Here is a 55,742-nt window from a genome sequence, read left to right on the forward strand (position 1 = left end):
CGGTGAGCACGTAGCGGCCCGCCACGCCCATGCGCGAGGGCGCGGCCTCGGGATCGGGCTTCTCCACCAGGGCCTGCGCGCGCAGCAGGCGTTCGCCCACCCGCTCGCCCGCCACGATGCCGTAGCGGCGCACGTGTTCGCGCGGCACTTCCTGCACGGCGAGGACGCTCGTGCGGACACGGTCGAAGACATCGACGAGCTGCGCCGTCACGCCCTTGCCGCCCTCGGGTCCGCTCATCAGATCGTCGGCCAGCAGCACGGCGAAGGGCTCGCTGCCCACGAGCGGCTGCGCGCACAGCACGGCGTGGCCAAGGCCCAGCGCGCGCGGCTGGCGCACGTACGAGCAGACCATGTCCTCCGGCGCGAGCGTCCGCACGAGCTTCAGGAGGGCCGTCTTGCCCGCGGCTTCGAGTTCGTTCTCGAGTTCGTAGGCGGTGTCGAAGTGGTCCTCGATCGCGCGCTTGCTTCGGCCGGTCACGAAGATCATGTGGCGGATGCCGGCCTCGTAGGCCTCTTCGACGGCGTACTGGATGAGGGGCTTGTCGACCACCGGAAGCATTTCCTTGGGCTGCGCCTTGGTCGCCGGGAGGAAGCGGGTGCCGAGGCCGGCGACCGGGAAGACCGCCTTGCGAACGGGTAGGGGATGACTCATCGACGTCGGGTCCGGATAGGGTTAAAGTTCGCGAAACATTTTCATGCCGGGAGTCGACTGTGTCACGAAATTCCTTCGCGGTTCCGTAGGCGGAGGCGAATTCCTTGGACATCCTTCTTGTCGAGCGGCTCGTTCCCGAAGCCGTGGCCTGGCTCGAGTCGCAGCACTCGGTCGAGGTGCGGCCCGAGCTTGCGGCGGACCCGAGCGCCCTGCGCAAGGCCGTCTACAACACGCAGGCGCTGGTGCTGCCTCGCAAGGTCGTGGTCACGCGCGAGTTCATCGACTTCGCGCCCGTGCTGAAAGCCGTGGCCCGCATGCACGTGGGCACGGACAACACCGACCTCGAGGCCTGCCGCGCACGCAATGTGCGCGTGATCCAGGCGACCACCGCCAACGTGCGCTCGAACGCCGAGTACCTGCTCGCGGGGTTGCTGCTCCTGTACCGGCGCGGCATCGGCTCGTCGCTGAACGGCGACCGTCACGCGGAAATCCGCATCGGACGCGAGCTCAACGGCAGCGTGGTCGGCCTCTTCGGCCTCGCGCCGACGGCCCACACGCTGGCGCTCATGCTGCACTCGCTGGGCGCGAGGCTCATCGGCTACGACCCCGCGGTGCATCACACCGCGCCGCTGTGGCAGCGCCTGCAGATCCAGCCGGTGACGCTCGCGGAGCTGATGTCGCAGAGCGACGCGATCTCGGTGCAGATGATGTACGCGACGCGCTTCCAGGGCTTCATCAACGAGAAGGTGCTCTCCCGCTGCAAGCCGGGGCAGGTGTGGGTCGGCATCAGCCGCTCGCAGCTGTTCGATGGCGATGCGTTCGCGGCCGCACTGTCCGACGGGCGCATCGAGTCGGCCATGCTCGACGGCGCCGAAACGGGCTTCGCCTCGCGCGGGACGCGGCTGCACGAACTCGACAACCTGTTCCTCACCCCGCGCATCGGTTCGCACACGCGCGAGGCGCGGCTGCGGGCGAGCTGGTACGTGGCGCACCGCGTCCACGAGACGCTGGGGGGTGGGGCGGCACGGTCGGGCGACACGGTGGCTCCGACGGATCCGATGTCGTTGACGCGTTAGAGGCGGCGGCGCGCCGCGTCCCTCAACCCAGCCGCGCCAGCTGCGATTCGATCTTCGCGAGCGTCGCGCCGAAATCGGCGATGCGCTTGCGTTCCTGCTCGATCACGGCCGGCGGCGCCTTGGCCACGAAAGCCTGGTTCGCGAGCTTCGCGTTCGCCTTCGCCACCTCGCCCTGCAGCCGCGCGGCCTCCTTCGACAGACGCGCCTTTTCGGCGGCCACGTCGATCTCCATGAACAGGCTCAGGCGCACGTCGCCGACCATCGCCACAGGGGCGGCCTGCGCGGCCGCGGCCCAGGCCGCCTCATCGTCGAACACCTTCACTTCGCCGAGCTTCGCGAGCGCCTGCAGCACCGCCGCGTTCTCGCGCACGAAGACGCCGTCGCCCGTGACATAGGCGGGCAACTTCGTCGCGGGCGACACGTTCATTTCGCCGCGAAGGTTGCGGCACGCGTCGACGAGCGCCTTGAGCTTCGCGACGGCGGCCTCCGCCGCCTCGTCGACGTTCGCGGCCTGCGCCTGCGGATACGGCGCGACGCTGATCGTCTCGCCGGTCTTGCCCGCCACGGGCGCGACCTTTTGCCACAGCTCTTCGGTGATGAAGGGGATGACCGGGTGCGCGAGGCGCAGGATCGCCTCCAGCACGCGGATCAGCGTGCGGCGCGTGCCGCGCTGCTGCGCCTCGTTCCCCGTCTGGATCTGCACCTTCGCGATCTCGAGGTACCAGTCGCAGTACTCGTCCCACACGAACTGGTAGATCGTGTTCGCGACGTTGTCGAGCCGGTATTCGGCGAAGCCCTTCTCGACGTCGGCCTCGGCCTTCTGCAGGCGCGAGACGATCCACTTGTCGGCCTGCGTGAGCGTGGCGTCGGCCTCCGCGAGGTCCTTGCCTTCGCAATTCATCAGCACGAACCGCGTGGCGTTCCAGAGCTTGTTGCAGAAGTTGCGGTAGCCCTCGCAGCGCTTCGCGTCGAAATTGATGTTGCGGCCGAGCGTCGCGAGCGATGCGAACGTGAAGCGCAGCGCATCGGCGCCGAAGGCGGGAATGCCCTCGGGGAATTCCTTCTCGGTGTTCTTGCGCACGATGGGCGCGGTCTCGGGCTTGCGCAGTCCCGTCGTGCGCTTGACGAGCAGGGGCGCGAGCTCGATGCCGTCGATGAGGTCGACGGGGTCGAGCACGTTGCCCTCGGACTTGCTCATCTTCTTGCCGTGCGAATCGCGCACGAGGCCGTGGATGTACACGTGGCGAAACGGCACCTGCCCCGTGAAGTGCGTCGTCATCATGATCATCCGGGCGACCCAGAAGAAGATGATGTCGTAGCCCGTGACGAGCACGGACGAGGGCAGGTAGAGGTCGAGGTCCTTCGTCTTCGCCGGCCAGCCGAGCGTGGAGAACGGCACGAGCGCCGACGAGTACCAGGTGTCGAGCACGTCGGGGTCGCGCGTGAGCGTGCGGCCCGGCGCCTTCGCCCGCGCCTCGGCTTCGCTGCGCGCGACGATCACATCGCCGTTCTCGTCGTACCACGCGGGAATCTGGTGGCCCCACCAGAGCTGGCGCGAGATACACCAGTCCTGGATGTTGTTCATCCACTGGTTATAGGTGTTCACCCAGTTCTCGGGCACGAAGGTCACGTCGCCCGACTGCACCGCGTCGATCGCCTTCTGCGCGATCGACTTGCCCGTCGGGTCCTGCTCGCTCACCTTCGTCATCGCGACGAACCACTGGTCGGTGAGCATCGGCTCGATGATCTGGCTCGTGCGCGCGCAGCGCGGCACCATCAGCTTGTGCTTCTTCGTCTCTTCCAGCAGGCCCTGCGCGGTGAGATCTTCGACCACCGCTTTGCGCGCGACGAACCGGTCGAGGCCGCGGTACTTCGCGGGCGCGTTGTCGTTGACCGTCGCGTCGAGGTTCAGCACGCCGATCATGGGCAGGCCATGGCGCTGGCCCACCGCGTAGTCGTTCGCGTCATGCGCGGGCGTCACCTTCACGACGCCCGTGCCGAATTCGCGGTCGACGTAGTCGTCGGCGATGATGGGGATCTCGCGGTCGCACAGAGGCAGCTTCACGTTCTGCCCGACCAGGTGCCGGTAGCGCTCGTCCTCCGGATGCACCATCACCGCGACGTCGCCCAGCATCGTCTCGGGCCGCGTAGTCGCCACCGTGAGATGGCCCGCACCCGAAGCGAGCGGGTAGCGGATGTGCCAGAGGAAACCTTCCTCCTCCTCGCTCTCCACCTCCAGGTCGCTCACCGCCGTCTTGAGTTCCGGGTCCCAGTTCACCAGCCGCTTGCCGCGGTAGATGAGGCCCTGCTCGTAGAGCCGCACGAAGGTTTCGGTGACGACGCCCGAGAGCTTTTCGTCCATCGTGAAGTACTCGTGCGACCAGTCCACGCTGTCGCCCATGCGGCGCATCTGCGTGGTGATGGTGTTGCCGGACTTCTGCTTCCACTCCCACACCTTCTTCACGAACTCGGGCCGGCCGAGGTCGTGGCGCGACTGTCCCTGCTCCTGCAACTGCCGCTCCACGACGATCTGCGTGGCGATGCCTGCGTGGTCCGTGCCCGGCACCCAGAGCGTGTTGTGGCCGCGCATGCGGTGATAGCGCGCCAGGCTGTCCATGATCGTCTGGTTGAACGCATGGCCCATGTGCAGCGTGCCCGTGACGTTGGGCGGCGGCAGCTGGATGGAGAAGGACGGTTGCGTGTCGTCCGGCGCGCCCGTGCCGCGATGGCCGGCCCGGGCATAGCCGCGCTCCTCCCACTGGGGACCCCAGCGGGCTTCGATGGCGGCGGGTTCGAACGATTTCGAGAGGCTGTTCAGGCCGGGTTGGGGGTCTTGGCTCACCTGCCGATTTTACAGACCGGACCGTTCCCCGGGCTCGCGCGCGGCTTCCACGCACGCCTTCAGCACGGCCGCGTCGCCGATCTGGTTGGCCAGCAGCATGACGAGGCGCGCATTCAGCAGGGCCGACTGCGCCGCATCCAGCCCCTCGTGCGCGTCGAGCAACTGCTCGTAGAAGCCGTCGGCGTCCTGCAGGTTCGGCTCGGTCTTCATGCGGTGGCCTCCAGGTCGGCGCCCAGCGCCCGGCCCAGGGCATGGATCAGGGCGCCGTCGATGTCCTCGCCGGTCGCGGCGAGGTAGGAATCGGGCCGCACGAGCGCCCAACGGTGGCCGAAGACGCGGCACGCCTCGCGAAGATGGCCGTGCGGGTCGGCGACATGCTCCTTCGCCGACGCGCGCTGGCGCGGCGCGACCGCCTGCACCGCCACCAGCGGCGCGGCTTCGGAAAGCGCACTCAGCCGCCGGGCATCGCCGCGCGAGAGTTCGCCGAAGACGAGCAGGAGCATCCGGCCGTCCGCCCAGGCGAGCAGGTCCGCGAGCGTGCCGCGCGCACCATCGGCCCATTCGAATGCGACGTTCTGCACGTTCGTGCCCCCGGTCTCGTCGCAGATCGACGAGCGCGTGTACGTGTTCGCCACCGCCATGCGGCCCGTGTTGACGAGCTGCCGCGCGAACGGGTGCCGGCGCGCCAGGGAAATCGCGGCCGCCCGGAAGAGCTTCTCGCCGTTCGAGGTCGGCCGCAGGAAGCGCGAAGTGCGATTCGTCACATGCACGTTCTGCTGGGCGGCCTCCAGGCGCTCCTCGTCGTAGGTGTCGAGCAGCGACGGCGCGGCGCGACCCCGCACGACGGCCGCCAGCTTCCACGCCAGGTTGTCCGCATCGGCGATGCCCGAATTGCCGCCCCGTGCGCCGAATGGGCTCATCAGCTTCACGGCGTCGCCCATGAGGAAAAGCCGTCCATGCCGCAGGCCGTGGACGCATTCGCTCTTGTACGCATAAGGCCCGACCCAGACGATCTCCACCTCCGTGTCCGGGCCGAACTGCCGCGCGAGCCGCTCGCGCACCACCTCTTCGCGGCTCACGGCCGCGGGGTCGCTGTCGGGCGCCATCTGCCAGTCGATGCGCCAGACGTTGTCGCCCATCAGGTGCTGCCACACGGCGCGGTTCTCGTTGAAGGGCGCCTCGATCCAGGTGTGGCGCTCGGCCGGCGGAAGGGTCTTGAAGCGCACGTCGGCGATGCACCAGCGGTCGTCGCCGCGGCGGCTCGTCACGCCGATGTCGACCCACTTTCGAAACGGGCTGTGCGAGCCGGTCGCGTCGATCACGTGCTCCGCTTCGAGCATGTACTGGCCCGCGGGCGTGTCGACGGTCAGCGTCGCCTTTTCCTCGTCCTGCACGAAGCCGACGACGCGGTTGCGCCACCGGATGTCGGCGTGTCCGAGTTCCGCGATGCGCTCGACGAGGTAGCCCTCCACGTAGAACTGCTGGATGTTGATGAAAGGCGGCTGCTCGGAGAGATTGAACGCGCCTTGCTGGCGCAGGTCGAACGAATACACCTCGTCGTGGCCGGCGAAGGTGCGGCCGACGCTCCACTGGATCCCCTTGGCCGCGATGCGCTCGAAGATGCCCAGCCGCCGGAAAATCTCGAGCGACTTCTGCGTGTAGCAGATGCCGCGCGAGGCCGCGCCCTTGACGCCGACGGTGTTGTCCTCGTCGAGCACCACGGCGGCGACGCCGAACTTCGCGAGGGCGCACGCGAGCGTGAGGCCGCTCATCCCGCCGCCGACGATGACGATGGGGTGCCGCTTCCGCTCGCCCGAAGTCAGCTCGGGCGGCTCGCGAAACGGGTACTCGGGCAGGCGGTAACCCGTGCCCTGCGTGAACTCGTAGCCGTTGACGAATGCCGACGCGGCGAATCCGCCCATGACGCTCACGCCTTCACGAATTCCGGCCGGTCGTTCTGCTGCGGCTTGAGCGGCGCGACCGATTTGCCCGCCGCGCGGTCCTTGCGCCACTGCGCCTTGCGCTTCGTCCACTCGTTCAGCCGGTCGTGCGCGGTCTTGCTCTCCTGCAGCATCTGGAACTCGTCGGCGAGCTGCGCGGTGAGCTCCAGCCGCACGCCGTTGGGGTCGAAGAAGTAGATGCTGTGGAAGATGTGGTGGTCGGTCACGCCCAGCACCTCGACGCCGTTGGCTTCCAGCCGCATCTTCATCGCCTCCAGCTCCGCGATCGTGTTCACGCGAAAGGAGATGTGGTTGACCCACTTCGGGGTGTTGGGCGAGGGCTCGCACGCGACGTCGTCGCCCAGGTCGAAGAACGCGATGAACGAGCCGTCCTGCAGTCGGAAGAAGAAGTGCGTGTAGGGGCAGTATTCGCCCGTGCTCGGCACCACGTCGCTCTGGATGATGTGATAGAGCGGCAGGCCGAGGATGTCTTCGTAGAAATGCCGCGTTTCCTCGGCATCCTTCGCGCGGTAGGCGTAGTGGTGCAGCTGCTGGATGGGGGCGGGCGGGGGCAGTGCTGGGGTGTGCGGCATGTCGGTGTCTCGTTCAACGATGCGTAATGCGTTCACTGTATCGTAACGGTCGGCGGGTTGACGACGTCAATCAACCCTGCCGTATCCATAGCCGTCGGCGATGAGGTCCATTGGGGCCGGCTATTGGACGGCTCCGCCCGATCTCACTACGCTTGCGCTGTCGCCGCAAGCGCGGGGCATGTTCTTTCTCTCATCATCATCGACGAAGGAGATCACCCATGGGACAACTCAAAGGCTCCAAGACGGAAGAAAACCTGAAGGCCGCCTTCGCGGGCGAGTCGCAGGCGAACCGCCGCTACCTCTACTTCGCGAACAAGGCGGACGTGGAAGGCCAGAACGACGTGGCGGCGCTGTTCCGCTCCACGGCCGAAGGTGAGACGGGCCATGCGCACGGCCACCTCGAGTGGCTGGAGCAGTGCGGCGACCCGGCGACGGGCCTGCCGATCGGCGCGACGCGCGACAACCTCAAGGCCGCCGTGGCCGGCGAGACGCACGAGTACACCGACATGTACCCCGGCATGGCGAAGACGGCGCGCGAGGAAGGCCACGACGAGATCGCGGACTGGTTCGAGACGCTGGCGAAGGCCGAGCGTTCGCACGCGAACCGCTACACGAAGGCCCTGAACGAACTGACGGACTGAGGGCGAGAGAGATGGCGCGGGAAGGCAACCTGGAGGCGCCTACGCGCAATCCCCTCGACTGGAAATCGCAGGCGTTCTACGACGAAGCCGCCTGCTTCAAGGAGCTCGAGCGGGTCTTCGACATCTGCCATGGCTGCCGCCGCTGCGTCAGCCTGTGCGCGTCCTTCCCGACGCTCTTCGACCTGGTCGACGAGAGCAAGACGGGCGAGGTCGACGGCGTGGACAAGAAGGACTACTGGAAGGTGGTCGACCACTGCTATCTGTGCGACCTCTGCTACATGACCAAGTGTCCCTACGTGCCCCCGCACGAATGGAACCTGGATTTCCCGCACACCATGCTGCGGGCCAAGGCGATCAAGTTCAAGCAGGGCGGCGTGGACTTCGGCGCGAAGTTCCTGTCGTCGACCGACGTGCATGGGCAGCTCGCTGGAATCCCCATCGTCACGCAGGTCGCGAACGCGGTGAACCATACGAAGCCGGCGCGCGCCGCGATGGAGGCGACGCTGCACGTGGATCGCAACGCCTGGCTGCCGGCGCTTGCCACGCGAAGGTTCCGTGGCGCCGCGCCCGAATCCGCCAACGTCCCGGTGAAGGACGGCGAGCGTACGCCGGGCAAGGTGGCGGTGTATTCCACCTGCTACGTGAACTACAACGAGCCCGGCATCGGCATGGACTTGCTGAAGGTGCTGGCGCACAACGACATTCCGTACGTGCTCGTCGAGAAGGAGAGCTGCTGCGGCATGCCCAAGCTCGAACTCGGCGACCTCGAGTCCGTCGATGCGGGCAAGCAGAAGAACATCCCCGTCCTGGCGAAATACGCCCGCGAAGGTTATGCGATCCTTGCGGCGGTGCCGAGCTGCACGCTGATGTTCAAGCAGGAAATCCCGCTGATGTACCCGGACGACGCCGAGGTGCAGGCCGTCAAGAAGGCGATGTGGGACCCGTTCGAGTACCTCGCCGCGCGCCGCCGCGACGGCCTGCTCAAGACCGACTTCAAGACGCCGCTCGGCAAGGTGAGCTACCACGTGCCCTGCCACCAGCGCGTGCAGAACATCGGCCGCAAGACCGAGGAAGTGCTCAAGATGGTGCCGGGCACGACGGTGCATACCAACGAGCGCTGTTCCGGCCATGCCGGCACCTACGGCGTGAAGAAGGGGACGCACGAGGCCGCGATGAAGATCGGCAAGCCGCTGTTCAAGCGGATGGCGGAGCACCCCGCGGGTGGCGCACCCGACTACATCAGCTCCGACTGCGCGCTGGCCGGCCACCACATCGAGCAGGGCTTCGAGCGCAACGGCCTGGGCGAGCCCCAGGTCGAACATCCGCTGTCGCTCGTGCGCAAGGCGTACGGGCTGGACTGAATTCGACATCGACGATTCGCCATGGAACTCAAGGGAACGATCACCGCCGACAGCCTGATGTCGCTGGAGGCCTACAGCAAGTGGCGCAAGGCGCACAAGGGCGAGATCATCGCGCACCGCAAGCTGCGCTCGGTGCATCTCGGCGAGCACATCGGGGTGCAGTTCGAGAGCGAACTGTCGATGCGCTACCAGATCCAGGAGATGCTGCGCATCGAGAAGATCTTCGAGGAAGAGGGCATCCAGTCGGAAGTCGACGCCTACGCGCCGCTCGTGCCCGACGGCACGAACTGGAAGGCCACGATGATGATCGAGTATCCGGACGAGAACGAGCGCCGCCGCGAACTCGCGCGCCTCATCGGCGTGGAAGACCGCATGTTCGTCGAAGTCGAGGGCCATGCGCGCGTCTACGCGCTGGCCGACGAGGACCTGGAGCGCGAGAACGACGAGAAGACCTCGGCCGTGCATTTCCTGCGCTTCGAGCTCGACGCCGCGATGCGCGCCGCCGTGAAGGCCGGCGCGGGCGTGAAGCTCGGCTGCGACCACACGAACTATCCGGCGCACGTGCAGATCGCGCCGGAGACGCTTGCGTCGCTGGCGAGCGATCTGCGCTAAGGCGCGAACCTGTCGACGGCGTCCGTGATGATGCCGTCGGTGCCGAGCGCGATCAGCCGCTCGGCCGCCCACTCGTCGTTCACCGTGTAGCTGAGGCAGCGCATGCCGACGGCGTGCACGGCGGCCACGGTCGCGCTGTCCCACAGCGCATGGTTGCAAACGAGCGCCGCGCACTTCAGGGACTGCGCGCGCTGCAGCCAGCCATCGGTGAAGTTGTCGACCAGCAAGCCCCGGGGAATTTCGGGTTGCGCGGCGGCGGCGGCCTGCAGCGACTCGACCTTGAACGACGTGAAGAGCGGCGGAACGCGCCCCTTCCACCAGCGCGCCGCGTGTTCGGCGACGACCGTGCCGGTGCGCGCCTCGACGCCCGGCGTCGGCTTGATCTCGATGTTGAAGAACAGGCCGTTGGCGATGCAGTAACGCGCCAGGCTCTCGAGCGTCGGCAGCGGCTCGCCCGCGTACGCGCGCGAGTGCCAGCTGCCGGCATCGAGCCGCGAGAGCTCTGACCAGGGGCGCTCGCCACCCACGCCCGTGCCGTTGGTGGTGCGTTCCAGGGTCGCGTCGTGCATCAGGAACGGCACGCCGTCGGCGGACAGCTTCGCGTCGCATTCGAACATGCGATAGCCATGGTGCGCGCCGAGGCGGAACGCGGCGAGCGTGTTTTCGGGGGCGAGGTGTCCGGCGCCCCGGTGCGCGATCCAGCGCGGATAAGGCCAGGCTTGCATGGGGCGACTCAGATCCGCTTGTTCGTGGTGGCGTCGAATTCGTGCAGGCGCCCTTCGAGCGGCCGCACGCGAATCCAGTCGTCGGGCTTCGGCGCGGGTTGCGCTTCGTCGGTGCGGACGATCACCGCCTCTTCGCCGAGCTTGCCGTAGACGAGCCGTTCGGCGCCGAGCAGCTCGACCGTCTCCACGCGCACGTCCCAGCCTTCGTTGCCGACGGCGAGATGCTCGGGCCGGATGCCGGTGATCACGCCGCTGCGTCCGCCCGGCGCGTTCTTCAGCAGGTTCATCGGCGGCGAGCCGATGAAACTCGCGACGAAGGTGGTCGCGGGCCGGTGGTACACCTCCTCGGGCGTGCCGAACTGCTCCATCGCGCCGGCGTTCATCACGATCATGCGCTGCGCGAGCGTCATCGCCTCGACCTGGTCGTGCGTGACGAAGAGCGAGGTGATGCCCAGCTCGCGGTGCAGCTTCTGGATTTCGATGCGCGTCTGCGCGCGCAGCTTGGCGTCGAGGTTCGACAGCGGCTCGTCGAACAGGAACACCTGCGGCTGCCGCACGATCGCACGGCCCATGGCGACGCGCTGGCGCTGCCCGCCCGACAGCTGGCGCGGCTTGCGCTCGAGCAGGTGCGCGAGCTCGAGGATGCCCGCGGCCTTGTCGACGCGCTGCCGGATCTCGGCGGCCGGCATCTTCTTGATCTTGAGGCCGTACGCCATGTTGTCGTACACGCTCATGTGCGGATACAACGCGTAGTTCTGGAACACCATGGCGATGTCGCGCTCGGCCGGCTCGAGCTCGTTGACGACCCGGTTGCCGATCCAGATCTCGCCGCCGGTCACTTCCTCCAGCCCCGCGATCATGCGCAGCAGCGTCGATTTGCCGCAGCCCGAGGGGCCCACGATCACGATGAACTCGCCCTTGTCGATCTCGGCGTTCACGCCGTGGATCACCTGGACTTCCTGCTTGCCCTTGCCGTACTTCTTGACGACGTTCTTCAGAGAGATGGCTGCCATTTCTATTTTTCCGTATCCACGAGACCCTTGACGAACCACTTCTGCATCAGCACGACGACGATGGCCGGCGGCAGCATCGCGAGGATGGCCGTCGCCATGATCACGTTCCACTCCACCATCGAGTCGCCGCTGTGCGGGATCATCTGCTTGATGCCCATGACGACCGGGTACATGTTCTCGTCGGTGGTGACGAGCAGGGGCCAGAGGTACTGGTTCCAGCCGTAGATGAACTGGATGACGAAGAGCGCCGCCATGCTCGTGGCCGACAGGGGTAGCAGCACGTCGAAGAAGAAGCGCATCGGACTTGCCCCGTCCATGCGCGCCGCCTCGGCGAGTTCGTCCGGCACCGTCAGGAAGAACTGCCGGAACAGGAAGGTTGCCGTGGCCGACGCGATGAGCGGGATGGTGAGCCCCGCGAAGGTGTTGAGCATGCCGAGGTCGGAGATGACCTTGTAGGTGGGCACGATCCGTACCTCCACCGGCAGCATCAGCGTGATGAAGATCGCCCAGAAGAACGCCATCCGGAACGGAAAGCGGAAGTACACGATCGCGAAGGCCGACAGCAGCGACACGGCGATCTTGCCGACCGCGATGCCGATGGCCATCACGAAGCTCACGAACAGCTGTCGCGCGACCGGCGCGGTGGAGCCGCTGCCGCCGCGCTGGCCGCTGAGGGCGCCGACGTAGTTCTCGACGAAATGAGCGCCCGGCAGCAGGGGCATCGGCGCCTGCACGATGTCCTGCTGCGTGTGCGTGGAGGCGACGAAGGCGACGTACACCGGAAACGCGATGATGATCACGCCGACGATCAGGACCGCGTGCGAGAGGACCGCGAGGAAGCGGTTGCGTTCGATCATTGGTAATTCACCTTCTTCTCGACGAAGCGGAACTGAACCACGGTCAGCAGGATGACGATGACCATCAGTACGACCGACTGCGCGGCGGAGCCGCCCAAGTCGAGCGCCTTGAAGCCGTCGAAATAGACCTTGTAGACGAGGATGGCGGTCTCCTTGCCGGGGCCGCCCTTGGTGGCCGCGTCGACGATGCCGAAGGTCGCGAAGAAGGCGTAGACGATGTTGATCACGAGGAGGAAGAACGTGGTGGGCGACAGCAGCGGCAGCTGCACCGTCCAGAACCGCCGCCAGGGCCCGGCGCCGTCGATGGCGGCCGCCTCGATCAGCGATTTCGGGATGCTCTGCAGGCCGGCGACGAAGAACAGGAAGTTGTACGAGATGTGGCTCCACACGGCCGTCATCACGATGAGCGCCATCGCATGGTGGCCGTTGAGCAGCGGGTCCCAGCCGAAACCGAGGTTGCGCATGTAGTAGGCCAGCACGCCGATGCTCGGCGAGAACATGAACAGCCACACCACGGCGGCCACGGCCGGCGCGACCGCATAAGGCCACACGAGCAGCGTGCGATAGAACGTGGCGGTGCGCAGCACGCGGTCCGCGAACACGGCGAGAAGGAGCGACAGCACGATGCCGAAGAACGCGACGAGCGCCGAGAAGATCGCCGTGGTCTTGAACGAGGCGAGGTAGGTCTCGTCCTTCCAGAGATTGCGGAAGTTCTCGAGGCCCACGAAGGTCACGGTGCTTCCAAACGCGTCCTGCTGCTGTACCGATTGCAGCAAGGCCTGGCCGGCGGGCCAGAAGAAGAACACCGAGATGATGGCGACCTGGGGCAGCAGCAGCAGCCACGGCAGCCAGGTGGCGCGGAAGACGACTTTCTTTTCCATTCGGGGATTTCAATGAGGCAAGGCCCCTTGCGGGGCCTTGGCCGTTTCGTCGGTGGTCGGGGTCAGCCCTTGTTGGCCTTGTCGAAGCGCTCGAGCAGCTCGTTGCCGCGCTTGACGATCGAATCCAGCGCTTCCTTCGCCGACTTCTTGCCGGCCCACACCTGCTCGAGTTCCTCGTCCTCGATGGTACGGATCTGCACGTAGTTGCCCAGGCGGATGCCGCGCGACTTGTTGGTCACCTTGCGGATCATCTGGTTCACGGCCGTGTCGGTGCCGGGGTTCTGCTTGTAGAAGCCCGACGACTCGGTCAGCTTGTACGCGGCCATGGTGATCGGCAGGTAGCCGGTGCGCTTGTGGCTGGCCGACTGCACTTCGGGGCTGGAAAGGTACTCGAAGAAGGTCGCGATGCCCTTGTATTCCTCGGGCTTCTTGCCCGACATCACCCACAGGCTCGCGCCGCCGATGACGGTGTTCTGCGGCGCGCCGGGCACGTCCGGGTAATAGGGCATGGTCGACACGCCCAGCTGGAACTTCGCGTTCTTCGAGAAGTTGCCGTAGGAGCCCGAGGACGCCGTGATCATCGCGCACTCGCCGGAGACGAAGGAGCCGTCCGCCGCCGCATTGCGGCCCTTGTAGATGAACAGGCCCTGCTTGGCCATGTTGGCGAGGTTCTCGATGTGGCGCACGTGCAGGGGCGAGTTGGCGACCAGGCGCGCGCCGGGACCCTTCAGTCCGTTGTCCTGCGTGGCGAGCTCGGTGTTGTGCCAGGCCGAGAAGCTCTCGAGCTGGGTCCAGCCCTGCCACGATGTCGTGAACGGGCACTTGTGGCCGCTCGCCTTCAGCTTGGCGGCCGCAAGCGCGACCTCGGGCCAGGTCGCCGGCATCTTCGTCGTGTCGAGGCCGGCGTTCTTGAACGCGTCCTTGTTGATGTAGAAGACCGTGGTGGAGCTGTTGAACGGATAGCTCAGCATCTGCCCGTTGGGCGCCGTGTAATAGCCGGCGACGGCGGGGATGTAGGCGGACGGGTCGAACTTCTTGCCGGCGTCCTCCATGACCTTGCCCACGGGCACGATCGCGGTCTTGCTGGCCATCATGGTGGCGGTGCCGACCTCGAACACCTGCAGGATGTGCGGCGCGTTGCCGGCGCGGAACGCGGCAATGGCCGCCGTCATCGATTCGTCGTACGCGCCCTTGTAGACCGGCGTGACCTTGTAATCCTTCTGGCTGGCGTTGAAGTTCTTCGCGAGGTCGTTGACCCACTCGCTGTTGACGGCGGTCATGGAATGCCACCACGTGATCTCGGTCTGCGCCTGGGCGGCGGTCGCGAAGACGGCGGCCAGCGCGAGGCTGCAAAGCTTGAGTTTCATGAATTCTCCTTGGATGAAATGCCCGGGAAGCGCAGGACTGTAGGGCAGATTTGTGACAACGATTAGAACGGGCCGCCCCCGCTGGGGCAAGGCGGGTTTCCCATAGGACGCCAGCGGGATGCTGCGCTGCGGTAACATCCTCTCTCAGCCGCTGGTGCATTCGTTTGGCTGACACGCCAACTCTCGATGAACGCTCCCACACCGATCGAACAACTTCTGGCCGCGGCCGACGGCGATGCGCCCCGCCTGCGCGAGATTCCCTACAACTACACCTCGTTCTCCGACCGCGAGATCGTGATCCGCCTGCTCGGCGAACGCGCGTGGGAGCTGCTGCACCGCCTGCGGGAGGAGCGCCGCACGGGGCGCTCCGCCCGCATGCTCTACGAGGTGCTGGGCGACATCTGGGTCGTGCAGCGCAACCCGTACCTGCAGGACGACCTGCTCGACAACCCGCGCCGGCGCGGCCAGCTGGTCGAGGCGCTGCAGCACCGCCTGGGCGAGGTCGAGAAGCGCCGCACGCCGCAGACGGACGGGCAGCGCGACTCGCTCGTGGGCGAACTGCTGGCGGCCGCGCGCGCCGCGGTGAAGTCGTTCGACGAAAGTTTCACCGTGGTCGGCGCGCTGCGCTCGCGCACCACCCGCGCGCTGCGCCGCTACACGGCCCGCGACAACATCAAGTTCGACGGGCTGTCGCGCGTCTCGCATGTCACCGACGCGACCGACTGGCGCGTCGAATACCCCTTCGTGGTCCTCACGCCGGACACCGAGGCCGAGATGGCCGGGCTGGTGAAGGGCTGCATCGAACTCGGCCTCACGATCATTCCGCGCGGCGGCGGCACGGGCTACACCGGCGGAGCGGTGCCGCTCACGTGGAAGAGCGCGGTCATCAACACCGAGAAGCTCGAGGCGATGACCGAGGTGGAGCACATCGCGATCCCCGGCCGCGCCGAGCCGGTGGCGACGGTGTGGACCGAAGCGGGCGTGGTCACGCAGCGCGTGTCCGACGCGGCCGAGCGCGCGGGCTTCGTCTTCGCGGTCGACCCGACCTCGGCCGAGGCATCGTGCATCGGCGGCAACGTCGCCATGAACGCCGGCGGCAAGAAGGCCGTACTGTGGGGCACGGCGCTCGACAACCTCGTGTCGTGGCGCATGGTGACGCCGCAGGCGCAGTGGCTGGAGGTCACGCGCCTCGACCACAACCTCGGCAAGATCCACGACGCGCCGGTGGCGACCTTCGAGCTGAAGTATTTCGAAGCCGACGGCAAGACGCCGGTGCGCAGCGAACGCATCGAGGTCCCCGGCGCGAGCTTCCGCAAGGTCGGCCTCGGCAAGGACGTCACCGACAAATTCCTCTCGGGCCTGCCCGGCGTGCAGAAGGAAGGCTGCGACGGCCTCATCACCAGCGCGCGCTGGGTCGTCCACCGCATGCCGGCGCACACGCGCACGGTCTGCCTCGAATTCTTCGGACAGGCCAAGGACGCCGTGCCGAGCATCGTCGAGATCAAGGACTTCATGTTCGCGGAGCAGCTTCGCAGCGGCACCGTGCTCGCGGGCCTGGAGCACCTGGACGACCGCTACCTGCGCGCTGTCGGCTACAGCACCAAGTCCAAGCGCGGCGGTCTGCCGAAGATGGTGCTGGTCGGCGACATCTCCGGCGACGATGCGGATGCGGTCGCCCGCGCGACCTCCGAAGTGGTCCGCATGGCCAACACGCGCAGCGGCGAGGGCTTCATCGCCGTCAGCCCCGAGGCGCGCAAGAAATTCTGGCTCGACCGCAAGCGCACCGCCGCGATCAGCAAGCACACCAACGCGTTCAAGATCAACGAGGACGTGGTGATCCCGCTGGAGCGCATGGCGGAGTACACCGACGGCATCGAGCGCATCAACATCGAGCTGTCGCTGCGCAACAAGCTGAAGCTGGCGCACGAGCTCGCGGCCTTCTTCGACCGCGGCAACCTGCCGCTGGGCAAGCTCGACGACGCGAACGAGATCCCGTCGGCGGAGCTGCTCGAGGACCGCGTGCAGCAGGCGCTTTCGCTCGTGCGCGAGGTGCAGGCGCTCTGGCAGGGCTGGCTCGACGACGTCGATCCGCTGTTCCCGCGACTGCAGTCGCACGAGTTGCGCGCGAGCTGGAAGACGCAGATCCGCGCGCCTCTGCAGCAGATCTTCGCCGGCAACGCCTTCGTGCCGGTGCTGAAGGAGGTGGAGGCGATCCACAAGCGCGTGCTCAAGGGCCGCGTGTGGGTCGCGCTGCACATGCACGCGGGCGACGGCAACGTCCACACCAACATCCCCGTCAACAGCGACGACTACGAGATGCTGCAGACGGCGCACGAGGCCGTGAAGCGCATCATGGTGCTCGCGCGCGCGCTGAACGGCGTGATCTCGGGCGAGCACGGCATCGGCATCACCAAGCTCGAGTTCCTGACCGACGAGGAACTCCAGCCCTTCGCCGACTACAAGCAGCGGGTCGACCCCGAGGGCCGCTTCAACAAGGGCAAGCTGCTGCGGCATTCGGTGGCGGATGCCGAGGCGATGTCGGTCTACGCCGATCTCACCAACGCGTACACGCCCTCGTTCGGCCTCATGGGCCACGAGTCGCTGATCATGCAGCAAAGCGACATCGGCGCCATCGCCGACAGCGTGAAGGACTGCCTGCGCTGCGGCAAGTGCAAGCCGGTGTGCGCGACGCACGTGCCGCGCGCCAACCTGCTGTACAGCCCGCGCAACAAGATCCTCGCGACCTCGCTGCTGGTCGAGGCCTTCCTGTACGAGGAGCAGACGCGCCGCGGCGTGTCCATCAAGCACTGGGAGGAGTTCGAGGACGTGGCCGACCATTGCACGGTCTGCCACAAGTGCGCGAACCCCTGCCCGGTGAAGATCGACTTCGGCGACGTGTCGATGAACATGCGCAACCTGCTGCGCAAGATGGGGCAGAAGAGCTTCCGCCCCGGCAACGCGGCCGCGATGTTCATGCTGAACGCGACGAACCCGGAGACGATCAAGCTCGCGCGCACGGCGATGGTCGACGTGGGCTTCAAGCTCCAGCGCCTGGGCAACGACCTGCTGCGCGGCTTCGCGAAGAAGCAGGTGACGCTGCCGCCGTCGACGCACGAGCGCGCGCCGGTGAAGGAGCAGGTCATCCACTTCATCAACAAGAAGCTGCCCGGCGGCCTGCCCAAGAAGACCGCGCGCGCGCTGCTCGACATCGAGGACAAGGACTACGTTCCGATCATCCGCAACCCGCAGGCGACGACGCCGGAGACCGAGGCCGTCTTCTACTTCCCGGGCTGCGGCTCCGAGCGCCTGTTCTCGCAGGTCGGCCTGGCCACGCAGGCCATGCTGTGGCATGCGGGCGTGCAGACGGTGCTGCCGCCCGGCTATCTGTGCTGCGGCTATCCGCAGCGCGGCAGCGGCCAGTTCGACAAGGCCGAGAAGATCACGACCGACAACCGCGTGCTGTTCCACCGCGTGGCCAACACGCTCAACTACCTCGACATCAAGACCGTCGTGGTGAGCTGCGGCACCTGCTACGACCAGCTCCAGGGCTACGAGTTCGACCAGATCTTCCCCGGCTGCCGCATCGTCGACATCCACGAATACCTGCTCGAAAAGGGCATCACGCTGGGGGACGCGGGCGCCTACCTGTTCCACGATCCCTGCCATTCGCCCATGAAGCTGCAGGAGCCGATGAAGACGGTGAAGGCGCTGCTGGGCGACCAGGTGCGCAAGACCGAGCGCTGCTGCGGCGAGTCGGGCACGCTGGGCGTGACGCGCCCCGACATCTCCACGCAGGTCCGCTTCCGCAAGGAAGAGGAGCTGCGCAAGGACGAGGCCGCGCTGCGCGGCGCGGGCGCGGTCGGCGCGAAGGACGACATCAAGGTCCTCACCAGCTGCCCGAGCTGCCTGCAGGGCCTGAGCCGCTATGGCCACGACCTGCAGAACGGACTGCTGGAAGCCGACTACATCGTGGTCGAGATGGCGCGCAAGATCCTCGGCGAGAACTGGATGCCCGAATACGTGAAGGCGGCAAACGACGGCGGCATCGAGCGGGTGCTGGTGTGAGCCAGGGCGCGGCCGGCTGCCCGCTGTGCGAATCGGCCGGCGGCACGCTGCTCGTGCGGACGCCGCGGTGGCGGCTGATCCGCGCGGACGAGGCCGGCTTTCCCGCGTTCTACCGTGTGGTCTGGAACGCACACGTCGCCGAATTCTCCGAACTCTCCGCCGACGAGCGCCGCGACTGCATGGAAGCGGTGGCGACGGTCGAGGCCGTGCTGCGCCGGCATCTGCGGCCCACCAAGGTCAACCTCGCCGCGCTGGGCAACATGGTCGCGCACCTGCACTGGCACGTCGTCGCGCGATTCGAGTGGGACAGCCACTTTCCCACGCCGGTTTGGGGAGTGGCCCTGCGCGAAGCGCCGGCATGGCGCCTGGCCGAGGTCGAAGCGGCGCGTGCGGACCTCGAGCACGCCCTCGTTGCGGCCTTGTCGCACGCCCCCTGAAAATCGCACGCAATCGTCGAAAACCGCACGCGAGCGCACGCTCTGCGGTGAAATCGTTCTCGTGCATCCGAGCCCTCACCGTGTATAACTCAGGAATAGAGCCGTTTTCAGTGGGAAGCGGAAGCGTTCCCGGAGGTTTTCGATGCGCGAGCGATTGATTCGACAGATCTGGCGGGCCGGCCTGGTGCTCGGGCTCGGCCTTTTCGCATCGGCGGCGAGCGCTCAACGGGCGGGGGAGGTCGAGTTCTCGCGCGGCGTCGGCTTCGCGCAGACCGGCTCCGCCACGCCGCGCACGCTCGGCAAGGGCCTGCCGCTGATGGAGGGCGACCGGCTCACCACGTCCGAGGGCGCCAGCGCCATCATCAAGCTCGCCGACGGCACGCGCATGACCGTGCGGCCAAATTCCGAGCTGGTGATCTCGCAGTACCAGTTCAAGGAGAACGCGACCGACAACTCCATGCTCCTGCAGATGGTGCGCGGCGGCTTCCGGGCGGTCACCGGCCTCATCTCGAAGAGTTCGCCCAATGCGGCGCGGGTGCAGACGAACACGGCCACCATCGGCATTCGCGGTACCGATTTCGACGCGCGCCTGTGTACCCGCGAATGCGGCACGGAGTCCTCGCGCATCAGCGACCAGGCGCGTCCCAACGCCGTGCTCGCGAGCGCCAAGGTGATCCAGGCGTTCGGCGAAGTCAACGCGGTGGATGCTTCCAACCAGCGCCGCCGGCTCGTCGACGGCGGTAGCGTGTATCCGGGCGACGTGGTCGAGACCGGGAATGGCACGCGCGCCATCCTTGCCTTCCGCGACGACAGCCGCATGACGCTCGGCTCCAACACGCGGTTTCGCATCGACAACTTCGTCTACGACGAGCGGAACGCGGGCGAGGGCCGTTTCCTCGCGTCGGTGCTCAAGGGCTCGGTGCGCGCGCTCACCGGCCTGATCGCGCGGGCCAACAACCGCAACGTGGGCTTCAGCACGGCCACGGCCACCATCGGCGTGCGGGGCACCGGGCTCGACATCGTCTGCACGGGCGCCTGCGCGGGCGAGGCGGGCGCGAGCGGCTCCGGCCTCACGCTCTTCGCCTGGCTCGGCTCCATCGCGGTCACGCCTTCGGGCCAGACCGCGCTGCAGGTGCTGCAGGCGGGGCAGGGCCTCTTCATCTCGCCGCAGGGCATCCTGCCCATCAACACGCAGCCCCCGGTCGAGGGCGCGCGTCCCGACACCGTGACGCCGCCGCAGAAGCTGTTCACGCGCGAGCAGGTGTCGGACGCGCAGGAGGGCTTGTTCGTCTTCGTGCGCGACGGCCACATCGAAGTCGCGACGGCGGGCGAGGTGCTGCACCTCGGCAAGGGCGAAGCGGGATTCGCCAGCCCGCAAGGGCAGACCGCCCGGCCCAACACCATCCCGAAGTTCATCGACTTCGACAAGGTTCCGCCGCCGACGACGAAGAACCCGCTGCTGGTCAGCGTGCTGAACGATGCCGGAATCAAACAGTCGAACCAGTGCAAGTGAAACGCGAGGCCATCGCGTCGTGACAAAACGTTCTCCCCGGTGAGAGAATCGTCGCTCCGAACCCACGAGGGGCGACAAGAAGATGAATCAGAAACCTGGCGCGCCGCGCGGGCAGGCACGGCGCAAAGCGAGGGTGCTGCTCGCCTGGACGGCTCTCGCCGGCGGCAGTGCGGCGCTCGCGCAGGCACCGGCGCCCGCCGCTCCCCCCGCCCCTTCCGCGCCCATGGCCGCGCCCGCCCCGGCGCCGCAGTTCGGCATCCGCGGTTTCACCGTCTCCGGCGAGAACCCGCTGGGCGACGCCGAGACCGCGCGCATCCTCGCGCCCTACGTCAAGCCGAACGCGACCATGGACACCCTGCAGGAAGCGACGACCGCGCTCGAGAAGGCGCTGCGCGACCGCGGCTTCGGCCTGCATCGCGTGGCCCTGCCGCCGCAGGAAGTGGGCGAGACGGTCAAGCTCGAGATCGTCACCTTCACCATCAGCCGCATCGCGATCGAGCGCGCCGAGGGCAGCACGAAGATCTACGACGACGACAACATCCGCCGCACGCTGCCGGAGCTGCAGGTCGGCAAGACGCCCAACTTCAAGATGCTCGCCGTGCAGACGGCCATCGCCAACGAAAACCCCAACAAGCAGATCCAGCTGGGCATTCGCGAGTCCGACGAGCCGGACAAGATCGACTCCACGATCACCGTGCGCGAGAGCCGCCCGTGGACCTTCGGCGTGAGCCTGTCCAATGCCGGGTCCGAGTCGTCCGGACGGGACCGCTTCACGGTCTCGGGTGGCCACACCAACCTGTGGAACCGCGACCACCAGTTCGTGGGCGCCTACACCACCTCGCTCGAGCGCATGAGCGACGTGAAGCAGCTGGGCCTGTCGTACAAGGCGCCCCTCTACCCGGTGGGCGGCGTGGTCGGCGCGAGCTACACCCGCTCGGACGTGGTGGGCAATTTCGGCGCCTTCACCAGCACGGGCGCGGGCCACACGCTCGGCATCAACTACACGCAGTACCTGCCGCCCGAGGGCGGGCGGCGCAGCTACTTCACCGTGTCGCTCGACGACAAGGTGTTCAACGCGTCCAAGGTCAACGACCTCGTCATCCCCGACACCTTCGACCGCCGCAGCCGCCCGCTCACCCTGGGCTACACGGCACGCGTGGAGTCCGACACCTCCGTGTGGGGCTACAACGTCGACTTCGCGATGAACACGGGCACCGGCAACTCCAACGACCTGCGCTCGTACCGCTCCGAGGATCCGCGCGTCGAGACCGTTCACTGGAAGGCCGTGCGCGGTGGGCTCACCTACAGCGCGGCGGTCTTCAAGGACTGGCTGTGGAGCGGCCGCGTGCAGTACCAGTACAGCCCCGACGTGCTGATCTCGGGCGAGCAGTTCGGCCTGGGCGGCCTGAGTTCGGTGCGCGGCACGACGATCGAGCGGCCGGTGTCCGGCGACATGGGGATCTCGGGCACCATGGAGCTGACCACGCCCGAGCTGCTGCCGGGCCTGCGCCTGCTCGGCTTCATCGACGCCGGCTGGGTCGGCAACAACAATCCAAATGGCACCAACAAGCCCTCGTCGGACCGGCTGGCGAGCATCGGCATCGGGCTGCGCTACTTCTTCGGCACGTCGTTCTCGGCGAGCGCCGACTACGGCCGCGTGCTGAACGACAGCAAGGTGCCCGTGACGGTGAACTCGGCGTCGCCCCGCAGCGGCGATCACAAGTTCTATATTTCGGTCTCCTACCGCTTCTGAGCCGAAGAGCGGCCGGCCATGCCCTAGAGTAGAGGGATGGCTGGCCTTCGCAACGACACCCCCACTCCCGAATCGCTCACCCTGCACGGCAAGTCGCGCGTGCTCGAGGCGGGCTTCTCCGACGGACGCGTCTTCCGCATTCCGTTCGAGCTCATGCGCGTGTACTCGCCCTCGGCCGAGGTGCAGGGCCACGGGCCGGGCCAGGAGGTGCTGCAGACCGGAAAGCGCGAAGTCGACGTGGTCGAGCTCGAGTCCGTGGGCAACTACGCGGTCAAGCCCACGTTCTCGGACGGGCACGACAGCGGCATCTTCTCCTGGGACTTCCTGTACTTCCTGGGCGACCAGCAGGCGCGGCTGTGGGCGGAGTACGAGAAGCGGCTGGCCGAAGCCGGAGTGGACCGCGATGCGCCGATGGTCGCCGCTTCGGCGTCCGGCCATTCGTGCGGGCATTGAGGGCGCGACGATGAGCAGGACGCACTTCGGATTCGACTCGGTCGACGCGAACGACAAGGCGCGGCGCGTGCGCGGGGTCTTCGACTCCGTCGCGCCGAAATACGACCTCATGAACGACCTGATGTCGCTCGGCTTGCATCGCGCGTGGAAAGCGTTCGCGGTCCTCGTCGCGCATCTGCAGCCGGGCCAGCGCGTGCTCGACATCGCGGGCGGTACGGGCGATCTGGCCCAGGCGTTCGCGCGCAAGGTCGGCCCGTCGGGGCTGGTGGCGCACACCGACATCAACGAATCGATGCTGCGCGTCGGACGCGACCGCCTGCTCGATGCCGGCGTCGTCCTGCCCACGACCGTGTGCGATGCGGAGAAGCTTCCCTTCGCCTCCGGCGCTTTCGATCTCGTGAGCGTGGGCTTCGGCCTGCGCAACATGACCGACAAGGACCGCGCGCTCGCCGAGATGAGCCGGGTGCTGCGTCCCGGTGGCCGGCTGCTCGTGTTGGAGTTTTCCAAGGTGGCGCGGCCGCTCGAAAAGGCGTATGACTGGTATTCGTTCAAGGTGCTTCCGCGCCTGGGGCGCATGGTGGCCGGCGACGAGGCGAGCTATCGCTACCTCGCCGAATCGATCCGCATGCATCCGGGGCAGGAAGAACTGAGGGCGATGATGAAGCGCGCCGGCTTCGGCCACGTGGACTATCACAATCTCACGGGCGGGGTCGTCGCGCTGCATGTGGGCATCAAGTGTTGAGCGGCCCGGCCGCTGTGCAAGGGGAAACGAAATGAAATTCTGGTCCTGGGTTCTCGTGGCGCTGATGGCGCTTGCCAGCATTCCCGACGCCGAGGCCGCGCGCCGCCTGGGCGGCGGCAAGTCGGTCGGCCGGCAGTCGTCCAACGTGACGCAGCGGGAGGCATCGCCGCCCGCGGCCGCACCCAATTCGCCCGCGAACGCGCAGCAGGCGCAGCGGCCGGGGCAGCCCGGCGCGACGCCACCGGCGCCCGCGCGCCCGTGGGGCGCCATGCTCGGCGGCCTGGCCGCGGGCCTTGGCCTGGCCTGGCTCGCCAGCTCGCTGGGGCTGGGCGCCGGGTTCGCCAACATCCTCATGATGCTGCTGCTGGCCTTCGTGGCCATGGCGGTCATCGGGTTCATCATGAAGTCGCGCCGCGGCCGGCAGGGCGGGCTGGCCTACCAGGGCGCGGGCGCGAGCCCGATGGACCCCGCGCCGCTGGCGCGCCAGTACAACCCCGACAAGGTCGGCAACGACGCCTCGGCGCGCCCGTGGGAGCGCAACACCACGTCCTTCGAAGCGGCCCAGCCGGCCCATGCCGCCGGGGGCGCCGGGGCGGCGGGCGGGCTCGGCATCGGCTCGGGACTGGGAGGCTCGCAGAACTGGGGCGTGCCGGCCGGGTTCGACACCGAGGGCTTCCTCTCGGCCGCCAAGCGCAATTTCATGACGCTGCAGGATGCGTGGGACCGCTCGGACGTGTCCACGCTGCGCTCGATGATGACCGACGACATGCTGCGCGAAATCCGCGCGCAGCTCGCCGATCGGGAGCGCGAATCGCCCGGCCAGCCGAGCCGCACCGAGGTCGACATGCTCGATGCGAAGCTGCTCGGCATCGAGGAAACCGTCGACGACTGGCTCGCGAGCGTCGAGTTCTCCGGGATGATCCGCGAGGAACCCTCGGCCGGGCCGGCGCCGTTCCGCGAGGTGTGGAACATGGTGAAGCCGCGCACGGGCGGCGGCGGGTGGCTGGTGGCGGGCGTGCAGGCGCTGCAGTAGCCGGTAGCACGGAGGCATGGCGGCCCGGCCTGCCGCTACCATCGGGGGCTATGGCGACACAACCTCCCGGCTCTTTCTTCGATGGCGCACTCGGCAAGCTGGGCGACCTGCTGCGGCCGCCGCCCTGGATGGTCGAGGAACTCCAGCGCCGCATGGTGCTGCTGCTCAACCATGTGCTTCAGCAGGAAGCCGAGGCCCAGGCCCGGCTGAAGCGCCAGACAGGGCGCATCGTCGAGGCGCACTGGCGGCAGTTTTCGATGCGCCTGCAGGCGACGCCCGCGGGCCTGCTCGAACTCGCGCCCGCCGCGGTCGTCCCCGATCTCACGCTGACGGTCACGGAGGAGTCGCCCTTCGCGCTCGCGCAGGGCGCGCTGCGCGGCGACCGGCCCGCGGTGCGCATCGCGGGCGACGTGCAGCTCGCGGCCGAGGTGCAGTGGCTCGTCGACCATGTCCGCTGGGACCTCGAGGAGGACATGGCCCGCGTGATCGGCGATGCGCCGGCGCATGCGCTGGGGCAGGGCATGCGCGGGATGGCGGACGCGGTGCGCAAGTTCGCGGGCAGCATTCCTTTTCCCGGGGGCAGGAGCGGCAGCGGCAACGACGTGTCGCCGGCATCGCCGGCGCCCACGGTCTCGCCCGCGCCGACGCCGACCCCGTCGCCGATGCCTCCCGCAGCGACCGGCGCCCCGCGAGAATGACCCACTATCTCCGCGCGGCGGTCATCCTCTGGATCGTCCTGCGCTACGGCCTCGACGAGCTGGTGCTCTCGAGCTTCAAGCGGCGCTGGCTGCGCACGATCGGGCGCATCGTGGCGTTCGGCCGCCGCCTCGACGCGCCGCGCGGGCAGCGGCTGCGCGAAGCGCTCGAGGCGCTCGGCCCCATCTACGTGAAGTTCGGCCAGGTGCTTTCGACGCGGCGCGACCTGCTGCCGCCCGACATCGCCGACGAGCTGGCGCGGCTGCAGGACCGCGTGCCGCCGTTTCCGAGCGAGGTCGCGGTGAACATCATCGAGCGCGCCTTCCGCTCGCCGGTGGACACCGTCTTCGCGAGCTTCGAGCACGTGCCGGTTGCCAGCGCCTCCATCGCGCAGGTGCATTTCGCGACGCTGCGTCTGCGGTCGGGCGAGCTGCGCGAGGTGGCCGTGAAGGTCCTGCGCCCGGGCATGCTCAACGTGATCGAGAAGGACCTCGACCTCATGCGCACGATGGCCGGTTGGATGGAGAACGTGTCGCAGGACGCGCGCCGCCTCAAGCCGCGCGAGGTGGTGGCGGAGTTCGACAAGTACCTGCACGACGAGCTCGACCTCGTGCGCGAGGCGGCCAATGCCGCTCAGCTGCGCCGCAACATGGCGGGCCTGAACCTCGTGCTGATCCCCGAGATGTACTGGGACTTCTGCCACCCCGAGGTGATGGTGATGGAGCGCATGAAGGGCGTGCCCATCAGCCAGGTCGAGCGCCTGCGCGACGCCGGGGTCGACGTGCGGCAGCTCGCCCGCGACGGCGTGACGATCTTCTTCACGCAGGTGTTCCGCGACGGCTTCTTCCACGCCGACATGCACCCCGGCAACATCCAGGTGAGCCTGGAGCCGGGCACCTTCGGGCGCTACATCTCGCTCGACTTCGGCATCATCGGCACGCTCACCGAGTTCGACAAGGAATACCTCGCGCAGAACTTCACGGCTTTTTTCCGCCGCGACTACAAGCGCGTCGCCGAGCTCCACATCGAGTCCGGGTGGGTGCCGCCGGGCACGCGTGTCGATGAACTCGAAGGCGCGGTGCGCACCGTGTGCGAGCCGTACTTCGACCGGCCGCTCAAGGAACTGTCGCTCGGCATGGTGCTCATGCGCCTGTTCCAGACCTCGCGCCGCTTCAACGTGGAGATCCAGCCTCAGCTCGTGCTGCTGCAGAAGACGCTGCTGAACATCGAGGGGCTCGGGCGCGAGCTCGACCCCGACCTCGACCTGTGGGCCACGGCCAAGCCCTTCCTGGAGCGCTGGATGGTCGACCAGATCGGCCCGCGCCGCCTTTTCGACGAACTGCGCGACCAGGCGCCGCGTTACGCGAAGATCCTTCCCGACCTGCCGCGGTTGCTCTACACCTATCTGCAGCGTGGCCACGACGACGGCCGCGGAGAATTGCTCGAGATGCTGCGCGACGAGCGGCGCGCCAACCGGCGCCTGCGCGGCGTGGTGTATCTGGGCCTCGGGTTCGCGCTGGGCCTCCTGGCGATGCAGGGGCTGCTCCACCTTCGTATGGCTTGAGCGCAACTCGCTCCTATGCATAATCCGCGCGAACGGACGTAGTGGAGATTTCGATGAATCACACCCTGATCACTTTCGTGGTGCTCTATCTTCTCGGCACGCTCGCCATCGGCGCCTGGGCCGGCACGCGCATCAGGAACACGGCGGACTTCGCCATCGCGGGCCGCCGCTTGCCGCTGGTCATGGTCGTGACCACGACCTTCGCCACCTGGTTCGGGGCGGAGACGGTGATGGGCATCCCCGCGAAGTTCGTGCAGGGCGGCCTCAACGCGATCGTCGAGGACCCGTTCGGCGCGGGCACCTGCCTCATTCTCGTCGGCCTGTTCTTCGCGGCGAAGCTGTACAAGAAGAACCTCCTGACCATCGGCGACTTCTACCGCCAGCGCTACGGCCGCGGGATCGAGGTCTTCTGCTCCGTCGCCATCATCCTCAGCTACCTCGGCTGGGTCGCGGCGCAGATCACGGCGCTCGGCCTCGTGTTCTCCGTCCTCACCGACGGCGGGATGTCCGAGACCACCGGCATGATCGTCGGCACGCTCGCGGTGCTGGTCTACGTCGTGATCGGCGGCTTCCTCGCGGTCGCGTGGACCGACTTCATCCAGATGATCGTGCTGGTGGTCGGCATGACGATCATCGCGTTCTTCGCGGCCGACCTCGCCGGCGGCTCCGACAAGGTGCTCGCCGTCGCGACGTCGAAGGAACTGTGGACCTTCCTGCCGCCGCCCACGTTCACCGACATCGCCTTCTTCATCGGCGCGGGCCTCACGATGATGCTGGGCAGCATTCCGCAACAGGACGTCTTCCAGCGCGTCATGTCCGCGAAAGACGCGGACACGGCGCGCAATGGCGCGGTCATCGGGGGCGTGAGCTACATCCTCTTCGCCTTCGTGCCGATGTTCGTCATCCTGAGCGCCGTCGTGGTCATGGGCGACTCGGCGCTGGCGCTCGCGAAGGACGACTACCAGCGCGTGCTGCCGACCTTCGTGCTCACGAAGATGCCGCTCATCATGCAGATCCTCTTCTTCGGCGCGCTGCTCTCCGCGATCAAGAGCACGTCCTCGGCGACGCTGCTCGCGCCCTCCACGAGCTTCGTCGAGAACATCCTGAAGAACCTGCGCCCCGGCATGACCGACAAGCAGCAGCTGTTCGCCATGCGCGTCACCATCGTCGTCTTCACCGCGATCGTGCTGGCTTATGCCATCGCGATGAAGGGCACCTCGATCTACGACCTCGTGTCCTCGGCCTACCAGGTCACGCTCGTGGGCGCCTTCGTGCCGCTCGTGATGGGGCTGTACTGGAAACGCGCGACGACGCAGGGCGCGATCTTCTCCATCGCCGCCGGCGTCTCGGTCTGGGTGCTGTTCTTCCCGCAGATCGGCGGCGAGGAACTGGCCAAGATGTTCCCGGGGCAGCTGGCCGGCCTGATCGCGGCTTTCGTGGGCATGATCGTCGGTTCGCTCGCCCCCCAGTGGCTCAGGAACCGTCACGAGCCGACGGCGCACGTGGCAAGCGCCGCGACCTGAGGCTGTCATTCCCGCCTCCGCGGGAATGACGCTGCGGCGAGAGGCCGGGGCGCCACCTATAATTGAGGGCTTTGCACCCTCCGCCCTCCTGACGCCATGCCCATCTACGCCTACAAATGCGGATCCTGCGGCCATGCCAAGGATGTTCTGCAAAAAATCTCCGACGCGCCCCTGACCGAGTGCCCCGCCTGCGGGGCTTCCGCGTTCAGCAAGCAGGTCACCGCCGCCGGTTTCCAGCTCAAGGGCTCCGGCTGGTACGCCACCGATTTCCGCAACAACGGCAGCGCCGCGCCCGCAGCCGATAAGGCCGCCGACAAGCCCGCCGACGGCGCGGCCAAGCCGGCCGATGCCGCGTCCAAACCCGCGGACAGCGGCGGCGGCTCCAGCGGCGGCGGCGCCAAGTCCGATGCGCCGGTTGCATCCGCCGGTGGATGCAGCACCGGCTGCGCCTGCCACTAGGCCGCACCATGTCCGCCTTGCGCAAATGGCTGGTCGCCGGCCTGCTCGTGATCGTGCCCGTCGCCATCACGCTGGCGGTGCTCAACTGGATCGTCGGCACCCTCGACCAGACGCTCCTGATCCTGCCGCGCACCTGGCATCCCGACCAGGTGCTGGGCTATCACATCCCCGGCTTCGGCGTGCTTCTCACGCTGGCCATCCTGCTCATCGTGGGTGCGGTGGCGAGCAACTTCGTGGGCCGCCGGCTCGTGAAGTTCGGCGACGCCATCGTCCATCGCATCCCCGTCGTCCGCTCGATCTATTCGAGCGTGAAGCAGGTCTCCGACACGCTGTTCTCCGAAAGCGGCAACGCGTTTCGTAAGGCCGTCCTGATCGAGTGGCCGCGCCCCGGCGTGTGGACCATCGCCTTCGTGACCGGTGTTCCCGGCGGCGGCGTGGAGCGCCAACTCGAGGGCGACTTCGTGAGCGTCTATGTCCCCACCACGCCCAATCCCACGGGCGGGTATTTCGTGATGCTGCGCCGTAGCGACTGCATCGAGCTGGCGATGAGCGTGGACGACGCGCTCAAGTACGTCGTTTCCATGGGTGTGGTTGCACCGAAGGCTATTCCGTGACTCAGAAAATGCGAACCACTTACTGCGGCCTCGTCACCGAGGCGCTGCTGGGCCAGAACGTCTCGCTGTGCGGCTGGGTGAACCGCCGCCGCGACCACGGCGGCGTGATCTTCGTCGACCTGCGCGACCGCGAAGGCTATGTGCAGGTGGTGTGCGACCCCGACCGCGCCGAGATGTTCGAGCGCGCCGAGGGGCTGCGCAACGAGTTCTGCGTGCAGGTCAAGGGCGTCGTGCGCATGCGGCCCGAAGGCACGTCGAACGACAACCTCAAGAGCGGCAAGATCGAGGTGCTGTGCCACGAACTCGTGGTGCTCAACCCCTCCGTCACGCCGCCCTTCCAGCTCGACGACGAGAACCTGTCGGAGACCACGCGCCTCATGCACCGCGTGCTGGACCTGCGCCGGCCGTACATGCAGAACAACCTCATGCTGCGTTACCGCGTGAGCATGGAGGTGCGCAAGTTCCTCGACGCCAACGGCTTCATCGACATCGAGACGCCGATGCTCACCAAGAGCACGCCCGAAGGCGCGCGCGACTACCTGGTGCCCAGCCGCGTCCACGACGGCATGTTCTTCGCGCTGCCGCAGTCGCCGCAGCTCTTCAAGCAGCTGCTGATGGTGGCCGGCTACGACCGCTACTACCAGATCACCAAGTGCTTCCGCGACGAGGACCTGCGCGCCGACCGCCAGCCCGAGTTCACGCAGATCGACGTCGAGACGTCCTTCCTCGACGAGGAGGAAATCCGCACGATGTTCGAGGGCATGATCCGCAGCACCTTCAAGAACGTGCTGGACATCGACATCGGCGCCTTCCCCGTCATGAAGCATTCGGAAGCGATGCGCCTCTACGGCTCCGACAAGCCCGACCTGCGCGTGAAGCTCGAATTCGCCGAGCTGACCGACGTGATGAAGGACGTCGACTTCAAGGTCTTCTCGGGTCCCGCCAACCAGGCCGATGGCCGCGTGGTGGGCCTGCGCGTTCCGGGCGGCGGCGAGATGACGCGCGGCGACATCGACGGCCACACCGAGTTCGTGAAGATCTACGGCGCGAAGGGTCTGGCCTGGATCAAGGTCAACGACGCGAGCATGGGCCGAGACGGTTTGCAGTCGCCCATCGTGAAGAACATTCACGACCGTGCCCTCGCCGAGATCGTCGCGCGCACCGGCGCGCAGACCGGCGACATCATCTTCTTCGGCGCCGACAAGGAGAAGATCGTCAACGACGCCATCGGCGCGCTGCGCGTGAAGATCGGCCACAGCCCCTTCGGCAAGGCCCGCGGCCTGGTCGAGGGCGCATGGCGGCCGCTGTGGGTGGTCGACTTCCCGATGTTCGAATACGACGACGCGGCGCAGCGCTGGAACGCGGTGCATCACCCGTTCACCTCGCCCAAGGACGGCCACGAGGACTGGCTCGAGACCGACCCCGGCCGCTGCGTGGCGAAGGCCTACGATGCGGTGCTCAACGGGATCGAGCTCGGCGGCGGCTCGGTCCGTATCCATCGCGAGGACGTGCAGAGCAAGGTGTTCCGCGCGCTCAAGATCGACGCGGAGGAGGCGCAGGCGAAGTTCGGCTTCCTGCTCGATGCGCTGCAGTACGGCGCGCCCCCGCACGGCGGCATCGCGATCGGCCTCGACCGTTTCGTCATGCTGATGACCGGCGCCGAGTCGCTGCGCGACGTGATCGCCTTCCCCAAGACCCAGCGCGCGCAGGACCTGCTGACGCAGGCGCCGGGGCCGGTGGACGAGAAGCAGTTGCGCGAGCTGCACATCCGGCTGAGGAATACGCAGGCGGCGTAAGTGTCATCCTCACGGAGATGACGACGTCATGGCTAAAATAGCCAAACTTCCGAAAGGAGTTGCCATGATGACCACCGCGACCGAAGCGAAGAACCGCTTCGGCTATTACTGCAGCCAGGCCAAGACCGAGGCCGTGATCGTCGAGAAGGACGGCCGGCCGGATACGGTCATGCTCGACTATGTGGAGTACAAGGCGCTGTTGGCCCGAGCGGGGGGCATCGACGACGCGAAGCGGCAGAAGGAATTCAACGAACAGTACGGGGACTGGATCGCGGCCCAGAATGCGGATCTCGAGAAGAACGGACTGTGGTCCGATGGATTGATCGACTGGCAGCGCTGAACGTGGCCCAGTACGACGTCTTCGTCAATCCCAACCCGAATTCGCGCGCCACGGTTCCGTATGTGGTGGACGTACAGAGCGCCTTGATCGATCGGCTGCCTACGAGACTCGTCATGCCCTTGTCGCTCGTCGGCGCGAGCGAATCGAAGCTCCCGCTCAACCTCTGTCCCCGAGTGACCGTGGCCGGACTGTCGCTCACGCTCATGCCTCAACTTTCCGCGCCGATCCCGGTACGGATGCTCCGGGACCCGGTGGCAAGCCTCGGTCATCGGGCGCTCGAGGTCAGTGCGGCCATGGACGCCGTTCTGAGTGGATTCTGATCTCCGTCCCTTCAAGATTCCCCACTCCGTCCTGGTCGTGGTTCACACGGCCGCGCTCGATGTCCTGCTCATCGAGCGCGCGGACTCCCCCGGCTTCTGGCAATCCGTCACTGGCTCGAAGGACCATGAGGACGAGGCCCTCGACGAAACCGCCCGCCGCGAGGTCCGCGAAGAGACAGGCATCGGCCGCGACGTCGGCGTGCTGACGGACTGGCATCTCGAGAACATCTACGACATCTATCCGAGCTACCTGCACCGCTACGCGCCCGGCGTGACGCGCAACCGCGAGCACGTGTTCGGCCTGTGCGTGCCCGAGGGAACGGCGATCGTCCTGAGTCCGCGGGAACACATCGCTTACCGTTGGTTGCCCTATCGCGAGGCCGCGGATGCCTGCTTCTCGCCTTCCAACGCCGAAGCGATCCTGTTGCTGCCACAATTTCGGGAATGACCACGCTGCGCGTCGCGACCTACAACATCCACAAGGGCGTGCAGGGGTTCGGCCCGACGCGGCGGCTCGAGATCCACAACCTCGGCCATGCGGTGGAGCAGCTCGACGCCGACATCGTGTGCCTGCAGGAAGTGCGCAAGGTCCATGCGCGCGAGGCGCAGTACTTCACCCGCTGGCCCGAACTGCCGCAGGCCGACTTCCTCGCGCCCGAGGGCTACCAGGCCGTCTACCAGACCAACGCGAAGACGAAGTTCGGCGAGCACGGCAATGCGCTGCTGTCGCGCTGGCCCGTCGTGTCGCAAGGCCACGAGGACATGTCCGACCATCGCTTCGAGCAGCGCGGTCTGCTGCACGTGCAGGTGCAGGTCAAGCGCGCGACGGTCCACGTGATCGTGCTGCACCTCGGCCTGATCGCGGGCAGCCGCCTGCGGCAGGTGGAGCAGGTGGGCCGCTACATCGAGCGCGAGATTCCACGCAAGGCGCCGCTCGTGATCGGCGGCGACCTCAACGACTGGGGCGGCAAGCTGCGGCCCGCGATGAACCAGCTCGGGCTGAAGGATTTCATCGGCGAGCGCATCGGCACCTTTCCCTCGCGCCTGCCGCTGACGCAGCTGGACTACGTGTACGCGCGGGGCCTCAAGCCCGTCGGCGTCGAGGTGCCTCGCGGGCGGATCTGGTGGCGCATGTCCGACCACCTGCCGCTCATCGCGGAATTCAAGCTCTAGCACGCCCGCGATGGCGTACCGCATCCCTCCGCTGCGTGCCGGGCACGAGCTGCATCTTCTCGAAGGCGCCCGCGAACTGTTTCCCGCGATGCTGGCGGCCATCGACGGCGCGCGGTCCGAAGTGCTGCTCGAGACCTACATCTTCGATTTCACGGGCGAAGGCGCCGAGATCGCGTACGCGCTCGAACGCGCCGCATCGCGCGGTGTGACCGTGCGCGTGGTGGCCGACGCCGTGGGCAGCGGCGAGTCGCCGCCGGCGTGGCTGCATCGCCTGTCGCACGCAGGCGTGGCATGGCGCTGGTACTCGCCCACCGGCTGGCTCGGCCTCATGTCGCTGCGGCAGTGGCGTCGCCTGCACCGCAAGCTGTGCGTGGTGGACGCGACGATCGGATTCTGCGGCGGGATCAACATCCTCGACGACTTCCACGACCCGAATCATGGCGCGCTCGACGCGCCGCGATTCGACTTCGCGCTGCGTGCCGCCGGCCCGCTCGTGGCCGAGATGCACGACACCATGCAGCAGCTGTGGCTGCGGCTGGAGGCCGCGTCGCGCCTGCGGCACGCCCAGCTCACGGGTGCGCTCGTGTCGCTGCGCGCGGCCCGCGCGCGCACCGGGCCGGGCTCCCGCGCGGCGCCGTGGCGCGCCGGGTCGTCGCGCGCAAAGGCCGCCCTCGTGCTGCGCGACAACGTCCGCAACCGCGGCCGCATCGAACGCGCCTACCGCCGCGCCATCGGCCAGGCGCGCGAGGAGATCATCATCGCCAATGCGTACTTCGTGCCGGGTCGCAAGCTGCGCCATGCGCTCGTGAGCGCGGCGAAGCGCGGCGTGCGCGTGAGCCTGCTGCTGCAGGGCCGCTACGAATACTTCATGCAGTACTACGCCGCGCGCCCGGTGCTCGGCGCGATGCTGCATGCGGGCGTCGAGATCTTCGAGTACGCGCCGAGCTTCCTGCATGCCAAGGTGGCCGTGGTCGATGGCCGGTGGGCGACGGTGGGCTCCTCGAACCTCGATCCCCTGAGCCTCCTGCTGGCGCGCGAGGCGAACGTGATGGTGGAGGACGCGGCATTCGCGCAGCGCCTTCGGCAGCGCCTCCTGCGGGCGATGCGCGACGACGGGACGCGGCTCGATGCCGCGGCCTACGAGAGCCGCTCCGGATGGATGCGCGCGAAGGAGTGGCTGGCCCTCGTCGTCATGCGCGTCGCGCTCTTCGTGCAGGGCAAGCGCTACCTTTGATGGCCGACCTCGTCGTCCAGCGGCCCGAGGGCCTGTACTGTCCGCCCGGGGACTTCTACATCGATCCGTGGCGGCCCGTCGCCCGCGCGGTGATCACGCACGCGCACTCCGACCATGCACGCTACGGCAACGGCCACTACCTCGCCGCCGCCCCCGCCGAGGGCGTTCTGCGGACGCGACTGGGCGAGATCGACCTGCAGACGCTGCCGTACGGCGAACGCATCGTGCATCACGGCGTGACGGTTTCGCTGCATCCCGCGGGCCACGTGCTGGGCTCGGCACAGGTGCGGCTGGAACATCGCGGACGCGTCTGGGTCGCGAGCGGCGACTACAAGGTCGCGCCCGACCCGACCTGCGCGCCGTTCGAGCCGGTGCGCTGCGACGTGTTCATCACCGAGTCGACCTTCGGGCTGCCGATCTACCGCTGGGCGCCCGACGAGCAGCTCTTCGCGCAGATCGATGCGTGGTGGTCGCGCAACCTCGAGCACGGCCGCGCGACCGTGGTCTGCTGCTACAGCTTCGGCAAGGCGCAGCGCCTGCTGGCGGGCGTCGATCCGAGCATCGGCCCCATCGTCGTGCATGGCGCGGTCGAGCCGCTCAATCGCGCGTACCGCGCCGAGGGCGTCTCGCTGCCCGAGACGCGCCTGGTGACCGAGGTGGCGGACAAGACGGACCTCAAGCGCGCGCTCGTCGTGTGCCCGCCGAGCGCGGCGGGCAGCCCGTGGATCCGCCGCTTCGGCGATGCCCGCACGGCGTTCGCGAGCGGCTGGATGCAGGTGCGCGGAAACCGCAGGCGCGGCGGCTACGACCGCGGCTTCGTGCTCTCCGACCATGCGGACTGGCCGGGCCTCATGAGCGCGATCGAGGCCACGCAGGCCGAGCGCGTGATCGTGACGCACGGCAGTTCCGGCGCACTGGTGCGCTATCTGCAGGAATGCGGGCTGCAGGCGGAATCGTTCGAGACGGAATACGGGGACGACAGGATCGAGGCGGACACCGTAGAGAACGCATCGTCCTCTTCGGAGCTGCCGCCGGAGCCCGCCGCATGAAGCGCTTCGCGCAACTCTTCGCCGAGCTCGACGCGACGACGTCCACCAACGAGAAGGTCGAGGCGCTCACGCGCTACTTCGACCACGCGCCCGCGCGCGACGCCGCGTGGGCCGTGTACTTCCTGGCCGGCGGAAAGCCGCGGCAGGTCGTGCCCACGGGGATGCTGGGCGCGCTGGCCTGCGAGGTCGCGGGCATTCCGGCGTGGCTGTTCGAGGAGTCGTATGCGAGCGTCGGCGACATGGCCGAGACGATCGCGCTGATCCTTCCGCTCGACGGCGAGACCTCGGACGTGGGGCTCGCGACGTGGGTCGAGGAGCGCCTGCTGCCCCTGCGCGGCAAGCCCTTCGAGGAGATCGCGCCCCTCGTCAAATCGTACTGGCGCGAGCTCGATTCGCAGGGCCGCTTCCTGCTCACCAAGCTGATCGGCGGCGCCTTCCGCGTCGGCGTGAGCAAGCTGCTGGTGCAGCGCGCGCTTGCGGCGCATGCGGGCGTCGATGCCAAGCGCGTCGCGCAGCGCATGATGGGCTACACCGACGGCAAGACGGCGCCCTCGCCCGAGCGCTACGCGGCGCTCGTCGCGAAGACCGAAGAGGAAGCGGGCGAGTTGCGCGATGCCGGGCAGCCATATCCCTTCTTCCTCGCGCACCAGCTCGACCTGCCGCCGGAGCTCTTCAGCGCGCGGCTCGGTCCGCCCGACGGGTGGATGATCGAATGGAAGTACGACGGCATCCGCGGCCAGATCGTGAAGCGCAACGGCGAGGTGTGGATCTGGTCGCGCGGCGAGGAGCTCGTGACCGAGCGCTTTCCCGAGATCGTCGCGTCGGCCCGTGGCCTGCCGGATGGCACGGTCGTCGACGGCGAGGTGCTGGTGTGGAACGACGAGACGGATCGGCCCGCGCCCTTCGCCCTGCTGCAGCAGCGCATCGGCCGCAAGAACCTTTCGAAAAAGATCCTCGCCGATGCGCCGGTGAGCTTCATGGCCTACGACCTGCTGGAGCAAGGCGGCGAGGACATCCGCGGCCTGCCGCAGCGAGATCGGCGCGCGCGGCTGGAGGCGTTGCTGAAGGACGCCCCCATCCGCGTCTCGCCGGTCGAGACCGGCGCCACCTGGCGCGAGTTCGCCGACCGGCGCGAACGCTCGCGCGAACTGGGCGTCGAGGGCTTCATGCTCAAGCGCATGGACGCGGCCTACGGCACCGGCCGCACCAAGGCCGAGGGCCTGTGGTGGAAGTGGAAGATCGAGCCGATGTCGATCGACTGCGTGCTCGTGTATGCGCAGCCGGGCTCGGGCAGGCGCTCTTCGCTGCATACCGACTACACCTTCGCGGTGTGGAACCGCGCGCCCGCCTCGCAGGCGGAGGTGGATGCGGTGGTCGAGGCGATGATGCGCAAGGAGCCGGCGCGGCCCGGCGGATTGCAGCTCGTCGCGTTCGCCAAGGCGTATTCCGGTTTGACCGACGAGGAGTTCCGCCGCGTCGATGCGCTCATCCGCCGCCACACCATCGAGAAGTTCGGCCCGGTGCGCAGCATGAAGCCGATGCTCGTCTTCGAGCTGGGCTTCGAAGGTATTCAACGCAGCGGCCGCCACAAGAGCGGCATCGCCGTCCGGTTTCCCCGCATGCTGCGCATTCGCGACGACAAGCCGCTCGCCGAAGCCAATACCCTGCAAGACCTGGAATTACTACTGAATCTCTAGGCTCAATGGGTGCGATGTTAGGATTCGGCCATGTTGTTGAAGGCCGATTCCTCCGCCGAACCGACCCGTCCCGACCCGGACGAGGGCGTGCCGGTGTCGCAGAAGATCCGCGAGCGCATCCTCGCGGCCCGCAAGCGTTTCCATTCCAACGACAACATTGCCGACTTCATCGAGCCGGGCGAGCTCGATGCGCTGCTCGGCGAGGTCGCGGGCAAGATGCAGGGCGTGCTCGACAGCATGGTGATCGACACCGCGAGCGACCACAACACCAACGACACCGCGCGCCGCGTCGCGAAGATGTACGTCAACGAGGTGTTCCGCGGCCGCTACGTGAAGCCGCCGGCGATCACCGAGTTCCCGAACGCCGAGCATCTCAACGAGCTGATGATCGTCGGCCCGATCACCGTGCGCTCGGCCTGCAGCCACCACTTCTGCCCGGTCATCGGCAAGCTGTGGGTCGGCATCATGCCCAACGAACACACCAACGTGATCGGCCTGTCCAAGTACGCGCGCCTCGCCGAGTGGGTGATGGGCCGCCCGCAGATCCAGGAAGAGGCCGTGGTGCAGCTCGCCGACCTCATCATGGAACGCACGCAGCCCGACGGCCTGGCGGTCGTGATGGAGGCCAGCCACTATTGCATGGCGTGGCGCGGCGTGAAGGACCTCGACAGCAAGATGATCAACTCGGTGATGCGCGGCGTCTTCCTCAAGAATTCCGCGTTGCGCCGCGAATTCCTCGCGCTGATCCCCAACAAAGCCTAGGCCGACTCCGATGCTCGTCAGACTTCTCTATTGCAGCCGCGCCGTCGACGCCAGCCCCGAGGCGATCGAGTCCATCCTGAACAAGGCCCGCGAGCACAATCCGGCGGCCGGCGTCACGGGCATCCTCTGCTGGGGCGGCGACATCTTCCTGCAGTGCATCGAAGGCGGCCGCATGCAGGTGAGCGAGCTGTTCGGCCACATCCAGCGCGATGCGCGCCACAAGGACGTCGCGCTGCTCCACTACGAAGAGATCTTCGAACGCCGCTTCGGCGGCTGGACCATGGGGCAGGTCAACCTCAACAAGATCAACCACTCGGTGCTGCTGAAGTATTCCGAGAAGCCCGAGCTCGATCCGTACAGCGTGTCGGGCAAGGTGTCGCTCGCCCTGCTGGAAGACCTGATGGCCACCGCCGCGATCTGCGGACGGGTCTGAGTCCAGTGTCGCCCACGCTCGTGGGCTGCGATTTTTCCAGCAGCCCCACGCGGCGCAAGCCGATCGTCCTCGCGATCGGAAGCGAAGAGCGGGGCCGCGTTCGACTCGCGCGGCTGGTGAAGCTCGAATCCCTCGATGCCTTCGCTCGGTGGCTCGGCGAAGACGGCGAATGGATCGGCGGCTTCGATGTCCCTTTCGGCCTGCCGCGCGAACTGGTGGAGCAACTGGGCTGGCCGACCGAGTGGCGCGACTGCATGGCGCACTATGCCTCGCTGTCCCGCCCCGCGATCCGCGAGACGTTCGCCGCTTTCTGCGACGCACGGCCCGCGGGCTCGAAATTCGCGCATCGCCGCTTCGACCGGCTCGCCGGCTCGAGTCCCTCGATGAAGTGGGTGAATCCGCCGGTGGCGTACATGCTGCATGCCGCGGTGCCGTTGCTGCTCGAAGCCGGCGTGAGCATGCCGGGCCTGCAGGCGGGCGACCCGCGGCGGGTGGCGCTCGAAGCCTATCCGGGGCTGCTCGCGCGCGAACTGATCGAGCGGCGCAGCTACAAGAGCGACGAACGCGCGAAGCACACGCCCGAGCGCCTGATCGCGCGCAAGGACCTGCTCACGGCGCTGGAGCAGGGCCGCACGCGCCTGGGCTTGCGCTTGAAGCTCACGCATGCGCAGCACGACCTGCTCGCCGACGACGCAAGCGGCGATTCGCTCGACGCCGTGCTGTGCATGGTGCAGGCCGCGTGGGCGGCGAAGCAGGGCGCGCCGCTTTATGGGCTGCCGGCCGATCTCGACCCGCTGGAGGGATGGATCGTGAGCGCGTGATGCGCGCGACTCAACGCTGCGGCATGTCCTTGACCGAGTAGCCCAGGCTCACCGTCGCATCCTCGGGAATCGCGGGCATCGTCAGGTTCCATGCCTCCCACGCCTCGCGGAGGGAGGCGAGCCGTGCGGGATCGCGCCCCGCGAGATTCGCGCGCTCGCGCGCGTCGGCCGCAATGTCGAACAGGTAGTCGTGCCCGTCCACGCGCAGGTACTTCCATCGGCCATCGCGCAGGGCGCGCTGGCCGCGATGGTTCATGCGCCAGTGCATCGGCCGTGCGAAGGCGTGCGATGCATCGCGCAGCACCGGCAGCAGCGAAACGCCGTCGAGCGGATACGCCGCATCGCCCGCCACGCCCGCCGCGTCGAGGACGGTCGCCGACCAGTCCATCGTCATGCAGTGCTGGGGGCTGACGCCGGCTGAACGAATCACGGAAGGCCAGTGCGCGATCCACGGCACACGGATGCCGCCCTCGGTCAGGTCCATCTTGCCGCCGACCAGCGGCCAGTTGTCCGAGAAGCGCTCGCCGCCGTTGTCGCTCGTGAAGATCACGAGCGTGTCATCCTCGATGCCGTTGCGGCGCAGCGCCTGCATCACCGAGCCGATGCCTTCGTCCATGTGATGGATCATGCGGCGATAGGTCTCGACGTTGCCGCCGTCGAGGTGGAACAGGTTGGACCTCACGTCCGGCGCGAGATGCGCGTCGTCGCGCGTCTCCCACGGCCAGTGCGGCGCGGTGAAGTGCAGGCTCAGGAAAAAGGGCGAAGACGCGCTGGCCATGCGGTCGACGTAGTCGCAGGCGCGCCGCGACAGCAGGTCGGTGAGGTAGCCTTCCTCGCGACGCTCCTCATCGCCGAGCCACAGGTCGTGCTGCCCGTCCGATCCGCAATGGGTGAAGTAGTCGACGCCGCCCGACAGCGGCCCGAAGAATTCCTCGTAGCCGGAGCGCAGCGGCCCGAACGCGGGCGGATAACCGAGGTGCCATTTGCCGATGAGGGCCGTCCGGTAGCCGTTCGCACGAAGCAAGGAAGGCACCGTCGGATGCTCCGGCGGCAAGCCCAGCAGCGGATTGCTGCGGCTTTTCGCGCGCATCGGCTCGTCGAGCGCGGCGCGCAGGCGATACTGGTAGCGCCCGGTCATCAAGGCGAAGCGCGTGGGCGAACAGACCGGCGAATTCGAAAACCCCTCGGTGAAGCGCAGCCCTCGCGACGCGAGCGAGTCGAGCACCGGCGAGACGCGGCCGAATTCCGCATCGCGCCCGCCGTAACAGCCGAGGTCCGCGAAGCCCAGGTCGTCGGCCACGATGAAAATGACGTTGGGCCGCCTCATCGCCTCACCATGCCCCTCGAGGCGCTCGACGGGAGCGGGCATGTCGAGCCGTGCGCATTCCTGGATTCCCCATCTTCGTCAATCGAGCGAAACGCCCGTGGCCTTGATCGGCTTCTCCCAGCGCGCGAGGTCCGCGCGCTGGGCGGCGGCGAGCTCGGCGGAGTTCGAGCCCACGGGCTGGTAGCCGAGCTTCACGAGCCGCTCGTGCATCGCCGCCTGCTTCACGGCGCGGGCCACCGCGCGCTCCAGGCGCGAAAGCGTTTCCGGCGCAAGGCCGGCGGGCGCGTACATCGCGAACCATGCGGTCGCCGCCATGTTCACCCCGGATTCCTTCAGCGTCGGCACTTCCGGGACCTGGACGTCGCGCGACTCGCCGGTCACGGCGACGATGCGCACCTTGCCTGCGCGATGCAGCTCCGCCGTCTCGGACACCACGTCGAACTTGTAGCCGATGTGACCGCCGACGAGCGCGTTGTTCGCGGGTCCGCCCCCCTGGAAGGGAACATGCGTGAACGGCACGCCCGCGCTCTGCTCCAGCAGGACGCCCATGAAGTGGGGCAGGGTGCCCTGGCCGGGCGTGCCGTAGGTGGCGCTCTTCGGGTCGGCCTTCGCCTTGGCGAGCATCTCGGCCACGGTCTTCACGTTGCTCGCCGGTCCGGAGACCACGCCGAACTGGAAGTGGGCGATCAGCGAGACCGGCGTGAAGTCCTTGACCGCGTCGTACTCGAGCTTCTTGTAGACGTGGGGGAAGAGCACCATGGGCCCGCTCGGAAGGATGATGACGGTCTGCCCGTCCGGCTTCGCGGCCTTCGTCGCGGCGAGCGCGACGCGGCCCCCCGCGCCGGCGCGGTTCTCGACGACCACCGTGCCGAAGTCGTCGCGAAGCCCATCCGCGACGAGTCGCGCGATCACGTCGGCCGATCCGCCCGGCGGAAAGCCGACCAGAATCTTCAGCGGCGGCTTGTCCTGCGCCGCCGCCGCGCCGGCCAGGGCGCAGAGCAAGGCGCCCACGGTGAGTATCGATCGCATGTCCGTCTCCATCCGGCGGCCGGAAAGCGGGCGCCTGAAGCACTTTAGTTGGTGGAGAATCGATTGGTCAATTCAATCATCTGCCCGACAAACCCCAATGCACCCGTCCACGCTGGACCGGCCTTCGAGGCTCGCGCGCCACGACCGCCCGTACGATGGCAGGTGACGGGTTCGCCGTCGACCGCTGGCTCGCTGCCCGCGACTGGAGCGCCTTCCCCTTCCAGCAGGAAGCATGGCAGGCCATCGCCGAGGGGCGCAGCGGCATGCTCCACGCCACCACCGGCGCAGGCAAGACCTACGCCGTGTGGCTCGGCATGCTCGAAGCGTTGCTGCGCACGCATCCGCCCGGCCGCGCCGCCGAGCCGCTGCGCGCGATCTGGCTCACGCCGATGCGTGCGCTGGCCGCCGACACCGCGAAGGCCCTGAGCGCGCCGCTGCGCGACCTCGCGCCGAGCTGGACGCTGGGCCTGCGCACGGGCGACACGCCCGCGGCGGAGCGCGCGCGGCAGGACCGCCGCATGCCGACCGTGCTGGTCACGACGCCCGAGTCGCTCACGCTCATGCTCACGCGCGAGCGCAGCCGCGACGAACTGACGGGGGTCGAATACGTCGTCGTCGACGAATGGCACGAACTCATCGGCAGCAAGCGGGGCGTGCAGGCGCAGCTCGCGCTCGCGCGCCTGCGGCGCTTCAACGGGCGGCTCGTCACGTGGGGGCTCAGCGCGACCATGGGCAACCTCGAGGAAGCGATGCACGTGCTGTGCGGACCCGACGAGACGCCCGCGCCGAAGCTCGTGCGCGGAAAGATCGACAAGACGCTCGTGATCGACACGCTCATTCCGCCCGACCCCGGCAAGTATTCCTGGGCGGGCCATCTCGGCGCGCGGATGCAGCAGCCGGTGGTGGAGGAGATCGAGAAGTCCGGCACCACGCTCGTCTTCACCAACGTGCGCTCGCAGGCCGAGATCTGGTATCAGCTTTTGCTCGAAGCGCGGCCGGAGTGGGCCGGGCACATCGCGCTGCATCACGGCTCGCTCGACAAGGCCACCCGCGAGTGGGTCGAGAACGGACTGAAGGAGGGCACGCTCCGCGCGGTCGTCGCCACGTCCTCGCTCGACCTCGGCGTGGACTTCCTGCCCGTGGAGCGCGTCCTGCAGGTCGGCTCCGCCAAGGGCATCGCGCGCATGATGCAGCGCGCCGGCCGCAGCGGCCATGCGCCGGGGCGCCCGAGCCGGCTCACGCTCGTGCCGACCAACACGCTGGAGCTGATCGACGGCGCGGCCGCGCGCCACGCCATTCGCCAGGGAATCATCGAGCGGCGCGACGCGCCGCGCAAGCCGCTGGACGTGCTCGTGCAGCACATCGTCACGCTCGCGCTCGGCGGCGGCTTCCACGAGGACGCGCTCTACGAGGAAGTGAAAGGGGCCTGGTCCTATCGCGAACTCACGCGCGCCGAGTTCGACTGGGCGATGGCCTTCTGCGAGCGCGGCGGCGAGAGCCTCACGGCTTACCCGGAGTACCGCCGCATCGTCCGCGACGACGGCGGCCTCTGGCGCGTGGCCGACCCCGGCATCGCGAGGCGGCACCGCCTGGGCATTGGCACCATCGTGAGCGATGCGGCGATGCAGGTGAAGTGGCTGACCGGCGGCAAGCTCGGCACGATCGAGGAGGGCTTCATCGCGCGGCTGCGCAAGGGCGACTGCTTCTTCTTCGCCGGGCGGCTGCTGGAGTTCGTGCGCGTGCAGGAGATGGCGGCGTACGTGCGCAAGGCGACGAAGAAGAAGGGGACGGTTCCGACCTGGCAAGGCGCCAAGATGGCTTTCACCAGCGAGATGAGCGAGGCGATCCTCGAGATGCTGCAGGTCGCGGCCGAAGGCGAGTACGACGAGCCCGAGCTGAAGGCCGCGCGGGCCATGCTGCAGACGCAGGCGCGCCTGTCGAAGATCCCCACGCCGACGACGCTGCTGGTCGAGACGTACAAGTCGCGCGAGGGCCAGCACCTCTACATCTACCCGTTCGCCGGCCGCAACGTCCATCTCGGACTCGCGAGCCTCATGGCATGGCGGCTCGCGAAGCTGAGTCCCAACACGTTCAGCCTCTCGATCAACGACTACGGATTCGAACTGATCGGCGCGGCGCCCTTCGACGTGGAGCCGGTCGCCAGCCAGGCGATCTTCGGCACCGACGGCCTGATGCAGGACGTGCTCGACTCCCTGAATTCGTCCGAACTCGCGCAGCGCCGCTTTCGCGAGATCGCGCGCGTCTCGGGCCTGATCTCCACCGGCTATCCGGGGCAGCCGAAAAGCGCCAGGCAGCTGCAGGCGTCGAGCGCGCTGTTCTACGAGGTCTTTCGCAAGTACGACAAAGGCAACCTGCTGCTGACGCAGGCCGACAACGAAGTGCTGAGCCAGGAACTGGAAATCTCGCGCCTTGCCGAGACGCTGCGCAGCATGCAGCGCAAGACGGTGGACTTCGCGCCGCTGCGCCACCCGAGCCCGATGAGCCTGCCTTTGATGGTGGAGCGCTTCCGCGAGACGCTCACCACGGAACAGCTGTCGCAGCGGCTCGATCGCATCCTGAAGGACATGGAACGCGACACGGGCGGCTGACTTCCTACAGCATTCGCGACCGTGCCTGTCTAAAGTGAGTGCATGAGGACGTTGTGGGCCATTTCCATCTGCGCCGCGCTCGCCGCCTGCGGCGGGCGCGGCATGCAGGTGCATTCGGATGTTGCCGAAGCGCAGGCTCCCGCGTCATCGTCGGAAAGTGGGGGCGCGGATGTCGTGTCGATGGGCGATGCGGCCCCGGTCCCTTCATCTTCGAGCGATGCGGCGACGATCGTTGCCGCACCGAACGCCGACCCCAGCGATGCCGACATCGCCGACGCGCTGCGCGCCGCCTTCCGGCACGACGCCGAACTGGGCGAGTTCGTCATCGACGTCGACAGCAAGGACGGCCTCGTGATCCTGAGCGGCGTGACGGCGAGCGAAGCGGCCAAGCGCCGTGCCGGGGACTTCGCGCGCGCGATGCCGCGGGTCCAGGCGGTGAGCGACCAGCTCACGGTCAAGCGCGGGTAGCGTCCGTCATCACCGCCTTCGCGGGAATGACGAATCCGTCAGACCGCCGTTTCCTGCACGCAGGCGCTTTCGTTTCCCGCCACCGGCTTGTGCATCCCGTTGGCCTTCACGTCGCGAATGAGGTCATGCACGTAGCGCAGCTTCGTGAGCGCACCGACCGAAAGCGCGAACGGGTACGCATCTTCCTGGCCGAGACTGCGGTTGAGGCTGTTGACCAGGAGCGTGACGGGCACCCATTGCTCCACCAGCGTCTCGAAGTTCGGCATGCCGGTCTCGAAGGGATTGGTGACCTCTTCCGCTTCCTCGTCGTCGCGGAGGGAGATGTGCGTGTTGTACGAGGCTGCCGTCTCGAGCAGGTCCACCATGTGCAGGTAGTGCGCCCAGGTCTCGGCCCAGTCCTCCCAGGGGTGGGCGGTTGCGTACACGCTCACGCTGCGGTCGCGCCAGTCCGCGGCGCCGCCGTTGGCGTAGTAGGCCTGCAGCGCGGCGCCATAGTCCTGGGTCTCGTCGCCGAAGATCTCGCGATAGCTCTCCTGGCGGCCGCTGTCGGCGACGAGGCGGTCCCAGTAGTAGTGCCCCGACTCGTGGCGGAAGTGTCCGAGCAAGGTTCGATACGGCTCGTGGAGCGCGACGCGGCGGCGAACGCGCTCCTCGTCGTCGGCCTCCGCGACGTTGAGCGTGATGACGCCGTTGCAGTGGCCCGTCATCACGGACTGGCCCGGCACGTCGGCCATGAATTCGAAGACGGGTCCGTCGGGCTCGCCATCCGCCGGCGTGGGCGACAGCAGCCCCAGCTTGGCGAGCGAATAGAAAAGGCGCCGTTTGGCGACCTCGATGCGATACCACCGCTGCTGATTTTCCGGCAGCGACAGGTCGGGAAGGATTCGGGTAAGTCGGCACGAAGCGCACAAGGGGTTCGCGTCGGCCGCGGGTACGGCGAAATTGCACGACTGCCAGGTGTCGTGGTTGTGGCACATGCGGTAGTGCGAGGTCGAGTTCCTGCGCCGGGCGCGAGTTCGCGGGCGCCACAGGCCGTCCTGCTTGGGCACGGGCTCGATGGCCGCCATGTTCATCCGGTCCGGCAGGAAAGCGAGCGCGCTTTCGCAGCGCAGGCAGGTCACGTTCTCGAAAAAGACCGGGTGTCCGCAGTACTGGCAATGGAACGTCTTCATTCTTTTCTTTCCCCTCCCGCCGGCCCCGCGCGGGGGCCGGCTTCATCCGCGATTACGGGCGGACGACCAGGTTGTTGCGCACGCCGCGCACGCCGCGGGTGTTGCGCGCGATCGACTCGGCGACGCTCTTTTCCGTGGCCGACTTCGCGAAGCCGGAGAGCGACACTTCGCCGTTGAGCGTGTCGACGTTGATCGACAGGCCGCCGGTGTTCCTGTCCTCGATCAGCTTCGCCTTGACGGCGGTCGTGATCGTGCGGTCGTCGACGTAGGTGCCGACGTCGGTCTGGCCGCGCATCACGGCGCAGCCGGTGCCGGCCAGCGTGGCGCCGAGGAGGACGGCAAGTGCGAGTGCTCGGGTGTTTTTCATGGGAGGCTCCCTTTCATGGTTTCGGTGCGGTTGCGGGTGAAATGCTTGCCGGGCCGCCGCACCACGCGTCCCGGTTTGCGATAACTGAACGGTTCAGGCGTCGGGCCCGCGGTGGTCTTTCTCGTAGTCGGCGGCGGACAGCGCCGAGAGCAGCACGTGAGAGAGCTGCGAGGACTTCACGACGGCGATCAGGATCGTCGTCACGGAAATCAGGCGCCACGGCCGGGCGATCATGACCAGCGCGCCGGCTGCCATGGAGATCGCCAGGAGCTGCTTCGGGTTGGAGCGCGCGTACGAGCGGAACACCGGCGACGCGATCTCCACCGCCATCTGCGCGGGGTGATAACGCCACCACATTTCCAGGCCGTGCCTGACGCGGGCGAACCAGCCTCCGCCGCGACGCGGCGCAGGCGGCACGCCGCGCCCGGCCCCGGAGGACGGAGAGGGCGCGGAAGCCTGGGACCCTTGCCCCGCCGGGGCCGCATTCGACTTGCGCGCATCGCGATGCGCGACCGGCCCCGCCTCGCGCGGGTCGTGCCGGCGCTCGCCGCGGTGGATCTGCTCGACGATCGCGAGGCGCGTCTGCGCGAGCTTGCGCGCCGCCTCGGATGGGGGACGTTCGTTGCTCACGAACGCGCCCCGATGGCGCGCAGCGCTTCTGCATCGGCATCGAGCTGCGCCCTGAGTTCGCTGAAGGCCTTTTCCGGCATCTGCCGGCGCGCGACGGCGAACGCCGCGATCGCGGCGAGCAGCGGCACGGCCGGCACGAGAACAAGCGCCCACGAGAAGCGCTCGTTGACCGCGCCGAGCATGATTGCGACCCCCGCGAGCACGATGAACAGCAGGAAGGCCACGATGCACGCGCCCCAGGCGATCGCGCGTTTCGCGACCTGGCCGCCGACGTTCGACGCCTCTTCGCCGATCAGCGCGGCGTAGCCCGCGACGTGCTCGATGACGAGCTCCGGCTTGCGAATCAGGACGGTGAGGATCGGGTGCATGGCGCTCGCGCGGCTCGCGTCAGATTTCGTCGGAGCGCTGGTGGCGGCGCAGCGCGATCACGATGCCGGCGACGGCGGCGCCCACGGCGGCGGCGATCACCGCGGACTTCAGGGGATGCTCGCCCACGTAGCGCGTCGTCGCGCGCGAATATTCGCCCAGCTGACGCTGCGCCGTCGAAGCGCCGCCCGCCAGCGAGCTCATCCCGCGATTGGCGTAGTCGCTCGCGCCGGTACGCAGGCCGCGGACCTTCTCGCTCGCGCGCTCCATGGCGTCGGCGGCGATGCGGCGGGTGTTGTCGAGTGCGTGCTGGGTATCCATGATGGTTCCTCTCGATGGCTGTTGAACGGAAGACGAAATCGCCTGACTGGAGTTTGAAGGCACGGAAGAGCCTGCGGTGTAGTACCGCATGCCGCCGGGCGTCGGCGGCGGCGCGTGCCCTGCGTAGGAATGCGCCGACAGGCGCGGGGATTCAGGCGGCGGCCGTATCGGGCGGCGAGGCGGGCTTGGGCAGCATCGCGGCGATGCGCGTGCCCTGGCCCGGTTGCGAGTACACGCTCAGCTTGCCGCCGGCGGCCTCGACGCGGTGCCGCATGCCCGCGATGCCGTGCGTCGACGGCTTCATCTTGCGCGTGTCGAATCCCTTGCCGTCGTCGCGGATCTCGACTTCGACGTGGTTCGTGTAGTTGCGCAGGCTTACGTCGATCTGCTTCGCGTCGGCGTACTTGCCCACGTTGGTGAGCGACTCCTGCACCAGACGGTAGATCGTGAGCTGGCGCGACTCGTCGAGCTCGACCGTCTCCAGCACGGTCGTGACCTCCACCCCCGAGCGCTCGGAGAACTCGCGCGCGAGAATCTCGAGCGACGCGGTGAGCCCGAGGTTCGAGAGCGAGGACGGCCGCAGGTCCTCGATGATGCGGCGCTTCAGCGCGATGCCCGCGTTGAGCGACTCGGTCAGGTGCTGCAGCCGCTGGCCGATCTCGGGCGTCGACTGCGTGCCCAGCCGCGATTTCAGGCGGGCGACGTCGAGCTTCGCCGCCGTGAGGAGCGCGCCGAGTTCGTCGTGCAGTTCGCGCGCGAGGTGCCCGCGTTCTTCCTCGCGCACCTGTTGCAGGTGGGTCGCGAGTTCGGCCAGGGTCGCGGTGCGGTCGCGCACCTGCACCTCGAGCAGGTCGCGCTCCTGCTGCAGCGCGGCCTGCTGCCGTTCGCCGGCGAGCTTCAGGGCCGTGGTCTGCCGCAGGTACAGATAGAACGCAAGCAGCGCGAAGAAGGCGACGGCCGCGATGCCGATGCGCGAGAAGGCCAGCGTGCGGTGGACCTGGGTCTGCCCGATCTCCATGCGGCTCGTGGCGGTTGCGACCAGCTTGCCGGTCTGCTCGCGGATCGCATCCATGTGCTCCTTGCCGACGTCCGTCATCAGCACGAATTTCCAGGCGTCCTCGTTGCCCTGCTTGCGCATGCGAATCGAAAGTTCCAGTTCGGCGAGCTTGCGCTGGACGTTGCGGGAGGCCTGCCCGAGGATGGCGGACTCGTCCGCATTGTCCGCGTAGATCGCGCGCAGGCCGTCGAGGTTCTGGCTCACGTCGGCCACGGCCGCGTTGTAGGGCTCAAGGTAGCGGGGGTCGCCCGTGAGCAGATAGCCGCGCGTGCCGGTCTCCGCGTCGACCACCTGCTGCATCAGACGGTTGAGCTGGCTGCGGGTCCGGGTGTACTCGGCAATCTCATCCAGCGCCTGCCGGGATTGTGTGTAACCGATTTCGTTGATGGCGATGAGCGAGCCCGCCGCAAGCACCGCGAGGAGCAGGCTGATGGCGTGTCGCGGAAGTCGTTCGGCCAATCTCAACCTGAAACCTCGTTGTTGTGCATAAAATCGATGCAATGGATGGCTCAAGGGTAGGCCATTTCCCCGCGCAAGTGGGGCACAATGAAATTCAACGCGTCACGCGGAAGGTAGTGAGCATGATCAAAGTCGGCATTGTGGATGACCACGCCATCGTGCGGTCGGGCCTCAAGCAATTCTTCTCCGAGCAGGTCGACCTGCGGGTGGTAGGCGAGGCATCCAGCGGCCGCGAGGCGATCGACCTGGTGCGGGTGACCGAGATGGACGTCCTGGTGATGGACCTCTCCATGCCCGGGCAGAGCGGCATCGACGCGCTGGGCATGATCCGCGCGAAGGCGCCGGACGTCGGCATCCTGATTCTCTCGGGCTACCCCGAGGAGCACTACGCGATGAACCTGATTCGCCAGGGCGCGAGCGGCTACCTCAACAAGGAGTGCGAGCCGATGGAGATCGTCAACGCGATCCGCACCATCGCGCTGGGGCGCCGCTACATTTCGCCGGCCGTGGCCGAACTGCTCGCTCAGCAACTCAATCGCAAGGAAGGCGGCGCGCCGCACGAGCAGCTGTCCGAGCGCGAGTTCCAGGTGTTCCTCAAGCTCGCCAAGGGCGAGACCGCGGGCGACATCGCGAAGGCGCTGTCGCTGAGCGTGAAGACCGTGAGCACGTACCGCACGCGCCTGATGGAGAAGATGAACCTCTCCTCCAACAGCGACCTGACGCACTACGCGCTGAAGAACAAGCTGATCGACTGAAGCGGACGGGGGCCTTTCAGGCCCCGGTGCCTTCCGCGAGCGCCAGGCAGTAGTCGATCAGCGCATCGATCTCGTTCGATTTGTCGAACACGGCGTCCGCGCCCATCTGCGCGCAGCGCTCCCGCATCTCCGCCGTCGCATAGTTGCTGAGCACGATCACGCGCTGCTCGGCGCCGCGGTTGCGCGCGGCCTCCAGCACGCCGAGGCCGCTTCCCTGCTTCAGGAACAGATCGACGATGGCGAGGTCCCATTCCCCGACGTTGGCGGCGAACCACGCCTGCGCCTGCGCTTCGGTCTCCGCCCAGCCCAGCGGCGTCACCGATGCGAGCTCTTCGAGGGTCCCGATGAGATTCTCGCGAATGGTCGCGTTGTCTTCGACGATGTAGGTTTTGAGCTGCACGGGAGGGACGGCCGGGCGGCGCGGGCGTCGACTTTCGTTGGAGGGATTCTGCCAGTGGATCGCCCGGCCCCCCGTAGGATGAGTCTTACGGCCGGGCTGTGTAGGCCGAAGCCGACAGCCGCAACCTCCTGTGACCGACTGTTTCCGATTGCGACGGGTTGCAGACTCCCGCGAATGAAGCTGTTCGCCTGCACCCTGATCATCTTCTTCGGCACCCTGATGGCGGCCGCCCTCGTCGCCTTGGGCGAACCCGGCCAGGCCGAGGTGGAGTTCGTGCGCGTCAGCGCCCAGTCGCTTGCGCCCAAGGCCGCGCCGCCGCAGGAGCCACTGGTCGTGGCGCGATGGCTGGGCCTGCGCTGAAGCGCTTCGCCGTCGCCGCCTTCGACGCCCGTCAACGGGCTCAGCGCTCGAACTTGGAGAGCGTGCTCACGTAGTCGTGCGCCGCGGTGTGGATGGTCGACACGCGGTATTCCACCGGCCGGTCCCCGAAACTCAATGCGACACGGTGGACCTCGAGCATCGCGCAGCCCGCACTCACCCCCAGCATGCGCGCGACCTCCGTGCTCGCGTGAACGGCGCGCACACGCTCGCGCGCACGCAGCACGCTCAGGCCGAAGTCGCTCTGGTAGAGACGGTAGATCGTGCTCGGCCGCTCGCGAAAACGTTTCTCGGTGAGCCCTCGAAAGACGAAGGCGGCCAGCACGATGCGGTCGTGCATCACCGCGCGCCCGGACAGCGACAGGCGATTCTGGATGCGGATCACCGGCTCGCCCGTCCGGATGCGCAGCGCGGCCGCCTCGGTCTCGTCGCTCTTCGCGCGCGCGAATCCCACGCACTCCACCTGCGGCAGCTCGCGCTCCGCGGGCACGGCGTCATGCGCCGGGTCGGGCCGCGGCTCGACGTGGAAGAACTGGAACAGGAAGCGGTCGCTGCTGTGCAGCGCGACAAAGGTGCCGCGCCCCTGCCGGCGCACCAGCACGTTCTCGTGGACGAGTTCGTCGACCGCGCGGCGCAGCGTGCCGATGCTCACGCCCAGGCCTTCGGCGATCACGCCTTCGGCCGGCAGCGTGTCGCCCGGCGTGTAGCGGCCTGTCTCGATCAGCCGCTGCAACTCGCGCTTGACCTGCCGGTACAGCGGACCCGAGCCGCTGGCGGGCAGGGGCGCGAGATGGAGGGCGGGCAGCGTGGCGCGAGGCATGGGGGCCGAGTATAGCGACCATGCCACAGTCATTCATATGAGTCGATTGACGCGCCGCGGCGATGCTGGAAGACTGCAGCGCACGACGACAGGAGGCAGCCCCCCGATGATTCACTTCATCCTGCACGATGCGCGCGACACCGTCGCCGTGGTCGTGGTCGAAGGCGTGAAGGCCGGCGACGAACTCACCGGCTGGATCATGGACGACGACCGCACCGTGAGCCTGCGGGCGCGCCAGGCGATCCCCATCGGGCACAAGATCGCGCTGCGCGACATGCCGGTGGGCGACAAGGCGGTGAAGTACGGCATCGACATCGGCCGCGTGGTCGCGCCCATCGCCGCGGGCGAGCATGCCCACGTCCACAACGTCAAGACACAGCGCTGGTAGGGGGAGACCGGGATGCCTTTCCACATGGACCGCGATTCCACCTTCCTGGGCTATCGACGCGAGAACGGCCGCGCGGGCGTGCGCAACCACGTCATCGTGCTTCCGCTCGACGACTTGTCCAACGCCGCGGCCGAGGCCGTCGCGCACAACATCAAGGGCGTGCTCGCGATCCCGCATCCCTACGGGCGGCTGCAGTTCGGCGCGGATCTCGAACTGCATTTCCGCACCTTGATCGGCACGGGCTGCAATCCGAACGTGGCGGCGGTGGTCGTCATCGGCATCGAGGATGGCTGGACGAAACGGGTCGTCGACGGCATCGCCGCCACCGGCAAACCCGTGTGCGGCTTCGGCATCGAGGGCCACGGCGACCACGCGACGATCATGCGCGCGAGCAAGGCCGCGCGCGAGTACGTGCAGTGGGCAAGCGAGCGGCAGCGCGAGCCGTGCGCGCTGTCCGAGCTGTGGGTATCGACGAAGTGCGGCGAGTCGGACACGACGTCCGGCTGCGGCGCGAACCCCGCGGTGGGCAACGCCTTCGACAAGCTGCATGCGCAGGGCAACTACCTGTGCTTCGGCGAGACGACCGAGCTCACCGGCGGCGAGCACATCGTCGCCGCGCGCTGCGCGAACGATGCGGTGCGCGAGAAGTTCATGTTCATGTTCGACCGCTACCAGGCGGTGGTGGAGCGGCACAAGACCTCGGACCTGTCCGACTCGCAGCCGACCAAGGGCAACATCGCGGGCGGCCTCACGACCATCGAGGAGAAGGCGCTCGGCAACATCCAGAAGATCGGCAAGCGATGCACGGTCGACGGCGTGATCGACAAGGCTGAGATGCCGACGCATCCGGGCCTGTGGTTCATGGATTCGTCGAGCGCCGCCGCCGAGATGGTGACGCTGTGCGCGGCCTCGGGCTATGCGGTGCATTTCTTCCCGACGGGGCAGGGCAACGTGATCGGCAACCCGATCCTGCCCGTCATCAAGATCTGCGCGAATCCGCGCACGGTGCGCCTGATGAGCGAGCACATCGACGTCGACGTCACCGGGCTGCTGCAGCGCGAGATGACGCTCGACGACGCGGGCGATCGCTTGCTCGAATGCATGCTTCGCACGGCGAACGGTCGGCTCACCGCGGCCGAGGCGCTGGGCCATCGCGAGTTCGTGCTGACGCGGCTGTACGAATCGGCATGAAGGTGTCGTTCGACGAAGCGGTGCGGCGCGCGAGCGCGGCGCTGCAGCGCGCGGGCGCGTCCGCGGCGATGGCCGAGAGCACGGCGCGTGCGCTGGTGCTCGCGCAGGCGCAAGGCATCGGCTCGCATGGCCTGTCTCGCGTCGCGCCGTATTCGGTGCATCTGCGCAATGGGCGGGCGAACGGCGCGGCGGTCGCCTCCATCGCGCGCGAGCATGGCGCGGCGCTGCTCGTCGATGCGAAGGAGGGGCTGGCGTTTCCCGCGTGCGAGCTCGCCGTGTCGCGCGGCATCGAGATCGCGAAGCGGCTCGGGGTGTGCTTTGTCGGCGTGACGAACAGCCATCACGCGGGCGTGCTCGTCGATCACCTGCGTCCTGCGGCGGCAGCCGGGCTCGTCGGCCTCGGCTTCGCCAATTCACCGGCGGCGATGCCGGCGGCGGGCGGGCGCCATGCGGTCTTCGGCACGAACCCGGTCGCGGCGATCTTTCCGCGGCGCGGCGGCGATCCGCTGATGATCGATCTGTCGCTGAGCGAAGTCGCGCGCGGCAAGGTGGCCGTCGCGGCGAGCAAGGGCGAGGCGATTCCGGCGGGCTGGGCGCTCGACCGCGATGGCCGTCCCACGACCGACGCGAAGGCCGCGCTCGAAGGCTCGATGCTTCCCATCGGCGCGGCGACTTCGACCAAAGGCGCGATGCTCGCGCTCGTCGTCGAGCTGCTCGTGACGGCGCTCACCGGCGCGCACCACGGCGCGGAGGCGAGTTCGTTCTTCGTGGACGAGGGCAATGCGCCGCGCATCGGCCAGGCGTTCCTGCTGATCGACCCCGGCGCCCTGGCGGGCCGCGCGGTCTACGACGAGCGCATCGAAGCGCTCATCGCGGAGATGCTGGTCGACGAGGGTGTGCGGCTCGCGGGCGCGCGGCGGCTGGAGCTCGAACGCAAGGCGCGTACGGAAGGCATCGAGGTCCCGGACGCACTGTGACGCGCTACACGCGAGTCTCGAACGTCGTGCGCGACAGGGTGGAGCCCAGGCAATATTCGCGGCCGGGACGATCCGGCGAATCGGCCTCGCGAACGATCACGCCGGCAAGCACGCGTCCCGACCTGGTTTGCAGTTCGCAATTCACGCCCCCTGGCATGTGAACGGTGCCGGTGACATCGGGGTTCTCGTCATCGAAGACGATGACCGGGGGAAAGTTCGTGACACCGCGCAGATCGACCTCGAAATCGGTCTTCATCGGATGCACCTTGAGACCGACCGCCTGCAAATGCAGGTCCCCTGCGTCTTGTACGAGGCCGGGCATGCGGTACGTCGCAGCGGCCGCATGGTCGACTCGGGTCAGTCCATTCTCCGCCGCAAGGTCGCTGAGGCACCAGCCGAGTACGACCGGCTTCTCCAGCAAGTCGAGCGCAAGGTCGAGTATTCGTTTGCGTTGCGACCCCGAGGCTTCCGCGGCGTGCGAATCCCGCATCGCCGACAGATCGAGGCTGCCATCCTCCAGGAGGTGGCCGAGCGTTTCCTCGAGGATGTCCTCCACTTCCCCCGGGACGAGCAAAGGTTCGTCCTTGGAGAACTCGGCTTCGATCTCCGCCGGGGTTGCCGTGTGGAACGTGCCATTGGGGTCCGCCCATTGCGCGGACTGAACAAGGCTGGCGTCGCAGGAATGGACGGCTCGCATCCGTAACCGGACGTCGCCGGCCAGGCGTTCCACGGCGTCTTCGAGCGGGGACTTGTCTTCGGCGGGTCCAGGTGCCGCTTCCGAATGGGCCGCGTCCGCGGCGTCCGATCGCCGATTCATTGCCAGCGATTGCGCCGCCGCCTCCGCGAGTTGGGCGACCCGTTCATACAGCGGAAGGACAAATATCGCTCGCGTGCGCTGGACTTCTGCTGCGAGCGCGGGACGGTAGCTGATCGAGTTCGCCGAAACCATGAGCCCCCGGAATCCCGAGTCGGCATTCTCGAGCGCGTCCAGCGCCTCGGCCAGCGGATACAGGATATCGGCAGTCCCCCCTGGCGGAAGACGCATGATCGAGCGACGCAAATCGTCCCAGTTGCTGAGGAACGTGGGCTCTCGGTCGGCGAGATTGCCGAGACTCTTCAGGCGTGCGGAAAAGAAATCGCTTCTGACGGACCGGCTGTCCGCCAGATTCGCAGTCAACTCGTCCAGTGCCTGTGGCGTTTCGCGCAGGAAGCTCCTTCGGAGTCCGGTCAGCCCGGCTCGGAAGTGGGTCAACTCCGGGATGCGAGCCGGGGTCGAGTCCTGCGGAGCCACCCCGCCGGGCAGGCCGATACCTCGGCAGGAAGAAATCGATGGGGTAGACATGACGACAACCTTTGGGAGACGGAAGCGACAGTGAAACGCAAGCCCCGCCGCTGCGTCCATGAGACCAAAGTCGCCGGCATTTCAGCGCCGCGAACACACCGGGCAGCCCGCATCGCGCGCGACCCGCACCTCCGTCCACTCCATCCCCCGCGCGTCGAGCATCTGCAGCCGTCCCGTCATCGGCGTGCCCGCGCCCGCGACGATCTTCAGCGCCTCGGCGGCCTGCATCGTGCCGACGATTCCCACCAGGGGCGCGAAAACGCCCATCACGGCGCAGCGGGTCTCCTCGAAGTCATCGGTCGGCGGGAACACGCAGGCGTAGCACGCGGACGCGTCGTCGCGCGGATCGAAGACGCAGATCTGCCCGTCGAACCGGATCGCCGCGCCCGACACCAGCGGCCTGCGATGACGCACGCACGCGGCATTCACGAGATGCCGCGTCGCGAAGTTGTCGCAGCAATCGATGACCACGTCCGCACGGGGCACCAGTTCGTCGAGAAGCGCCGCGTCCGCCCGTTGCACGAGCGCGCGCACCTGCACATTCGGATTGATCGCCGCGACTGCCTCGCGCGCCGAATTCGCCTTGGGCTCGCCCACGCGCGCGAGCGTGTGCGCGATCTGGCGTTGCAGGTTGGTGAGGTCGACCGCG

56 protein-coding genes (1 of these 56 running past the window's edge) are annotated in these 55,742 nt (G+C 67.8%); 34 read left to right on the plus strand and 22 right to left on the minus strand.

What is annotated here, in order from left to right; all coding sequences use genetic code 11:
* Positions 1-652 (minus strand): UTP--glucose-1-phosphate uridylyltransferase (locus tag AB7E83_RS15195; RefSeq protein WP_428570866.1); only part of this gene is annotated, 652 nt, incomplete at its 3' end.
* A 104-nt stretch (positions 653-756) separates the two neighbouring features.
* On the opposite strand from AB7E83_RS15195, the gene AB7E83_RS15200 reads away from it, so the two are divergent.
* A complete protein-coding gene (locus AB7E83_RS15200) occupies positions 757-1,728 on the plus strand; it encodes an NAD(P)-dependent oxidoreductase (protein ID WP_428570868.1) in 972 nt (323 codons plus the stop codon).
* Between the two features lie 22 nt (positions 1,729-1,750).
* Here AB7E83_RS15200 and AB7E83_RS15205 read toward each other — a convergent pair whose 3' ends face one another.
* Genes AB7E83_RS15205 through AB7E83_RS15220 form a run of 4 tightly spaced genes read right to left on the minus strand, consistent with a single transcriptional unit; the run spans position 1,751 to position 7,103 of the window.
* Positions 1,751-4,570, minus strand: coding sequence for a valine--tRNA ligase (locus AB7E83_RS15205; RefSeq protein ID WP_428570870.1), 2,820 nt, complete (start codon positions 4,568-4,570; stop codon positions 1,751-1,753).
* Positions 4,571-4,579: 9 nt separating this feature from the next.
* The gene (locus AB7E83_RS15210) at positions 4,580-4,780 is read right to left on the minus strand and encodes a DUF2783 domain-containing protein (protein WP_428570872.1); all 201 of its coding nucleotides are present in this window, start codon (positions 4,778-4,780) and stop codon (positions 4,580-4,582) included.
* Entirely contained in the window at positions 4,777-6,492 is a 1,716-nt protein-coding gene (locus tag AB7E83_RS15215) for an FAD-dependent monooxygenase (protein WP_428570873.1), read from the minus strand. Before AB7E83_RS15215 ends, AB7E83_RS15210 begins: the two co-directional genes overlap by 4 nt.
* 5 nt (positions 6,493-6,497) lie before the next feature.
* Complete coding sequence (locus AB7E83_RS15220) at positions 6,498-7,103, minus strand: VOC family protein (RefSeq protein ID WP_428570875.1); 606 nt, start codon at positions 7,101-7,103, stop codon at positions 6,498-6,500.
* 218 nt (positions 7,104-7,321) lie between these two features.
* Between AB7E83_RS15220 and AB7E83_RS15225 the strand changes: the two genes are divergently transcribed.
* Genes AB7E83_RS15225 through AB7E83_RS15235 form a run of 3 tightly spaced genes read left to right on the plus strand, consistent with a single transcriptional unit; the run spans position 7,322 to position 9,717 of the window.
* A complete protein-coding gene (locus AB7E83_RS15225) occupies positions 7,322-7,744 on the plus strand; it encodes a rubrerythrin family protein (RefSeq protein WP_428570877.1) in 423 nt (140 codons plus the stop codon).
* An 11-nt stretch (positions 7,745-7,755) separates the two neighbouring features.
* The gene (locus AB7E83_RS15230) at positions 7,756-9,105 is read left to right on the plus strand and encodes a heterodisulfide reductase-related iron-sulfur binding cluster (protein WP_428570879.1); all 1,350 of its coding nucleotides are present in this window, start codon (positions 7,756-7,758) and stop codon (positions 9,103-9,105) included.
* Positions 9,106-9,126: 21 nt separating this feature from the next.
* Complete coding sequence (locus AB7E83_RS15235; RefSeq protein WP_428570880.1) at positions 9,127-9,717, plus strand: DUF3501 family protein; 591 nt, start codon at positions 9,127-9,129, stop codon at positions 9,715-9,717.
* Here AB7E83_RS15235 and ugpQ read toward each other — a convergent pair.
* From ugpQ to ugpB, 5 genes are all read right to left on the minus strand, one after another.
* Positions 9,714-10,442, minus strand: coding sequence for a glycerophosphodiester phosphodiesterase (gene ugpQ / locus AB7E83_RS15240; RefSeq protein ID WP_428570882.1), 729 nt, complete (start codon positions 10,440-10,442; stop codon positions 9,714-9,716). The genes AB7E83_RS15235 and ugpQ overlap by 4 nt on opposite strands.
* An 8-nt stretch (positions 10,443-10,450) precedes the next feature.
* Positions 10,451-11,455 (minus strand): sn-glycerol-3-phosphate import ATP-binding protein UgpC, encoded by a 1,005-nt coding sequence (locus tag AB7E83_RS15245; RefSeq protein ID WP_428570884.1) that lies wholly within the window; start codon positions 11,453-11,455, stop codon positions 10,451-10,453.
* A gap of 2 nt (positions 11,456-11,457) precedes the next feature.
* Positions 11,458-12,312 (minus strand): sn-glycerol-3-phosphate ABC transporter permease UgpE, encoded by an 855-nt coding sequence (gene ugpE / locus AB7E83_RS15250; RefSeq protein WP_428570886.1) that lies wholly within the window; start codon positions 12,310-12,312, stop codon positions 11,458-11,460.
* Positions 12,309-13,193: a sn-glycerol-3-phosphate ABC transporter permease UgpA gene (ugpA, locus tag AB7E83_RS15255; protein WP_428570888.1), complete on the minus strand. Its 885-nt coding sequence runs from the start codon at positions 13,191-13,193 to the stop codon at positions 12,309-12,311. Before ugpA ends, ugpE begins: the two co-directional genes overlap by 4 nt.
* 62 nt (positions 13,194-13,255) lie before the next feature.
* The gene (ugpB, locus tag AB7E83_RS15260; protein ID WP_428570890.1) at positions 13,256-14,560 is read right to left on the minus strand and encodes a sn-glycerol-3-phosphate ABC transporter substrate-binding protein UgpB; all 1,305 of its coding nucleotides are present in this window, start codon (positions 14,558-14,560) and stop codon (positions 13,256-13,258) included.
* Between the two features lie 186 nt (positions 14,561-14,746).
* Between ugpB and AB7E83_RS15265 the strand changes: the two genes are divergently transcribed.
* The 23 genes from AB7E83_RS15265 (at position 14,747) to AB7E83_RS15375 (ending at position 39,037) form a co-directional block, all read left to right on the plus strand.
* Positions 14,747-18,625: a DUF3683 domain-containing protein gene (locus AB7E83_RS15265; RefSeq protein ID WP_428570892.1), complete on the plus strand. Its 3,879-nt coding sequence runs from the start codon at positions 14,747-14,749 to the stop codon at positions 18,623-18,625.
* Positions 18,622-19,062, plus strand: coding sequence for an HIT family protein (locus tag AB7E83_RS15270; RefSeq protein ID WP_428570893.1), 441 nt, complete (start codon positions 18,622-18,624; stop codon positions 19,060-19,062). Before AB7E83_RS15265 ends, AB7E83_RS15270 begins: the two co-directional genes overlap by 4 nt.
* A 142-nt stretch (positions 19,063-19,204) precedes the next feature.
* A complete protein-coding gene (locus tag AB7E83_RS15275; RefSeq protein WP_428570895.1) occupies positions 19,205-20,575 on the plus strand; it encodes a FecR family protein in 1,371 nt (456 codons plus the stop codon).
* A gap of 82 nt (positions 20,576-20,657) precedes the next feature.
* Positions 20,658-22,328, plus strand: a complete 1,671-nt coding sequence (locus AB7E83_RS15280; protein ID WP_428570897.1) for a ShlB/FhaC/HecB family hemolysin secretion/activation protein — start codon at positions 20,658-20,660, stop codon at positions 22,326-22,328.
* Positions 22,329-22,364: 36 nt separating this feature from the next.
* A complete protein-coding gene (locus tag AB7E83_RS15285; RefSeq protein WP_428570899.1) occupies positions 22,365-22,781 on the plus strand; it encodes a gamma-butyrobetaine hydroxylase-like domain-containing protein in 417 nt (138 codons plus the stop codon).
* A 10-nt stretch (positions 22,782-22,791) separates the two neighbouring features.
* A complete protein-coding gene (gene ubiE, locus AB7E83_RS15290; RefSeq protein ID WP_428570901.1) occupies positions 22,792-23,523 on the plus strand; it encodes a bifunctional demethylmenaquinone methyltransferase/2-methoxy-6-polyprenyl-1,4-benzoquinol methylase UbiE in 732 nt (243 codons plus the stop codon).
* A 31-nt stretch (positions 23,524-23,554) separates the two neighbouring features.
* Positions 23,555-24,556, plus strand: a complete 1,002-nt coding sequence (locus AB7E83_RS15295; protein ID WP_428570902.1) for a Tim44 domain-containing protein — start codon at positions 23,555-23,557, stop codon at positions 24,554-24,556.
* A gap of 50 nt (positions 24,557-24,606) precedes the next feature.
* Positions 24,607-25,254: a ubiquinone biosynthesis accessory factor UbiJ gene (locus tag AB7E83_RS15300; protein WP_428570904.1), complete on the plus strand. Its 648-nt coding sequence runs from the start codon at positions 24,607-24,609 to the stop codon at positions 25,252-25,254.
* Positions 25,251-26,816, plus strand: a complete 1,566-nt coding sequence (ubiB, locus tag AB7E83_RS15305) for a ubiquinone biosynthesis regulatory protein kinase UbiB (RefSeq protein ID WP_428570905.1) — start codon at positions 25,251-25,253, stop codon at positions 26,814-26,816. The genes AB7E83_RS15300 and ubiB overlap by 4 nt, the downstream gene beginning before the upstream one ends.
* Before the next feature lie 53 nt (positions 26,817-26,869).
* Positions 26,870-28,339, plus strand: coding sequence for a sodium:solute symporter family protein (locus AB7E83_RS15310; RefSeq protein WP_428570907.1), 1,470 nt, complete (start codon positions 26,870-26,872; stop codon positions 28,337-28,339).
* 96 nt (positions 28,340-28,435) lie between these two features.
* Positions 28,436-28,798: an FmdB family zinc ribbon protein gene (locus AB7E83_RS15315; protein WP_428570909.1), complete on the plus strand. Its 363-nt coding sequence runs from the start codon at positions 28,436-28,438 to the stop codon at positions 28,796-28,798.
* Positions 28,799-28,806: 8 nt separating this feature from the next.
* Positions 28,807-29,412 carry a DUF502 domain-containing protein gene (locus AB7E83_RS15320; RefSeq protein WP_428570911.1) on the plus strand — a complete coding sequence of 202 codons (606 nt, stop codon included), beginning with the start codon at positions 28,807-28,809 and terminating at the stop codon, positions 29,410-29,412.
* Positions 29,413-29,420: 8 nt separating this feature from the next.
* Positions 29,421-31,208, plus strand: coding sequence for an aspartate--tRNA ligase (aspS, locus tag AB7E83_RS15325; RefSeq protein ID WP_428570912.1), 1,788 nt, complete (start codon positions 29,421-29,423; stop codon positions 31,206-31,208).
* A 67-nt stretch (positions 31,209-31,275) separates the two neighbouring features.
* The gene (locus tag AB7E83_RS15330; RefSeq protein ID WP_428570913.1) at positions 31,276-31,548 is read left to right on the plus strand and encodes a prevent-host-death protein; all 273 of its coding nucleotides are present in this window, start codon (positions 31,276-31,278) and stop codon (positions 31,546-31,548) included.
* Positions 31,549-31,550: 2 nt separating this feature from the next.
* The gene (locus AB7E83_RS15335; protein ID WP_428570915.1) at positions 31,551-31,868 is read left to right on the plus strand and encodes a CcdB family protein; all 318 of its coding nucleotides are present in this window, start codon (positions 31,551-31,553) and stop codon (positions 31,866-31,868) included.
* The gene (gene nudB, locus AB7E83_RS15340) at positions 31,858-32,316 is read left to right on the plus strand and encodes a dihydroneopterin triphosphate diphosphatase (protein WP_428570917.1); all 459 of its coding nucleotides are present in this window, start codon (positions 31,858-31,860) and stop codon (positions 32,314-32,316) included. The genes AB7E83_RS15335 and nudB overlap by 11 nt, the downstream gene beginning before the upstream one ends.
* Entirely contained in the window at positions 32,313-33,041 is a 729-nt protein-coding gene (locus AB7E83_RS15345) for an endonuclease/exonuclease/phosphatase family protein (RefSeq protein WP_428570919.1), read from the plus strand. Before nudB ends, AB7E83_RS15345 begins: the two co-directional genes overlap by 4 nt.
* Positions 33,042-33,051: 10 nt before the next feature.
* Positions 33,052-34,275: a cardiolipin synthase ClsB gene (gene clsB / locus AB7E83_RS15350; RefSeq protein WP_428570921.1), complete on the plus strand. Its 1,224-nt coding sequence runs from the start codon at positions 33,052-33,054 to the stop codon at positions 34,273-34,275.
* On the plus strand, positions 34,275-35,324 hold the full coding sequence (locus AB7E83_RS15355) for a ligase-associated DNA damage response exonuclease (RefSeq protein ID WP_428570923.1): 1,050 nt from the start codon (positions 34,275-34,277) through the stop codon (positions 35,322-35,324). Before clsB ends, AB7E83_RS15355 begins: the two co-directional genes overlap by 1 nt.
* Positions 35,321-37,021, plus strand: a complete 1,701-nt coding sequence (locus AB7E83_RS15360) for an ATP-dependent DNA ligase (protein ID WP_428570925.1) — start codon at positions 35,321-35,323, stop codon at positions 37,019-37,021. Before AB7E83_RS15355 ends, AB7E83_RS15360 begins: the two co-directional genes overlap by 4 nt.
* Positions 37,022-37,051: 30 nt before the next feature.
* On the plus strand, positions 37,052-37,783 hold the full coding sequence (folE, locus tag AB7E83_RS15365; protein ID WP_428570927.1) for a GTP cyclohydrolase I: 732 nt from the start codon (positions 37,052-37,054) through the stop codon (positions 37,781-37,783).
* 10 nt (positions 37,784-37,793) lie between these two features.
* The gene (locus AB7E83_RS15370) at positions 37,794-38,216 is read left to right on the plus strand and encodes a BLUF domain-containing protein (protein ID WP_428570929.1); all 423 of its coding nucleotides are present in this window, start codon (positions 37,794-37,796) and stop codon (positions 38,214-38,216) included.
* A gap of 5 nt (positions 38,217-38,221) precedes the next feature.
* A complete protein-coding gene (locus tag AB7E83_RS15375) occupies positions 38,222-39,037 on the plus strand; it encodes a DUF429 domain-containing protein (RefSeq protein WP_428570931.1) in 816 nt (271 codons plus the stop codon).
* A gap of 10 nt (positions 39,038-39,047) precedes the next feature.
* On the opposite strand, the gene AB7E83_RS15380 is transcribed toward AB7E83_RS15375, so the two are convergent.
* Positions 39,048-40,364 carry a sulfatase family protein gene (locus AB7E83_RS15380; protein ID WP_428571008.1) on the minus strand — a complete coding sequence of 439 codons (1,317 nt, stop codon included), beginning with the start codon at positions 40,362-40,364 and terminating at the stop codon, positions 39,048-39,050.
* Between the two features lie 78 nt (positions 40,365-40,442).
* Entirely contained in the window at positions 40,443-41,393 is a 951-nt protein-coding gene (locus AB7E83_RS15385) for a tripartite tricarboxylate transporter substrate-binding protein (RefSeq protein WP_428570933.1), read from the minus strand.
* Between the two features lie 155 nt (positions 41,394-41,548).
* Here AB7E83_RS15385 and AB7E83_RS15390 point away from each other — a divergent pair, with 155 nt between their 5' ends.
* Positions 41,549-44,002 carry a ligase-associated DNA damage response DEXH box helicase gene (locus AB7E83_RS15390; RefSeq protein WP_428570935.1) on the plus strand — a complete coding sequence of 818 codons (2,454 nt, stop codon included), beginning with the start codon at positions 41,549-41,551 and terminating at the stop codon, positions 44,000-44,002.
* Between the two features lie 42 nt (positions 44,003-44,044).
* Positions 44,045-44,470: a BON domain-containing protein gene (locus AB7E83_RS15395; RefSeq protein WP_428570937.1), complete on the plus strand. Its 426-nt coding sequence runs from the start codon at positions 44,045-44,047 to the stop codon at positions 44,468-44,470.
* A gap of 38 nt (positions 44,471-44,508) precedes the next feature.
* Here the strand turns inward: AB7E83_RS15395 and AB7E83_RS15400 are convergent, their stop codons facing one another.
* From AB7E83_RS15400 to AB7E83_RS15425, 6 genes are all read right to left on the minus strand, one after another.
* Positions 44,509-45,642 (minus strand): zinc-binding metallopeptidase family protein, encoded by a 1,134-nt coding sequence (locus tag AB7E83_RS15400; RefSeq protein WP_428570939.1) that lies wholly within the window; start codon positions 45,640-45,642, stop codon positions 44,509-44,511.
* A 52-nt stretch (positions 45,643-45,694) separates the two neighbouring features.
* The gene (locus AB7E83_RS15405) at positions 45,695-46,009 is read right to left on the minus strand and encodes a BON domain-containing protein (protein WP_428570941.1); all 315 of its coding nucleotides are present in this window, start codon (positions 46,007-46,009) and stop codon (positions 45,695-45,697) included.
* 93 nt (positions 46,010-46,102) lie between these two features.
* Complete coding sequence (locus AB7E83_RS15410) at positions 46,103-46,639, minus strand: hypothetical protein (RefSeq protein ID WP_428570943.1); 537 nt, start codon at positions 46,637-46,639, stop codon at positions 46,103-46,105.
* Positions 46,636-47,007, minus strand: a complete 372-nt coding sequence (locus AB7E83_RS15415; protein WP_428570945.1) for a hypothetical protein — start codon at positions 47,005-47,007, stop codon at positions 46,636-46,638. The genes AB7E83_RS15410 and AB7E83_RS15415 overlap by 4 nt, the downstream gene beginning before the upstream one ends.
* A 19-nt stretch (positions 47,008-47,026) precedes the next feature.
* A complete protein-coding gene (locus tag AB7E83_RS15420) occupies positions 47,027-47,326 on the minus strand; it encodes a glycine zipper domain-containing protein (RefSeq protein WP_428570946.1) in 300 nt (99 codons plus the stop codon).
* 151 nt (positions 47,327-47,477) lie between these two features.
* On the minus strand, positions 47,478-48,842 hold the full coding sequence (locus tag AB7E83_RS15425; protein WP_428570948.1) for a CHASE3 domain-containing protein: 1,365 nt from the start codon (positions 48,840-48,842) through the stop codon (positions 47,478-47,480).
* A gap of 122 nt (positions 48,843-48,964) precedes the next feature.
* Between AB7E83_RS15425 and AB7E83_RS15430 the strand changes: the two genes are divergently transcribed.
* Positions 48,965-49,597, plus strand: coding sequence for a response regulator (locus AB7E83_RS15430; protein WP_428570950.1), 633 nt, complete (start codon positions 48,965-48,967; stop codon positions 49,595-49,597).
* Between the two features lie 16 nt (positions 49,598-49,613).
* Here the strand turns inward: AB7E83_RS15430 and AB7E83_RS15435 are convergent, their stop codons facing one another.
* A complete protein-coding gene (locus tag AB7E83_RS15435) occupies positions 49,614-49,997 on the minus strand; it encodes a response regulator (protein ID WP_428570952.1) in 384 nt (127 codons plus the stop codon).
* A 174-nt stretch (positions 49,998-50,171) separates the two neighbouring features.
* Between AB7E83_RS15435 and AB7E83_RS15440 the strand changes: the two genes are divergently transcribed.
* Positions 50,172-50,357, plus strand: a complete 186-nt coding sequence (locus AB7E83_RS15440) for a hypothetical protein (protein ID WP_428570954.1) — start codon at positions 50,172-50,174, stop codon at positions 50,355-50,357.
* 40 nt (positions 50,358-50,397) lie between these two features.
* Here AB7E83_RS15440 and AB7E83_RS15445 read toward each other — a convergent pair whose 3' ends face one another.
* Positions 50,398-51,195, minus strand: coding sequence for a GntR family transcriptional regulator (locus AB7E83_RS15445; RefSeq protein ID WP_428570956.1), 798 nt, complete (start codon positions 51,193-51,195; stop codon positions 50,398-50,400).
* A 106-nt stretch (positions 51,196-51,301) separates the two neighbouring features.
* Here AB7E83_RS15445 and AB7E83_RS15450 point away from each other — a divergent pair, with 106 nt between their 5' ends.
* The 3 genes from AB7E83_RS15450 to AB7E83_RS15460 are packed head-to-tail and all read left to right on the plus strand — an operon-like array spanning position 51,302 to position 53,751.
* Positions 51,302-51,583 (plus strand): UxaA family hydrolase, encoded by a 282-nt coding sequence (locus AB7E83_RS15450; protein WP_428570958.1) that lies wholly within the window; start codon positions 51,302-51,304, stop codon positions 51,581-51,583.
* A 12-nt stretch (positions 51,584-51,595) separates the two neighbouring features.
* A complete protein-coding gene (locus AB7E83_RS15455; protein ID WP_428570960.1) occupies positions 51,596-52,774 on the plus strand; it encodes a UxaA family hydrolase in 1,179 nt (392 codons plus the stop codon).
* Positions 52,771-53,751, plus strand: coding sequence for an Ldh family oxidoreductase (locus AB7E83_RS15460; RefSeq protein WP_428570962.1), 981 nt, complete (start codon positions 52,771-52,773; stop codon positions 53,749-53,751). Before AB7E83_RS15455 ends, AB7E83_RS15460 begins: the two co-directional genes overlap by 4 nt.
* A 4-nt stretch (positions 53,752-53,755) precedes the next feature.
* On the opposite strand, the gene AB7E83_RS15465 is transcribed toward AB7E83_RS15460, so the two are convergent.
* Together AB7E83_RS15465 and AB7E83_RS15470 are read right to left on the minus strand one after the other, a co-directional pair.
* Positions 53,756-55,093 carry a hypothetical protein gene (locus AB7E83_RS15465; RefSeq protein WP_428570963.1) on the minus strand — a complete coding sequence of 446 codons (1,338 nt, stop codon included), beginning with the start codon at positions 55,091-55,093 and terminating at the stop codon, positions 53,756-53,758.
* Positions 55,094-55,174: 81 nt separating this feature from the next.
* Positions 55,175-55,742, minus strand: the 3' portion of a protein-coding gene (locus AB7E83_RS15470; protein ID WP_428570965.1) for a HesA/MoeB/ThiF family protein. Its footprint extends 182 nt past the window's final position; the window shows 568 of its 750 coding nt (coding positions 183-750); the start codon falls outside the window, past its right edge; the stop codon is at positions 55,175-55,177.

The organism is Ramlibacter sp. (assembly GCF_050250995.1).
Lineage (GTDB): Bacteria > Pseudomonadota > Gammaproteobacteria > Burkholderiales > Burkholderiaceae_C > Ramlibacter.

Bases quoted from the DNA above. Each gene is read 5' to 3' on its own strand.
- ubiB (WP_428570905.1), top strand. From the start codon at position 25,251: ATGACCCACTATCTCCGCGCGGCGGTCATCCTCTGGATCGTCCTGCGC.
- AB7E83_RS15300 (WP_428570904.1), top strand. From the start codon at position 24,607: ATGGCGACACAACCTCCCGGCTCTTTCTTCGATGGCGCACTCGGCAAG.
- AB7E83_RS15210 (WP_428570872.1), bottom strand. From the start codon at position 4,780: ATGAAGACCGAGCCGAACCTGCAGGACGCCGACGGCTTCTACGAGCAG.
- folE (WP_428570927.1), top strand. From the start codon at position 37,052: ATGTTGTTGAAGGCCGATTCCTCCGCCGAACCGACCCGTCCCGACCCG.
- AB7E83_RS15385 (WP_428570933.1), bottom strand. From the start codon at position 41,393: ATGCGATCGATACTCACCGTGGGCGCCTTGCTCTGCGCCCTGGCCGGC.
- AB7E83_RS15275 (WP_428570895.1), top strand. From the start codon at position 19,205: ATGCGCGAGCGATTGATTCGACAGATCTGGCGGGCCGGCCTGGTGCTC.
- AB7E83_RS15400 (WP_428570939.1), bottom strand. From the start codon at position 45,642: ATGAAGACGTTCCATTGCCAGTACTGCGGACACCCGGTCTTTTTCGAG.
- AB7E83_RS15225 (WP_428570877.1), top strand. From the start codon at position 7,322: ATGGGACAACTCAAAGGCTCCAAGACGGAAGAAAACCTGAAGGCCGCC.
- AB7E83_RS15220 (WP_428570875.1), bottom strand. From the start codon at position 7,103: ATGCCGCACACCCCAGCACTGCCCCCGCCCGCCCCCATCCAGCAGCTG.
- AB7E83_RS15440 (WP_428570954.1), top strand. From the start codon at position 50,172: ATGAAGCTGTTCGCCTGCACCCTGATCATCTTCTTCGGCACCCTGATG.
- AB7E83_RS15380 (WP_428571008.1), bottom strand. From the start codon at position 40,364: ATGAGGCGGCCCAACGTCATTTTCATCGTGGCCGACGACCTGGGCTTC.
- AB7E83_RS15285 (WP_428570899.1), top strand. From the start codon at position 22,365: ATGGCTGGCCTTCGCAACGACACCCCCACTCCCGAATCGCTCACCCTG.
- AB7E83_RS15395 (WP_428570937.1), top strand. From the start codon at position 44,045: ATGAGGACGTTGTGGGCCATTTCCATCTGCGCCGCGCTCGCCGCCTGC.
- AB7E83_RS15445 (WP_428570956.1), bottom strand. From the start codon at position 51,195: ATGCCTCGCGCCACGCTGCCCGCCCTCCATCTCGCGCCCCTGCCCGCC.
- AB7E83_RS15355 (WP_428570923.1), top strand. From the start codon at position 34,275: ATGGCCGACCTCGTCGTCCAGCGGCCCGAGGGCCTGTACTGTCCGCCC.
- ugpE (WP_428570886.1), bottom strand. From the start codon at position 12,312: ATGATCGAACGCAACCGCTTCCTCGCGGTCCTCTCGCACGCGGTCCTG.
- AB7E83_RS15465 (WP_428570963.1), bottom strand. From the start codon at position 55,093: ATGTCTACCCCATCGATTTCTTCCTGCCGAGGTATCGGCCTGCCCGGC.
- AB7E83_RS15345 (WP_428570919.1), top strand. From the start codon at position 32,313: ATGACCACGCTGCGCGTCGCGACCTACAACATCCACAAGGGCGTGCAG.
- AB7E83_RS15295 (WP_428570902.1), top strand. From the start codon at position 23,555: ATGAAATTCTGGTCCTGGGTTCTCGTGGCGCTGATGGCGCTTGCCAGC.
- AB7E83_RS15460 (WP_428570962.1), top strand. From the start codon at position 52,771: ATGAAGGTGTCGTTCGACGAAGCGGTGCGGCGCGCGAGCGCGGCGCTG.
- AB7E83_RS15235 (WP_428570880.1), top strand. From the start codon at position 9,127: ATGGAACTCAAGGGAACGATCACCGCCGACAGCCTGATGTCGCTGGAG.
- AB7E83_RS15370 (WP_428570929.1), top strand. From the start codon at position 37,794: ATGCTCGTCAGACTTCTCTATTGCAGCCGCGCCGTCGACGCCAGCCCC.
- AB7E83_RS15265 (WP_428570892.1), top strand. From the start codon at position 14,747: ATGAACGCTCCCACACCGATCGAACAACTTCTGGCCGCGGCCGACGGC.
- AB7E83_RS15455 (WP_428570960.1), top strand. From the start codon at position 51,596: ATGCCTTTCCACATGGACCGCGATTCCACCTTCCTGGGCTATCGACGC.
- ubiE (WP_428570901.1), top strand. From the start codon at position 22,792: ATGAGCAGGACGCACTTCGGATTCGACTCGGTCGACGCGAACGACAAG.
- AB7E83_RS15230 (WP_428570879.1), top strand. From the start codon at position 7,756: ATGGCGCGGGAAGGCAACCTGGAGGCGCCTACGCGCAATCCCCTCGAC.
- ugpB (WP_428570890.1), bottom strand. From the start codon at position 14,560: ATGAAACTCAAGCTTTGCAGCCTCGCGCTGGCCGCCGTCTTCGCGACC.
- ugpA (WP_428570888.1), bottom strand. From the start codon at position 13,193: ATGGAAAAGAAAGTCGTCTTCCGCGCCACCTGGCTGCCGTGGCTGCTG.
- AB7E83_RS15420 (WP_428570946.1), bottom strand. From the start codon at position 47,326: ATGGATACCCAGCACGCACTCGACAACACCCGCCGCATCGCCGCCGAC.
- AB7E83_RS15245 (WP_428570884.1), bottom strand. From the start codon at position 11,455: ATGGCAGCCATCTCTCTGAAGAACGTCGTCAAGAAGTACGGCAAGGGC.
- AB7E83_RS15415 (WP_428570945.1), bottom strand. From the start codon at position 47,007: ATGCACCCGATCCTCACCGTCCTGATTCGCAAGCCGGAGCTCGTCATC.
- AB7E83_RS15390 (WP_428570935.1), top strand. From the start codon at position 41,549: ATGGCAGGTGACGGGTTCGCCGTCGACCGCTGGCTCGCTGCCCGCGAC.
- aspS (WP_428570912.1), top strand. From the start codon at position 29,421: ATGCGAACCACTTACTGCGGCCTCGTCACCGAGGCGCTGCTGGGCCAG.
- ugpQ (WP_428570882.1), bottom strand. From the start codon at position 10,442: ATGCAAGCCTGGCCTTATCCGCGCTGGATCGCGCACCGGGGCGCCGGA.
- AB7E83_RS15405 (WP_428570941.1), bottom strand. From the start codon at position 46,009: ATGAAAAACACCCGAGCACTCGCACTTGCCGTCCTCCTCGGCGCCACG.
- AB7E83_RS15310 (WP_428570907.1), top strand. From the start codon at position 26,870: ATGAATCACACCCTGATCACTTTCGTGGTGCTCTATCTTCTCGGCACG.
- AB7E83_RS15360 (WP_428570925.1), top strand. From the start codon at position 35,321: ATGAAGCGCTTCGCGCAACTCTTCGCCGAGCTCGACGCGACGACGTCC.
- AB7E83_RS15430 (WP_428570950.1), top strand. From the start codon at position 48,965: ATGATCAAAGTCGGCATTGTGGATGACCACGCCATCGTGCGGTCGGGC.
- AB7E83_RS15315 (WP_428570909.1), top strand. From the start codon at position 28,436: ATGCCCATCTACGCCTACAAATGCGGATCCTGCGGCCATGCCAAGGAT.
- AB7E83_RS15215 (WP_428570873.1), bottom strand. From the start codon at position 6,492: ATGGGCGGATTCGCCGCGTCGGCATTCGTCAACGGCTACGAGTTCACG.
- AB7E83_RS15330 (WP_428570913.1), top strand. From the start codon at position 31,276: ATGACCACCGCGACCGAAGCGAAGAACCGCTTCGGCTATTACTGCAGC.
- AB7E83_RS15320 (WP_428570911.1), top strand. From the start codon at position 28,807: ATGTCCGCCTTGCGCAAATGGCTGGTCGCCGGCCTGCTCGTGATCGTG.
- AB7E83_RS15280 (WP_428570897.1), top strand. From the start codon at position 20,658: ATGAATCAGAAACCTGGCGCGCCGCGCGGGCAGGCACGGCGCAAAGCG.
- AB7E83_RS15450 (WP_428570958.1), top strand. From the start codon at position 51,302: ATGATTCACTTCATCCTGCACGATGCGCGCGACACCGTCGCCGTGGTC.
- clsB (WP_428570921.1), top strand. From the start codon at position 33,052: ATGGCGTACCGCATCCCTCCGCTGCGTGCCGGGCACGAGCTGCATCTT.